Origin of the sequence: Brevundimonas sp. NIBR10 (genome assembly GCF_027912515.1) — a bacterium.
Taxonomy (GTDB): Bacteria; Pseudomonadota; Alphaproteobacteria; order Caulobacterales; family Caulobacteraceae; genus Brevundimonas.
The window spans coordinates 3,808,300-3,865,970 of sequence record NZ_CP115464.1 but is presented as its reverse complement, the minus strand read 5'-3'; the positions used below and the strand labels follow the sequence as shown (position 1 = coordinate 3,865,970).

At 67.0% G+C, this 57,671-nt stretch carries 44 protein-coding genes and 1 tRNA gene (2 of these 45 only partly in view); 24 read left to right on the top strand and 21 right to left on the bottom strand.

Going from position 1 to position 57,671, the window contains the following annotated elements; translation table 11 throughout:
• From rpsA to aroA, 6 genes are all read right to left on the bottom strand, one after another.
• A protein-coding gene (rpsA, locus tag O5K39_RS18825; protein WP_271145128.1) for a 30S ribosomal protein S1 crosses the window boundary here: on the bottom strand, window positions 1-472 show its 5' portion. It extends 1,232 nt beyond the left edge of the window; the window shows 472 of its 1,704 coding nt (coding positions 1-472); its start codon is at window positions 470-472; its stop codon lies beyond the left edge, outside the window.
• Between the two features lie 167 nt (window positions 473-639).
• A complete protein-coding gene (gene cmk, locus O5K39_RS18820; RefSeq protein ID WP_271145127.1) occupies window positions 640-1,284 on the bottom strand; it encodes a (d)CMP kinase in 645 nt (214 codons plus the stop codon).
• Window positions 1,284-1,592, bottom strand: a complete 309-nt coding sequence (locus tag O5K39_RS18815) for an addiction module antidote protein (protein ID WP_271145126.1) — start codon at window positions 1,590-1,592, stop codon at window positions 1,284-1,286. Before O5K39_RS18815 ends, cmk begins: the two co-directional genes overlap by 1 nt.
• Window positions 1,582-1,908 carry a type II toxin-antitoxin system RelE/ParE family toxin gene (locus O5K39_RS18810; protein WP_271145125.1) on the bottom strand — a complete coding sequence of 109 codons (327 nt, stop codon included), beginning with the start codon at window positions 1,906-1,908 and terminating at the stop codon, window positions 1,582-1,584. The genes O5K39_RS18815 and O5K39_RS18810 overlap by 11 nt, the downstream gene beginning before the upstream one ends.
• 4 nt (window positions 1,909-1,912) lie before the next feature.
• On the bottom strand, window positions 1,913-2,299 hold the full coding sequence (locus O5K39_RS18805) for a RidA family protein (protein WP_271145124.1): 387 nt from the start codon (window positions 2,297-2,299) through the stop codon (window positions 1,913-1,915).
• Entirely contained in the window at window positions 2,296-3,618 is a 1,323-nt protein-coding gene (aroA, locus tag O5K39_RS18800) for a 3-phosphoshikimate 1-carboxyvinyltransferase (RefSeq protein WP_271145123.1), read from the bottom strand. The genes O5K39_RS18805 and aroA overlap by 4 nt, the downstream gene beginning before the upstream one ends.
• Window positions 3,619-3,747: 129 nt before the next feature.
• Between aroA and O5K39_RS18795 the strand changes: the two genes are divergently transcribed.
• Together O5K39_RS18795 and O5K39_RS18790 are read left to right on the top strand one after the other, a co-directional pair.
• Complete coding sequence (locus O5K39_RS18795) at window positions 3,748-4,206, top strand: TIGR02300 family protein (protein WP_271145122.1); 459 nt, start codon at window positions 3,748-3,750, stop codon at window positions 4,204-4,206.
• Between the two features lie 181 nt (window positions 4,207-4,387).
• Window positions 4,388-4,463, top strand: a tRNA-Ala gene (locus tag O5K39_RS18790).
• A gap of 370 nt (window positions 4,464-4,833) precedes the next feature.
• On the opposite strand, the gene O5K39_RS18785 is transcribed toward O5K39_RS18790, so the two are convergent.
• The gene (locus O5K39_RS18785) at window positions 4,834-6,909 is read right to left on the bottom strand and encodes a TonB-dependent receptor (RefSeq protein WP_271145121.1); all 2,076 of its coding nucleotides are present in this window, start codon (window positions 6,907-6,909) and stop codon (window positions 4,834-4,836) included.
• A gap of 144 nt (window positions 6,910-7,053) precedes the next feature.
• Here O5K39_RS18785 and O5K39_RS18780 point away from each other — a divergent pair, with 144 nt between their 5' ends.
• Complete coding sequence (locus O5K39_RS18780) at window positions 7,054-8,019, top strand: TraB/GumN family protein (protein WP_271145120.1); 966 nt, start codon at window positions 7,054-7,056, stop codon at window positions 8,017-8,019.
• On the opposite strand, the gene O5K39_RS18775 is transcribed toward O5K39_RS18780, so the two are convergent.
• Together O5K39_RS18775 and tldD are read right to left on the bottom strand one after the other, a co-directional pair.
• Complete coding sequence (locus O5K39_RS18775) at window positions 8,013-8,606, bottom strand: hypothetical protein (RefSeq protein ID WP_271145119.1); 594 nt, start codon at window positions 8,604-8,606, stop codon at window positions 8,013-8,015. The genes O5K39_RS18780 and O5K39_RS18775 overlap by 7 nt on opposite strands.
• Before the next feature lie 116 nt (window positions 8,607-8,722).
• Window positions 8,723-10,153, bottom strand: a complete 1,431-nt coding sequence (gene tldD, locus O5K39_RS18770; protein WP_271145118.1) for a metalloprotease TldD — start codon at window positions 10,151-10,153, stop codon at window positions 8,723-8,725.
• 149 nt (window positions 10,154-10,302) lie between these two features.
• Between tldD and O5K39_RS18765 the strand changes: the two genes are divergently transcribed.
• The gene (locus tag O5K39_RS18765; protein WP_271145117.1) at window positions 10,303-12,693 is read left to right on the top strand and encodes a M10 family metallopeptidase C-terminal domain-containing protein; all 2,391 of its coding nucleotides are present in this window, start codon (window positions 10,303-10,305) and stop codon (window positions 12,691-12,693) included.
• Window positions 12,694-12,696: 3 nt separating this feature from the next.
• On the opposite strand, the gene O5K39_RS18760 is transcribed toward O5K39_RS18765, so the two are convergent.
• Window positions 12,697-13,428, bottom strand: a complete 732-nt coding sequence (locus O5K39_RS18760; RefSeq protein ID WP_271145116.1) for a DUF1345 domain-containing protein — start codon at window positions 13,426-13,428, stop codon at window positions 12,697-12,699.
• 72 nt (window positions 13,429-13,500) lie between these two features.
• Here O5K39_RS18760 and O5K39_RS18755 point away from each other — a divergent pair, with 72 nt between their 5' ends.
• Entirely contained in the window at window positions 13,501-13,935 is a 435-nt protein-coding gene (locus O5K39_RS18755; protein WP_271145115.1) for a hypothetical protein, read from the top strand.
• A 94-nt stretch (window positions 13,936-14,029) separates the two neighbouring features.
• Window positions 14,030-16,132: a malate synthase G gene (locus tag O5K39_RS18750; RefSeq protein WP_271145114.1), complete on the top strand. Its 2,103-nt coding sequence runs from the start codon at window positions 14,030-14,032 to the stop codon at window positions 16,130-16,132.
• Between the two features lie 166 nt (window positions 16,133-16,298).
• Here O5K39_RS18750 and O5K39_RS18745 read toward each other — a convergent pair whose 3' ends face one another.
• The 5 genes from O5K39_RS18745 to O5K39_RS18725 form a co-directional block, all read right to left on the bottom strand.
• A complete protein-coding gene (locus O5K39_RS18745) occupies window positions 16,299-19,877 on the bottom strand; it encodes a M1 family aminopeptidase (protein ID WP_271145113.1) in 3,579 nt (1,192 codons plus the stop codon).
• Window positions 19,878-19,881: 4 nt separating this feature from the next.
• The gene (locus tag O5K39_RS18740; RefSeq protein ID WP_271145112.1) at window positions 19,882-20,763 is read right to left on the bottom strand and encodes an ABC transporter ATP-binding protein; all 882 of its coding nucleotides are present in this window, start codon (window positions 20,761-20,763) and stop codon (window positions 19,882-19,884) included.
• 78 nt (window positions 20,764-20,841) lie between these two features.
• Window positions 20,842-22,161: an ammonium transporter gene (locus O5K39_RS18735; protein ID WP_271145111.1), complete on the bottom strand. Its 1,320-nt coding sequence runs from the start codon at window positions 22,159-22,161 to the stop codon at window positions 20,842-20,844.
• Window positions 22,162-22,204: 43 nt separating this feature from the next.
• Window positions 22,205-26,737 carry a glutamate synthase large subunit gene (gene gltB, locus O5K39_RS18730; protein WP_271147194.1) on the bottom strand — a complete coding sequence of 1,511 codons (4,533 nt, stop codon included), beginning with the start codon at window positions 26,735-26,737 and terminating at the stop codon, window positions 22,205-22,207.
• Between the two features lie 123 nt (window positions 26,738-26,860).
• Window positions 26,861-28,303 (bottom strand): NAD(P)-dependent oxidoreductase, encoded by a 1,443-nt coding sequence (locus O5K39_RS18725; RefSeq protein WP_271147193.1) that lies wholly within the window; start codon window positions 28,301-28,303, stop codon window positions 26,861-26,863.
• Window positions 28,304-28,580: 277 nt separating this feature from the next.
• Between O5K39_RS18725 and O5K39_RS18720 the strand changes: the two genes are divergently transcribed.
• Window positions 28,581-31,400 carry a pitrilysin family protein gene (locus tag O5K39_RS18720; RefSeq protein WP_271145110.1) on the top strand — a complete coding sequence of 940 codons (2,820 nt, stop codon included), beginning with the start codon at window positions 28,581-28,583 and terminating at the stop codon, window positions 31,398-31,400.
• Window positions 31,401-31,609: 209 nt separating this feature from the next.
• Here the strand turns inward: O5K39_RS18720 and O5K39_RS18715 are convergent, their stop codons facing one another.
• From O5K39_RS18715 to O5K39_RS18705, 3 genes are read right to left on the bottom strand one after another with little or no spacing between them, the layout of a single operon-like run.
• Complete coding sequence (locus tag O5K39_RS18715) at window positions 31,610-33,034, bottom strand: efflux transporter outer membrane subunit (RefSeq protein WP_271145109.1); 1,425 nt, start codon at window positions 33,032-33,034, stop codon at window positions 31,610-31,612.
• Window position 33,035: 1 nt separating this feature from the next.
• A complete protein-coding gene (locus O5K39_RS18710; protein ID WP_271145108.1) occupies window positions 33,036-36,287 on the bottom strand; it encodes a multidrug efflux RND transporter permease subunit in 3,252 nt (1,083 codons plus the stop codon).
• Between the two features lie 3 nt (window positions 36,288-36,290).
• Complete coding sequence (locus O5K39_RS18705; protein ID WP_271145107.1) at window positions 36,291-37,505, bottom strand: efflux RND transporter periplasmic adaptor subunit; 1,215 nt, start codon at window positions 37,503-37,505, stop codon at window positions 36,291-36,293.
• 169 nt (window positions 37,506-37,674) lie between these two features.
• Here O5K39_RS18705 and O5K39_RS18700 point away from each other — a divergent pair, with 169 nt between their 5' ends.
• The 13 genes from O5K39_RS18700 (at window position 37,675) to O5K39_RS18640 (ending at window position 52,013) form a co-directional block, all read left to right on the top strand.
• Window positions 37,675-38,244 (top strand): TetR/AcrR family transcriptional regulator, encoded by a 570-nt coding sequence (locus O5K39_RS18700; RefSeq protein WP_271145106.1) that lies wholly within the window; start codon window positions 37,675-37,677, stop codon window positions 38,242-38,244.
• A gap of 116 nt (window positions 38,245-38,360) precedes the next feature.
• Complete coding sequence (locus tag O5K39_RS18695) at window positions 38,361-40,769, top strand: M1 family metallopeptidase (protein ID WP_271145105.1); 2,409 nt, start codon at window positions 38,361-38,363, stop codon at window positions 40,767-40,769.
• Window positions 40,766-41,266, top strand: a complete 501-nt coding sequence (locus tag O5K39_RS18690) for a DUF6702 family protein (protein ID WP_271145104.1) — start codon at window positions 40,766-40,768, stop codon at window positions 41,264-41,266. The genes O5K39_RS18695 and O5K39_RS18690 overlap by 4 nt, the downstream gene beginning before the upstream one ends.
• A gap of 212 nt (window positions 41,267-41,478) precedes the next feature.
• Window positions 41,479-41,631, top strand: coding sequence for a hypothetical protein (locus O5K39_RS18685; protein ID WP_271145103.1), 153 nt, complete (start codon window positions 41,479-41,481; stop codon window positions 41,629-41,631).
• Between the two features lie 107 nt (window positions 41,632-41,738).
• Complete coding sequence (locus O5K39_RS18680; RefSeq protein WP_271145102.1) at window positions 41,739-43,502, top strand: dihydroxy-acid dehydratase; 1,764 nt, start codon at window positions 41,739-41,741, stop codon at window positions 43,500-43,502.
• A 3-nt stretch (window positions 43,503-43,505) separates the two neighbouring features.
• Window positions 43,506-44,516, top strand: a complete 1,011-nt coding sequence (ilvC, locus tag O5K39_RS18675; RefSeq protein ID WP_271145101.1) for a ketol-acid reductoisomerase — start codon at window positions 43,506-43,508, stop codon at window positions 44,514-44,516.
• 23 nt (window positions 44,517-44,539) lie between these two features.
• Entirely contained in the window at window positions 44,540-46,252 is a 1,713-nt protein-coding gene (ilvG, locus tag O5K39_RS18670; protein ID WP_271145100.1) for an acetolactate synthase 2 catalytic subunit, read from the top strand.
• Window positions 46,249-46,503 carry an ACT domain-containing protein gene (locus tag O5K39_RS18665; protein WP_271145099.1) on the top strand — a complete coding sequence of 85 codons (255 nt, stop codon included), beginning with the start codon at window positions 46,249-46,251 and terminating at the stop codon, window positions 46,501-46,503. The genes ilvG and O5K39_RS18665 overlap by 4 nt, the downstream gene beginning before the upstream one ends.
• A 5-nt stretch (window positions 46,504-46,508) precedes the next feature.
• Complete coding sequence (gene leuC, locus O5K39_RS18660) at window positions 46,509-47,924, top strand: 3-isopropylmalate dehydratase large subunit (RefSeq protein ID WP_271145098.1); 1,416 nt, start codon at window positions 46,509-46,511, stop codon at window positions 47,922-47,924.
• Window positions 47,917-48,519 carry a 3-isopropylmalate dehydratase small subunit gene (gene leuD, locus O5K39_RS18655; RefSeq protein ID WP_271145097.1) on the top strand — a complete coding sequence of 201 codons (603 nt, stop codon included), beginning with the start codon at window positions 47,917-47,919 and terminating at the stop codon, window positions 48,517-48,519. The genes leuC and leuD overlap by 8 nt, the downstream gene beginning before the upstream one ends.
• Window positions 48,519-49,622 (top strand): 3-isopropylmalate dehydrogenase, encoded by a 1,104-nt coding sequence (gene leuB, locus O5K39_RS18650; protein ID WP_271145096.1) that lies wholly within the window; start codon window positions 48,519-48,521, stop codon window positions 49,620-49,622. The genes leuD and leuB overlap by 1 nt, the downstream gene beginning before the upstream one ends.
• Window positions 49,623-49,819: 197 nt before the next feature.
• Window positions 49,820-51,190, top strand: a complete 1,371-nt coding sequence (locus O5K39_RS18645) for an ammonium transporter (RefSeq protein ID WP_271145095.1) — start codon at window positions 49,820-49,822, stop codon at window positions 51,188-51,190.
• Between the two features lie 127 nt (window positions 51,191-51,317).
• Complete coding sequence (locus tag O5K39_RS18640) at window positions 51,318-52,013, top strand: TorF family putative porin (RefSeq protein WP_271145094.1); 696 nt, start codon at window positions 51,318-51,320, stop codon at window positions 52,011-52,013.
• A gap of 90 nt (window positions 52,014-52,103) precedes the next feature.
• On the opposite strand, the gene O5K39_RS18635 is transcribed toward O5K39_RS18640, so the two are convergent.
• Genes O5K39_RS18635 through O5K39_RS18625 form a run of 3 tightly spaced genes read right to left on the bottom strand, consistent with a single transcriptional unit; the run spans window position 52,104 to window position 53,848 of the window.
• Complete coding sequence (locus tag O5K39_RS18635) at window positions 52,104-52,751, bottom strand: DUF1190 domain-containing protein (protein WP_271145093.1); 648 nt, start codon at window positions 52,749-52,751, stop codon at window positions 52,104-52,106.
• 5 nt (window positions 52,752-52,756) lie between these two features.
• Window positions 52,757-53,170 carry a DUF350 domain-containing protein gene (locus O5K39_RS18630; RefSeq protein ID WP_271145092.1) on the bottom strand — a complete coding sequence of 138 codons (414 nt, stop codon included), beginning with the start codon at window positions 53,168-53,170 and terminating at the stop codon, window positions 52,757-52,759.
• A 15-nt stretch (window positions 53,171-53,185) separates the two neighbouring features.
• The gene (locus O5K39_RS18625; RefSeq protein WP_271145091.1) at window positions 53,186-53,848 is read right to left on the bottom strand and encodes a YjfK family protein; all 663 of its coding nucleotides are present in this window, start codon (window positions 53,846-53,848) and stop codon (window positions 53,186-53,188) included.
• Window positions 53,849-53,984: 136 nt separating this feature from the next.
• On the opposite strand from O5K39_RS18625, the gene O5K39_RS18620 reads away from it, so the two are divergent.
• The 4 genes from O5K39_RS18620 to O5K39_RS18605 all read left to right on the top strand — a co-directional run.
• A complete protein-coding gene (locus O5K39_RS18620) occupies window positions 53,985-54,662 on the top strand; it encodes a YjfI family protein (protein WP_271145090.1) in 678 nt (225 codons plus the stop codon).
• Window positions 54,663-54,677: 15 nt separating this feature from the next.
• Complete coding sequence (locus O5K39_RS18615; protein ID WP_271145089.1) at window positions 54,678-55,421, top strand: PspA/IM30 family protein; 744 nt, start codon at window positions 54,678-54,680, stop codon at window positions 55,419-55,421.
• Between the two features lie 173 nt (window positions 55,422-55,594).
• Window positions 55,595-56,758, top strand: coding sequence for a glutathionylspermidine synthase family protein (locus O5K39_RS18610; protein WP_271145088.1), 1,164 nt, complete (start codon window positions 55,595-55,597; stop codon window positions 56,756-56,758).
• 81 nt (window positions 56,759-56,839) lie between these two features.
• Window positions 56,840-57,671 carry the 5' end (the start) of a glycoside hydrolase family 3 N-terminal domain-containing protein gene (locus tag O5K39_RS18605; RefSeq protein WP_271145087.1) on the top strand. It continues 1,493 nt past the right edge of the window, so the window shows 832 of its 2,325 coding nt (coding positions 1-832); the start codon lies at window positions 56,840-56,842; its stop codon lies off the right edge, out of view.

Below are 57,671 nucleotides of genomic sequence, written 5' to 3'. Positions count from 1 at the left end.
CCTTGCCCATCAGCGGGCCGACGTCGCGCACGGGGCGGATGTCCACTTGCGAACCCGGCAGGAAGGCCGAGGCACCGCCCAGGTCGACGGTGAAGCCGCCCTTGACGCGACCGACGATGGCACCGTTGACCGGCACGCCCTCGGCGAACACGACTTCCAGACGGGTCCAGGCTTCTTCGCGACGGGCCTTGTCGCGGCTGATGACGGCCTCACCCAGGGCGTTCTCGACGCGCTCGAGATAGACTTCAACGTCGTCGCCGACCTTGGGGATCACCGAGCCTTCGCCGATGCCGAACTCGCGGGCCGGGATACGGCCTTCGGTCTTCAGACCGACGTCGATGATGATGATGTCTTTTTCGATGCCGACGACGCGGCCGTGAACGACCTGGCCTTCGCCGAGATCGCGGCCTTGCAGTTGTTCGTCAAGCAGCGCCGAGAAATCGTCGCGGGTGGGGTTGAGGGTATCAGACATGAAGCTGTGGCGTTTCCGAAAGGGCTATGGCGCGTGACCGGATGGCCCCGCGCGAGGTAAAGGAGAAGTTGGAAATCAAGTCGCATCGACGCGAGTCTCACCCGAAACAGATGAAGCAGAACGCCCGCGGAAGCCGAGGATGGGAGCGTTGGATTTGCCTGACGGGCCTAGAAGCCGTGTCGGACGCGCGCCGCCTCGACGATACGGCGGGCCGCATCGAAGGCGGCCTCTATATCCATATCGGTCGTGTCCAGCAAGACCGCGTCATCGGCCTGGACCATGGGGGCCGCGCCCCGCCCGGCGTCCCGCTCGTCGCGCTTGAGGATATCGGCCAGCATCGCCTCATAGGAGATGTCGTCGCCCTTGGCCGTCAGCTGTTTCCAGCGACGGGTGGCGCGGGTCTCGGGTGTCGCGGTGACGAACAGTTTGGCCGGAGCAGCCGGCGCGATCACCGTGCCGATGTCGCGGCCGTCCAGGACCGCGCCGCCCGGCTGATGGGCAAAGGCCTGTTGCAGGTCCAGCAGGGCCGCGCGGACACCCGGATAGCCTGCGATCCGGCTGGCTGCCTCGCCGGCCTCGCCGGTGGTCAGGCGGGCGTCGTCCGAAAGACCTGCCGCGTCCAGCGCTCGCGCCACGCCTTCGGCCGCGTTCGGGTCGTCAAGGTCGCCATGGGCATCGAGCACCCCCATGCCGACGGCACGGTACAGCAGGCCCGTATCCAGGAACGGTAGCTCATAGGTCCGCGCCAGTCGCGCGGCGACGGTCCCCTTGCCCGACGCGGCGGGTCCATCGACAGCGATCACGAAATCCATCAGGCGGCGGTGTCCACCCGCACGGGGGCGAGTCGCAGACCCAGGGCCTGCATCACCTTGAAGATGGTCGCCAGTTCGGGCCGTCCCTGATCGCTGAGCGCGCGATAAAGGGCCGTACGGGACAGGTTCGCATCCTCGGCCATCCTGGTCATGCCCCTGGCGCGGGCGACGACGCCGAGGGCCTCGGAAATCATGCCGGGGTCATCGAGCTCAAAAGCGCTTTCAAATGACTCGATCAGAAACGCCTCAACCATTTCTGGCGTCTCGAGCCAGTCGGCGGCGTCGAAAGGGATGGTTTCAATCGGCATCTCTAAACTCCGAGGCCATGGATTTTGCCGCTGCAATGTCACGGGCCTGACTGTCCTTGTCGCCGCCGCACAGCAAAACGATCCAGTCCGCGCCACGACGGGTCAAGTAGATGCGATAGCCGGGGCCGGAATGGATTCTCAACTCGCTTACACCGCCTCCAACCGGCTTCACGTCTCCCCAATGGCCGCGCTTGAGCCCCAAGATCCGTGAGGCGATCTTCGCCACGGCCAACCGATCACGCAGGCCGTCTCGCCACGCGACAAAACGAGGTGAGAGTTCGACGTTGATAGACCGATTGTCGTCTATAGGCGACATTGTGTCAATCCGCCCTGATCCGCGCCGTGACCTCGATCTCGATCTTCATGCGCGGGTCGGCGAGGCCGGCCTGGATCATGGTGGCGGCGGGGCGGACGTCACCGAAGGCCGCGCGAAGGGCGGGCCAGCAGGCGGGAAAGTCGGCCGCATCAGGCAGGATGTAGCGGACCCGGACGACGTCAGTGAATGACGCACCCGCTTCGGTCAGGGCCGCACCGATGTTCCTCAGCGTCTGGTCAGCCTGGGCCGCCACATCGTCCGAAATCGTCATGTCGGCATAGTCGAAGCCGGTCGTGCCCGACACGAAGACCCAGCCGCCGTCCACCACCGCCCGCGAGTAGCCGATCTCGGCCTCGAAGGTGGACCCGGACGTTATCAGGCGGCGGGTCACCCGGCCTCCGTCACGTCTCCGCCCAGACCCCGCATCGTCTCGACGAAGCCCGGGAAACTGGTGGCGATCATTTCGGGATCAAGAACCGAGACCGGGGCCTGAGCCGCCAGACCAAGCACCAGATGGCTCATGGCGATACGGTGGTCGTGGGCCGTGGCGACGGTCGCGCCGCCCGCGACCGGGCCGCCGGTCACGATGAAGCCCTCGGCCTCTTCCTCGACCGCGACGCCACAGGCGCGCAGGCCGTTGACCATCAGGGTGATGCGGTCGCTTTCCTTGACCCGCATCTCGCCCACGCCGCGCATGACCGTCCGCCCCTCGGCGAAGGCGGCGGTGGCGGCCAGGATGGGGTATTCGTCGATCATGGAGGCGGCGCGCGCCTCCGGCACGACCACGCCCTTCAGCGCCGAGTGGCGGGCGGTGATGTCGCCGACGTCCTCGCCACCCGAGACGCGGCGGTTTGTGATGGTCAGGTCGGCGCCCATCTCGATCCAGGTGTCGAACAGGCCAGTACGCAGCGGGTTCAGCATGACCCCCTCCACCGTCACTTCAGAGCCCGGCACGATCAGTCCCGCCGCCAGCGGAAAGGCTGCCGACGAGGGGTCACCCGGCACGGATACGGTGGTCCCGGTCAGGGCCTGGCCTCCGGTGAGCCGAACGACCCAGCCCTTGCCGTCTTCCTCGACATCGACGGTCGCGCCAAAGGCCCGCAGCATACGCTCGGTGTGGTCGCGCGACTTCTCGGGCTCGGTGACGGTGGTCACGCCCATCGCGTTCAGCCCGGCCAGCAGGATCGCCGACTTGACCTGGGCCGAGGCCACGGACTGGACGAAGTCGATCGCAGTGAGGGTCCCGCCCGTCACCGTCACGGGCAACCGGTCCTCGTCGGCGTTCCAGGCGAAGCGCGCGCCCATCGACGCCAGCGGTCCCGTGACCCGCTTCATCGGCCGTTTGCGCAGGGACGCGTCGCCGTCGAAGGTGGTGGTGATCGAATAGCCCGCCGCCGCACCCATCAGCAGCCGCACCCCTGTGCCGGCGTTGCCGCAGTCGATGACGCCGGACGGGGTCTGCAAGCCGCCCTGTCCGGTCACGCGCCACCGCCCTTCGCCCAGCCGCTCGACCGTTGCGCCGAAAGCTTCGGCCGCGCGGGCCGTGGCCAGGATATCGTCCCCCTCCAGCAGGCCCTCGATCTCGGTGACGCCGCTCGCCATCGCGCCCAGGATCATCGACCGGTGAGAGATCGACTTGTCACCGGGCGCGCGCACGGAGCCCTTCAGGGCGGCTGCGGGGCGGGCGGTCAGAAGGGAAGCGGAGGTCAACGCGCTGCTCCGTCGGGCTTTGGGGGCATGACGAACGGGGCCGCCGAGGAACTGGGCTTTTGACAGCGGCCTCCCACAGTGGCAAGGGACGCGACCGAAATCCCCCCCACAGTTCAAAGGCTCCCATCCGTGGCCGATCCCCAACTTGGCGCCAAGCAGGTCTGTCCGAACTGCCAGGCCAAATTCTACGACCTTTCGCGTCGCCCCGCCCACTGCCCGAAGTGCGACACCGAGTTCGATCCCGAAGAGGCGATCAAGCTGCGTAGCCGCCGCGGTCGTCCCGGCGGTTACGCCGCTGACGACGCCGAAGATCAGGTCGTCGACAAGAAGGCCGACGGCGACGAGGACGAGGAAGAGGAAGTCGTCACCCCCGAAATCGATCAGGAAGGCCACGAGCCGATCCTGACCCCCGACGACGAGGATGACGCGGTCGCCGATCCGTCCGAAGAGGCCGGCATGGGCTCGACCGACGGCGACGACGACGTCCTGGCCGACGACGACGACGATTCCGTCCCCTTCATCGAGGACGAGGACGACGACGCCTTCGACGAAGACCTCGCCAAGGGCGGCAAGGACGACGATCTGTAGGAGGCCGCAGCGCGCGGTCGCGAGACTTGAGGCCGGTTGAAAAACCGGTCTCAAGCGGCATCTCGATCAAGCGAAAATAAACTGCCTCGGCGGGGTTGATCGAGAAATCGCCCTGACATAGGTATCGCCGCCTCGCCGGGGACACCCGACGATCCGACCCAGGACGGTATGTCCCAGGTTCGGGGCTTTAGCTCAGCTGGTAGAGCGCTTGCATGGCATGCAAGAGGTCAGCGGTTCGACTCCGCTAAGCTCCACCATCGGTCCCTTCAGACGCTGCAAGCGTTTGAAGGGACCGGCCAACTTCCCCCACATCGTCGGTTCAGCGCAGTGTGCATTCGCGCGGCACAGAGCCGTCACGAGGCGGTCGTGGGGTGTGCTGGGGATGATTGCTCATCGCGGCAGCGCGGCCCCTTTCAGACTGATCCCTTCAGACGCGAAGTGCCGCCCAGGAGACGGCAAAGGAGCGACCATGTTTTCTCCCGGACAATCGCTGGCGCGATTTCCGGGAGATGTGGATGTGCTGGGTCGACGTCCCGGCTCTTCGCTTCGCTACGGCCGGGATGACAACGCGGCTCTTGGCTTTGCTACGGCCGGGATGACAATTCGGCTCTTCGCTCGCGACGGCCTCTAGAACGTCTTCCTCAACCGCAGCGACACGAAGGTGTTGGGGTCGATCTCGCGGTCTTCGGTGAAAGCGAGGGTGCGCGGGTTGCGGCTGGCATAGACCTCGCGGTGGGTCGTGAAGTCGTTCCAGATGTTCAGCTGGGCGCGCAGCGACAGGGTCGGCGTCGGCTTGTATTCGATGAAGCTCTCGAAATAGTTGGCCCCGCGGAACGAGTTGGTCTGGTCCGGGTCATAGCTGGCCTGGTGCAGGCGAGGCAGCCAGGCGATGCCGTACTGGATCTTCCAGCTGGTGATGTCCTGCTGGAAGGCGACGTTGGCCTGGCTGGCGCGGACGCCCGAGATCGGCCGTTCCTCGCCGGTGGTCGGGTCGGTGACGCTGGTCTTGTTCCAGTCGTTGCGGAAGGTGAAGCGGCCGCCCGGGATCTTCAGCTTGTCGAGGGGGATCACCACATTGAGCGACAGTTGATCCAGGGTCCCGTCGCCGATGTTGCCGGTCGCCGACAGGCCGCCGGGCAGGGGCAGGCGGTCGATCACGTCGATGATCTCGTCATGGCGATAGCCGATCGCGACGATCCCTTCGCCCCAGAAGCGGCGCTCATAGGCCAGTTCAGAGATCCAGCGCTGTTCCGGCTCCAGATCGACATTGCCGCCGAACACCGTGCCGTCGCTGAGCTCGGCCGAGGCCGCGAAATCGCCGAAGTCGAGCTGGCCCAGTTCGCGCTCGAAGCGGAAGCGCAGCTGGTTATTGGGCATGGGGGTCCAGGTGGCCAAGAAGCGCGGTTTGGCGAAGAAGAAGGACTTTTCCTGATTGGCGTCGCCGGACTGGCTGATGGTCGAGCCTTCGAGGCGCAGGCCGGCCTCGAGCGTCAGGTTCGGCCGTACGCGCCAGGTGCCCTTGCCGAAGGCCTCGCCGCGCGTTTCCTCGACCTTGACCGAGGCCGAGGGCAGGGGGACGTTGGTTCCGCCGATAGAGAAGGCCTGGGTGACGTCCAGCATGTTGTAGGCCAGTTCGGCACCGCCCTCGAACGTGAGGGTCGGCGAGCGTTCGTTGCGCAGCAGGGCGCGGACGATGGATTCCGACTCGTCACCCTCGGACGCGAAGACCTGCACCGGATCGTCGACGCCGTTGATGCGGGTGTTCGAGGTGGAGACGTCCTCGGACTGCTCGAACTCGTGGATCGCCCGCATTTCCAGGGTCCAGCGCGGGTTGAGCGGACGCGTCCAGGTCAGGCCCAACTCGCCGTTGGTCTCGTCGTCCTGGTATTCGCTGCGGCGGAACGAGGTCGCGGAGCGCAGTTCCTGCCAGCTCTCGTAGTCGTTGACGCCGAGGCGCGAGGTGGCGTCGATCTTGCCGCCGAACAGGGGGCCGGAATAGTTGCCGCGAATGGCCTGGCCGCCGCCGCCCTGGTCGTTGCGGAAGGTCTCGTCGCGGATGATGACGCCGGAGGCATTGCGGCGGATGCTGCGGCCCGGGCCGTTGGAATCGCTCATCCCCATGCCGTCGGCCAGGGTAACGCCCCACGACCGTTCGCCGACCTTGGCCGTATACTGATAGCGGGCACCAAAGATGTCGCGCCCGCCGTCGAAGAAGACCCCGTCGATGGAGAAGATCGACTGGTGGCTGTTCTGGGTCTTCAGGATCACGTTGGCGATCACCGAATAGCCCTGCATGTCGATGCCGGGCGCACCGCCGCGGATCAGCTCGATCCGCTCGACCTGGGCGGCGGTGGTGCGCGACAGTACGTTGGAGCCGGTGTCCGACTTCGACGCCGGGCGGGCGTTGTTGATCAGGACGTTGCCGACCGCGCCTTCAAATCCCCGGCTGCCCGATCCGTCCTCGACCGAGAATCCGGGCACCCGGTTGACCATGTCGAGCGCCGTATTCGGGCGCTGGGCGGCGAAGAAGTCGGGGGTGAAGACCAGCACGCCGCGCTGGTTCGCGTCCACCAGAGGCGCGCTTTGGGTCGGGCCGGTCGGCACGGGGGCCTCGGCGACCTGGGGCTTCGGGTCGGGCTCGGCGAAGGCCGCGCCGGCGCTGAACAGTATGGCCGTTCCGGCCAGAAGAATGGTCTTGGTCATCGCCTGGGGTTCCCCTCGTTACACGCCGAGGTTTGCCGGGACAGGGGCGACGTCTCCAGTTACAAGACGGACAGGTGGATTAAATCTCGGACATATTAGAGGGAGTAAGGTGGATGTTCTGTAATCATCCGCCTTTATTTGGTCATGAAGACATCGGGCTGGCTTAAGGTCTCCGTTGCTGTTCTGAGCGCTCTGGCGTTGCAGACTGCGGCTTTTGCTCAGGATGTTCCGGAACCTGAGGCCACGACGGTCGATGATGTCGTCGTCACCGCCCGCCGGGCGGGGTCGCCGATCTGGCAGGTCGAGCAGGGCGGATCTACCGTCATCCTCGTCGGAGCCATCGGCGGGGTGCCGCGCGACTTCGACTGGCGGCCCGAGGCGCTGGAAGCGGCGACGGCGCGGTCGCAGCGGATCCTCTATCCGGTCCAGGCCGAGGCCTCGATCAGCGACCTGCTGCGGCTGGTCTGGCGGATGCGGACCATCGCCAACCTGCCCAATGGCACGACCAGCGCCGACTATCTGTCGCCCGAACTGCAGGCGCGGCTGGAGACGGTGATGGCGGGCGAGCGCGGCGACCGGTGGCGCACCCAGAGCTTCGTCGCCCTGGGGTTCGACCTGCTGGAAAAGGCGGGGCTTGATCGACGGGGACGAGGCGCGACCGATGCGGTGCGGCGTGCGGCGCGAGAGGCCGATGTCGACGGCAAGCCGGTGGGGGTCGTGCGCGGCGATGAGCTGATCGACAACCTGATCACCCAGCCGCCCCAGATCTATCTGCCCTGTATCGAGGCGGCGATCGCGGCGGCAGAGGCGGGACCTGCGGGGGCCGCTGCGCGCATCGAGGCGTGGCGGTCGCTGCGGGTGCCCGAAGTGCTGGCCACGCCACTGGACAAGGCGCTGAACGTCTGCTGGCCGTCGGGCGATCCGGAGATCGCGCCCGTGTTGCGGACCCAGTGGGCCCAGGCCACGACGGCTGTCCTTGGCGAGCCCGGCGTCACCCTGGCGGTGGCACCCCTGCGCATTCTCGCCGAGCCGGGTGGGGTGCTGGACCAGCTGGAGGCCCAGGGGCTGGAGGTGATCGGGCCGGTGTGGAAGTCTGACGGGGTTCAGTAGAACTCGCTGTCGCGCGACAGGCGGCCACCCGACGAGGAATAGACGCGGCGGTCGGCGTCATCGCGGGCGCGGGCTTCCATCCGGGCCTCCATGTCGGCGCGACGGGCCTCGCGTTCGGCGCGCCAGTCGGGGCGGGGGGCGTCGAAACCGAAGGCCAGGGGTCGGGGCTGGTAGTCGTCGCGGCGTTCTTCCTGGCGCGGGGCCGGTTCGGCGTATCGCGCCCGGTCGTCATAGGCCCGGTCATTGTACCGGGGGGCCTCGCGATCCTCGGCGCGCCAGTCGTCTTCCACATAGGCAGGCTGTTCGGCGTAGAAGTCGGGCTGTTCGGACGGCACGGGCTCCGGCATCCGGCCGTCGAAGCCGTTGTTCAGGGCCCCGACATCCATGACGTCGCCGGGCTGGACCTCGCGCTCGACCGGGGGGACGACCGCGATGTTGAGGGCCGGGCCGGTGGCGCTTTCTGCGTCGGCCGCGCCCCGGTTGGTCAGGGCAAAGCCGCCCAGAGTCAGTGCCAGGACAGCGACGCCGCCCGCGATCCACCAGCGAACCTTCAGCTCACTGAGCCGGTCGAGAAGGGGATGGGACATGACGCCGCCTCCGATGAGAGCTCGATGAGCCCGTTTGTCCGCCCTGTCGTCAACGCCTGCGCCATCACAATGCGGCGACGGGGCGGCGGTTCCTGACCGATCCGCGTCGCCCGAACTCAGACGGCGGTGCCGCCGACCGTCAGGCCGCCGATCTTGAGCGAGGGCTGGCCGATGCCGACGGGAACGCCCTGGCCTGCCTTGCCGCAGACCCCGACGCCGGGATCGAAGGCGAAGTCGTCGCCGATCATGGTGACGTTCTGTAATGCCGTGGCCCCGTCGCCGATCAGGGTGGCCCCGCGCACCGGGGCGGTGATCCTGCCGTCCTCGATCAGATAGGCCTCGGTGCACTGGAAGACGAATTTGCCGTTGGTGATGTCGACCTGGCCGCCGCCGAAGTTGGCGGCATAGAGACCTCGCTTGGTCGAGGCGATCATGTCGGCCTGCTTGTCCCGGCCGCCCTCCATGAAGGTATTGGTCATTCGCGGCATGGGGACGTGGGCGAAGGACTGGCGGCGACCGTTGCCGGTGGCGCGCTGACCCAGCTGACGGGCGCTCAACCGATCGTTCATCAGCCCGACCATGATGCCGTCCTCGATCAGGACGGTGCGCGACGTCGGGGTGCCCTCGTCATCGACCGACAGGGAGCCGCGCCGGCCGGCGATCGAGCCGTCGTCGACGACGGTGACGCCGGGGGCGGCGACCCGCTTGCCCATCATGCCGGTGAAGACCGACGAGCCCTTCCTGTGGAAATCGCCCTCGAAGCCGTGGCCGATGGCCTCGTGCAACAGGACGCCGGGCCAGCCGGCGCCCAGAACCACGTCCATCTCTCCGGCCGGGCAGTCGACGGCGTCGAGATTGACCAGGGCCTGGCGCAGGGCCTCGTCCACCTGACCCTGCCAGCGGTCCGGCGCGATCCAGGTCTCGAACCCGGCGCGGCCGCCGGCGCCGGAGGAGGCGCTTTCGCGGCGGCCGTCACGCTCGACCGTGACCGAGACGTTCAGCCGGACCAGGGGTCGGAGGTCGCGCACCGTCAGGCCGTCGGCCCTCAGGATCTCGATCTGGCGACGTTCGCCGACGATGGAGGCCGAGACCTGGACCACGCGCGGATCGCGGGCGCGGGCCCAGGCATCGATCTCCGACAACAGGGCGATCTTGTCCGAGAAGGCGGGGGAGGCGAGGGGGTCGACGGCGTCGTAGAGTTTCTGGTTGGTCGCTCGCGGCCCTTCGGCGGAGACGCCCGCGTGGCCGGCCTTGGCGAGGGAGGCGCTGTCGGCGGCGCGGCGCATGGCGGCGGCCGATATCTCGTTGGCGTGGGCGTATCCGGCGGTCTCGCCCGCCACGACCCGCAGGCCGAACCCTTCCGAGGCATCATAGGCGGCGGATTTCAGCCGGCCGTCGTCGAAGACCAGGGATTCGGATTCGGATCGTTCGAGGAACAGCTCCCCGTCGTCGGCTCCGTGAAGCGCGCCTTGAAGGATCGACAGGGCTTCGGAAGGGTCGACGCCGGCGGTGTCGAGGATGGGCGGCTGGGCAACGGCGATGGTCATGAACCCTAGATAGGGTGTTTGTTGCGCCGCGTCACGGCGCGCTCGCTAAGTTCAACGATGGCAAGGGGTTACGCACCTGCAGCAAAATATGGGCTCTTGCATCACGCTGTAATGTGGCGTCGAATAACGGCAATAGGGGGAATGAAATCATGTGCATCATCTGCGCTCAGGGCCTGCAAGGCGTCGGTTCATCGCGATTCGTGCCGTTCGACGGTGACGGCGGTGCGGATGGTGGCTACGGCCCGGCCATGCATGCGGACTTCGAGGGGATGTTCAGCCTGCTCAACGCCGACCAGCGCGGCGGTACCGGCCCCAACGGCCGACCCTCGCTGACCACCACGGCGGCGGGTAACCAGCTGACGCGGACCAATGTCAGCTGGGAATCGGCGGGCGGCGGAACCCTGGGCACGGCGACGACCGTCACCTTCGCCTTCCGTGACGCGGCGCCGACGACCATGCCTGACGGCACCACCGGCTTCACCCGCTTCACCGAGGCCCAGATCGCCTTCACCCTGCTGGCGCTGCAGAGCTGGTCGGACGTCGCCAACATCACCTTCACGCGTGTGGGAACCGGCACATCGGGCGAGGGCGCCTATTCCGGTGCCGCGACCATGCTGTTCGGCAACTATTCCGCCGGAGCGGCAGGCGCTGCCGCCTTCGCCTTCTTCCCGGGGCCTCGCGGGGCCTCGTCGACATCCGGCGACCTGTGGTTCAATTCGACGGACACGAACAACCAGTCCGGCACCCTGTTCGAGTACGGGCTGCTGACCATGGTCCACGAGATCGGCCATACCCTGGGGATCGACCACCCGGCCGAATACAACGCCGGTGAGAACCAGCCGACCTATACGGCCCACGCGACCTATTTCGAGGACAGCTATCAGTACACCCTGATGAGCTATTTCGACGAGACCAACACGGGCGCGAACTTCGTCCAGAACGGCACACGCATCTATCCGGCCGCGCCGATGATGGACGACATCGTCGCGGTCCAGCGCCTGTACGGCGCCAACATGACGACGCGGACCGGCGACACCGTCTACGGCTTCAACTCGACTGCAGACCGTGGCTGGTACAGCGTCACCTCGGCGGCCCAGGCCGTGGTCTTCGCCGTCTGGGATGCCGGTGGGACCGACACCTTCGACTTTTCGGGCTATGCCCAGAACGCGATCATCGACCTGAGGGCCGGGGCCTTCTCGAACGTCGGGGGCCTGGTCGGCAACGTCTCCATCGCGGTCGGCGTGACGATCGAGAACGCGATCGGCGGCGCGGGCGCCGACACCATCATCGGCAATGCCGCGAACAACATCATCACCGGCGGCGCCGGCGCCGACACGATGACCGGCGGGGCGGGGGCCGACACCTTCCGCTATCTGGCGACGGGCAACTCGACGGCGGCGCTCCAGGATACGATCACCGACTTCGTGACCGGGACGGACCGGATCGACCTGACGGCGCTGAACCCGACCAGCGTCAGCGTGGGCCGGCTGGCCGGCGGCGTGTCGGTGGTCTTTGCCGAAACCCCGGGCGGTGCCTTCCAAGCCTATGTCAACGGCGCGGTGAACTCGAACGACTTCATCTTCAACGGAGCCATCGGCGCCTTCATCATCGGCTCGGCCGATGCCGACACCATCGTCGGCTCGTCTCGCCCCGATCCCCTGCTGGGCAATGACGGGGCCGATACCATCACCGGCGGCGGCGGGGCCGACGCCATCGCGGGCGGGGCCGGGCGGGATGTGTTCCGTTATGTGTCCCAGGGCGATTCCAACCAGGTGACAGGCTTCGACAACCTGTACGACTTCGTCACGGGCGAGGACCGGATCGATCTCAACCTGATCGGTGCGACCTCGATCTCGATCCTGAGGACCGACAATGGCTCCAGCTTCGTCTATGCCGAGACGGCGAGCGGTAGTTTCCTGACCACGGCGGCGGGACGGGCGATCAACGGGACCGACTTCATCTATTCGGGCGGGTTCGGCATCTACATGGTGGGCTCAGGCGTCGCCGACACCCTGATCGGGACCAGCCTGGCCGATCCGATCGCAGGCGGAGCGGGCAACGACACGATCACCGGCGGTGGTGGGGCGGACGCGATGTTCGGCGACGCGGGGGCGGATACCTTCGTCTATGTGGCGGCCTCGGATTCGACGGCGGCGGCGACGGACGGCATCTTCGGCTTCGTGTCCGGGACCGACAGGCTGGACCTGCGGCTGGTGCGGACCGGGGCGGCCGACACCTTCGGCATCGCCTATCTGCAAGGTGGGTCGTTCCTGTTCGTCGATCTGGGCGGAAACGGATCGACCGACATGGTCATCGGCCTGGCCAACACGACGCTGGTGGCGTCCGACATCCTGTGGGCGACCGGGGCGATCGGCGAGGAACCGGCGGTCAAGGACACCGGCCCCCAGACCCTGCCGGGAGCCGACGAGATCGACCTGTTCGACACCGACATGGCCTTCGACCTGTCGCCGCACACCGGCCGGTTCATGCTGGACCTTGAGGGCGCACGCGGCTTCCACGGCCAGGACTGGTATCTATAGGCCTCAGCTCCCCAACAGGCTGACGGCGAAATTGACGCCCAGGGCCAGGATCACGGTGTTGAAGACGAAGGCCGTGACGCTGTGGATCGAGGCGATGCGGCGCAATCGACGGTCGGCGATCTGAACGTCTGCCGTCTGACACGCCACGCCGATAATCAGGGCGAAATGGATGAAGTCCCAGTAGTCGGGGTCGTCCTCGCCCGGAAAGATCAGGCCGCCGCGCCGGCTCTGCGAGGTGTCGTCAGCCGTCGTTTCGCCGGGGCCGTAGAAGCCGTGCGCATAGTGCTGGGCGAAGATCAGGTGGATGAAACACCACGACAGGGCGACCGTGGCCAGGACCAGGGCGGCGGTCGAGGCGGCACGGGATTCCGGGGCCGTCGCGGCCTCTCCGACCACGATGGCGATGCTGGCGATGGCTGCCAACAGGCTGAGGGGCAGGACGGCGGAACCGGCGTCGTCCAGTTCGGCGGCGCGACGGCGGATCCCGTCCGTCGATCCCGTCCGGGCCACCCTGACGAGCGTGATCATGAGATAGAGGGCGACCCCGGCGTCCCATCCGGCTGCCGCGCGGGTGAGCCAGCGCCAGTGCCCCGGCGTCAGGATCCCCACCGCAACGGCCACCCCCAGGGCGAGCAGCAGAACCCAGTGAAGGCGCAGGATGCGGAGCGGGATGGTCATCCCCGAAAGGGTGAACGCGCAATCGCGGAAACGCCAGCCCCGACCTCGGTCAGGCATCGTCAGTGCCGTCGAACAGGGGCGCAGTCTAGATTCAGACCGGTCGCGATGGGCGCGACCCGGGAGGATGACATGACTTTGGCTCGGAAGTGGGCGGCGGGCGTGGCTGCGGCGGTGACTCTGGTCGGTGGCGTCTCGCCGGCAGTGGCGCAGCAGGGCGCGATCATCCAGGTCGGGGACACCAATCTGACCTGCCAGCAGATCGTACAGAACGCCAACGAACTGGCCGGCACCCTGGGTGGGGCACCCGAGGGCGGCGTCTTCTCGTCGGAACAGGCGATCAACGCGGCGACCAGTGTCGCGGTGCAGGGGGCGCTGATGTCGGGGGCCGGACGCGCCGTGCCCGGCCTGGGGCTGCTGGGCAATGCCATGGGCGCGATGGCCCGGCGCGAAGCCGAGCGCCGCGAAGCCGAGAGGGTCATCGCGCGGCAACGCTGGTACTATCTGAACGGCCTGTATTCGGGGCGCGACTGCGACACCGTGCTGAGCGGAGCCGCCGCAAAGTAGCGACGCGACGGGGGCTAGCGGGAAAATCCTCGACTTCCCCCACGTCATCACGGAATGTTACAGGGACGCTCCGCACCGTCTCTGGGACATCCACATGACCGACTATCTCGACCGCGCCGGACTGGGCGTCGCGCCGGAACTCGCCGCCTTCGTCGAGAGCGAGGTGCTGCCCGGGCTTGGGATCGCAGCGGAGGGTTTCTGGACCGGGGTGGCGGATGTGTTCGGCCGGTTCGCGCCGGAGAACCGGGCCCTGCTGGCAAAGCGCGATGCTTTGCAGGCCCGGATCGACGACTGGTATCGCGGGCGTCGGGGGCAGGCGAATGATCCCGTGGCGACCGAGGCGTACCTCAGGGAGATCGGCTATCTGGTCGATGAGCCGGCACCGTTTGCGATCACGACCGAGAATGTCGATCCCGAACTGGCGACCCTGGCCGGGCCGCAACTGGTGGTGCCGATCCTGAACGCGCGGTTCCTGTTGAACGCCGCCAATGCGCGGTGGGGGAGTCTGTACGACGCGCTGTACGGCACCGATGCGCTCGGCGAGGCACCGGTCTCGGGGCCTTATGATGCGGCGCGCGGGGCGAAGGTCGTGGCGCGGGCCAAGGCGTTCCTGGATGAGGCGGTTCCGCTTGAGCAGGGGTCGTGGGCCGATCTGACGGACGTGCATCAAGGCATCGCGATCCGGGATTCCGGCCAGTATGTCGGCAAGACCGATCGATCGCGGGTGTTCCGGCATAACGGCCTTCGTGTCGAGGTGGTGTTCGATGCCGACCATCCGATCGGGCGGACCGATCCGGCGGGGATCAGCGACGTCGTTCTGGAATCGGCCCTGTCGACGATCTGCGACCTCGAGGACTCGGTCGCGGCGGTGGATGCGGCGGACAAGGTCGAGGCTTACCGGAACTGGCTGGGGCTGATGAAGGGTGACCTGTCGGCCTCGTTCCAGAAGGGCGGCCAGACTTTGACCCGGACGCTGGAGCCGGATCGGGTGCTGACCGGGCCGGACGGCGGCGAGGTGGTCCTGAAGGGACGGTCCCTGCTGTTCGTGAGGAACGTGGGCCATCTGATGACCAATCCGGCGGTGATGCTGGCGGACGGGTCGGAGGCACCGGAAGGGATCCTCGACGCCATCGTGACGTCGCTGATCGCGATGTACGACCTGAGGCGTCAGGGCGGGTTCGTGAACTCGGCTGCGGGCTCGGTCTATATCGTCAAGCCCAAGATGCACGGGCCAGAGGAATGCGCCTTCACGAACCGGCTGTTCGACGCGGTCGAGGATCTGCTGGGGCTGGCGCGGCACACGATCAAGGTCGGGGTGATGGACGAGGAGCGGCGGACATCCGCCAACCTGGCCGCCTGTATCCATGCGGTGAAGGACCGGATCGTCTTCATCAACACCGGCTTCCTGGACCGCACCGGCGACGAGATTCACACGGCCATGCAGGCCGGGCCGATGATCCGCAAGGCCCAGGTCAAGGGCTCGGCCTGGATCGCGGCCTATGAAGCCCGCAACGTCGGCATCGGACTGGCCTGCGGTCTGTCCGGCCGGGCCCAGATCGGCAAGGGCATGTGGGCGGCGCCCGACCGGATGGCCGACATGCTGGAGCAGAAGATCGGCCACCCCCGGACCGGGGCCAACACCGCCTGGACGCCCAGCCCGACGGCGGCGACCCTGCATGCCCTGCACTACCACGCGGTCGATGTGTTCGCGGTCCAGAAGGAGGTCGCGACGCGGCCGATCCCCGGCCTGACTGACCTGCTGACGCCGCCGCTGGCGGTCGGCCAGAACTGGTCGGAACAGGACATCGCCGACGAACTGGACAACAATGCCCAGGGCATCCTCGGCTATGTCGTGCGCTGGATCGACCAGGGCGTGGGGTGTTCCAAGGTGCCGGACATTCACGACATCGGCCTGATGGAAGACCGGGCAACGCTGCGGATCTCGTCTCAGCATATCGCCAACTGGCTGCTGCACGGGGTCTGCACGCCCGAACAGGTCGACGCCGCCTTCCTGCGGATGGCGGCCAAGGTGGACGGTCAGAACGCAGGCGATCCGCTGTACCGGCCGATGGCGTCGAACACGGACGGGCTGGCCTATCAGGCGGCGCGAGCCCTGGTTTTCGAAGGGGTGGAGCAGCCCAACGGATACACCGAGCCGCTGCTGCACGCGTTCCGGCGGCGTGTGAAGGCGGGCTGAGTCTTCTTCTCCCGCGCAGCGGGGGAAGTGTCGCGTCCCTGAGCGAAGCGAAGGCAGCGACGATGGGGGCGTGTCCCGCAGGGCGATAGCGCTAGACTTCCCCCATCGACCCTGGATCGCTCAGCGCTCGACGGGCCACTTCCCCCGCAAGCGGGGGAAGAACAGATCAATCCACCTTTTTCAGATTGTCGTCGGAGTTGCGGTCGATCCATTTGTTGTAGGGATCAACGCCGGCCCAGGTCGGGCGGGTGGCGGTGACCAGACGGAAGGTCTGGGTGCCCGATCGCAGGGGACGGCGCTCGAAGGCCAGGACGTTGGTGCGGTCGAAGGCCCCTTTGCCCGGCTCGGCCGAGAACACCCCGATGTCGAAGGTCTCGTTCAGCGGGGCCTCGGTCTCGACCCCCTTGCCGTCGGCATAGAGTTTTCGGGCGTTGACGGTGATCGTGGTTTCCCACTTGCCGTCCGCGCGCTGACGGACCGCCGTTGCGGTGGTCTTGACGTCATAAAGGGTGATCTTCTCGAACAGGTCGGTGATCAGGGCCTGTTTGTCGGCGGGAGCCTCGGCGCGCAGGGCGGCGATCAGGTCGGTCGATCGGGCGTAGGGCGCGCCCTTGAAGGCATAGCGGGTGACCAGGTTGTGCAGGGCCCGGTTGACCGCCGCCTCGCCGATCTGGTCACGCAGCAGATACATGACCATCGCGCCCTTGCGGTAGTGGATGTACTGCTGGTTTTCGACCCGCAGCAGCGGCAGTTCCTCGATGATCTCGGTGCCGCGCGAGCGCAGATAGTTGTCCAGCTCGAACTTCAGGAAGCGCCGGATCTTGTCGGGGCCATAGGTCTTTTCCATCACCATCATGGCCGAATACTGGGCCAGGGTTTCGCTCAGCAGGGTCATGCCCTGCATATTCGCCCCGACGATCTGGTGCGCCCACCACTGGTGCGCGAACTCGTGCGCGCCGATGTAGGTGACGTAGTCGATCTTGGTCGGATCACTGAGATCGGTGATGAAGCCCAGGTTCTCGGACCAGGCGAAGGTGTTGGGCATCGACTGGGCGTAGGACCCATAGGGGAACTCGCTGATCCGGGCCTGGCGGAACTGATACGGCGAGAAGTTGGCCTGGAAGTAATCCAGACTGGTCGCCAGGGCCTGCATCATCCGGGGCACGTTCCGGTCGTGGCCGGGCGCATGATAGACGACCATCTCGACGCCGTTGTGCATCTGGCGCGCGATCTCGTAGCGGGCGGATTGCACCGACAGGAAATAGAGAACCGGCGCCTCGGTCACGAAGCGGACGGTGCGCCGACCATCCTTCGTCACGTCGGATTGCTGATAGCCGGGAGCCAGCGGCGTCTGATCGGCGTCGGTGGTGACGGTGACGTCGGCGGTGACCCAGTCGGCACCGATGTAGTTGCGACCGGTGGCGGAAAGATCCTCCAGCTTGGCCGGACGGAGTTCGGGCGGCAGGCCGTATTTGCGGCGCTTGGCCCGGTCCTGGAGCAGGCCCTGCGACCGGTCCATGCCGATCAGGGGGGCGAACTCGGCGTTGGAGACGAAGGTGCCGTTGTCGGCCAGGCGGGTGGTGTTGCCGCTGACCTTGAAGCCGCGCTGTTCCAGAACGGTGTCGAAGGCGACGGTGCGACGCTCGCCCGGCACCATCGGGGTGTCGAAGCGGTAGATGCGATAGGCGAACTCGGGCCATTCGCGGACCATGCGCGCGCCCTGGACGGTCAGCGCTCTGATGTCGAGGTCATCGTTCCAGCGCATGTGCATTTCCGACAGCGGCGCGCCGGTACGGTTCTCGATCACATAGGTCCCGCGCGTCTCCAGTCGGGGGGCGTGGGGATGCAGGTCGAGGTTCAGCTTGACGTCGACGATCGACGGCTGGGGCGTGGTCTCGAACCGGAGCAGGGTCTTTTCGTAGTTCGCCTGCTGCTTCTCCTGCGCGTCCTGGCTGCGATACTCGTTCCAGACATTGGTGTTGACGAAGATGAAGGCACCCAGGCCGATGAAGGCCGCCAGGGCGACGCTGCCGACGATGCCGGCCGGCCCCTTGAGCCGCGCCGGGAACCGCTTCAGGCGGGGCATGAGCCGGGTCTCGACCCCACGCCGCCAGAGGCCATAGGCGACGACCAGCAGGATCACGGCACCGGCCGTCCAGTAGGCGTCGGTGACGTTGGCGAAGCTGCGGAAATCGCCCAGGCCGTTCATGTCCGACAGAGGGACGCTGATGCCAGCGCCGTAGCGGTACAGCACATGGTCGAAGCCCAGGCTGCGGGCCACGATGGTCGAGATCAGATAGACCACCATGATGGCCCAGCCGACGAACTTGTTGGGCGACAGCGACTGGATGAAGATCGCCAGCACCGCCAGGGTCGCATAGCTGAGCGCCTCGGGCAGGACGTACCACAACAGGTATTTGCCGAGCTCGAGGTCGGTGTAGCCCTTGAACAGCTGGACCGAGACGCCGGCGATCACCCCGGCGATCAGGATCGAGACCAGGACCAGCACGAGCGCCAGGGTCTTGGGCAGCAGGAAGGTCCAGTCCGGGGTGGAGGAGGCGTCCACGATCTCGTGAACCTTGCGCTCGCGGTCCCGCCAGACGAGTTCCCCTGCATAGTAGATCGAGACGATGATCGCGATCAGGCCGAAGGCACCCTGCAGCCCCTGGATCACGATGCGGGTGACCAGCAGTGTGGGCGCGCCGTAGATCTCGCCCGTGAACAGAAGCGTGGTCACGGCGAAGGCGAAGCCCAGAACGATCAGGACGGCGAAGGCCGGGCTCTTGAATACCAGGGCCATCTCGAACGCCGTGCGCGAGCTCAGCTGGGCCCAGGCGCTTTTCAGGCCATAGACGGGCGCGGGCAGGGGGCCGGCTGGCGGCGCTGCGACCGGGGCCTTGGCTTCCATGACACGCAGCTTGTCGATCTTCGACGCCTTGGCCCCGCGCACGGACGGGCGATAAAGCGCCCAGGCGGCGGCGAGGACGCCCAGGCCGACGGCGGTGAAGATCACCCGGTTCCACAGCAGGACGCCGACGAGGGGGGCGTTGACGCCGTTCCGTTCGGCCGCCGTCCAGTATTTGGTCGCCAGGGAATAGGCACCGGCACCGAAGGGCTCGGCCCAGGCCAGGGCCGTCTCGAACTCGGGCTTCGAGCCCAGCACGCCGGTCGCCGCCAGGTAGACGATGAACACCGCTACGACCCCGACATAGGTCGCCATCATCGAGCGCGTCACCGTGGCCAGGGCGAAGAACAGCGCCGAGGTCAGGAAGACGCCGGGCAGGCCCAGGAACAGATAGGCGTAGACATAGTCGAACGGTCGGAAGGCACCGATCGTCTCGCGATCGACCCATGGGGCCAGGGTCCCGGCCAGCACGCCGATCGACGGGGCCAGAAAGCACAGCGCGACGGCGGCGAAAGCCCCCGCGAACCGACCGTACAGATAGTCGAATTTCGACAGCCGGCTCGACTGGATCATCGGCCCGAAGCCCGACTGGACGTCGCGCACCACCACGTTCGCCACGATGGCCGTGGTCGCCAGCATGAAGAAGGTCGACATCGTCAGGTTCATGATCGCCAGACTGAACGGCGAGTTTTTCAGGACATTGCCGCCCGATCCGAGCGACACATTGCCGGGCGCGGCGACGATGCCGAAACCCAGCAGGGCGAACAGGATGGCGATGACCCAGAAGGCCGGCTGGCGCAGCTGGTAGCGGAATTCGAAGGCGGCGACCTTGAGGAACATCGTCTTACGCCGCGACTTTGCGCGAGGCGCTCAGGGTCGAGAAATAGACGTCCTCCAGCCCGCCCGAGACCGGGTCGAAGCCTTCACCCGGGCGGCGATCGGACAGGACGTGGATCACGGTGCGGCCGGCGAACAGGCGGGTGGAGATGACCTCGTATTTTGCCTTGGCCTCGTCGAGATCGGCCTTGTCGATGGTCTTCTTCCAGACGCGGCCTTCCATGGATTTCAGCAGGTCGATCGGGGCGCCCTGAAGCTGGATCTTGCCGCCCGCCAGGACCGCCATGCGCGGGCACAGGTCAGCCACGTCCTCGACGATGTGGGTCGACAGGATGATGACGACGTTATCGGCGATCTCGGCCAGCAGGTTGAGGAAGCGGTTGCGCTCCTCTGGATCGAGGCCCGCCGTGGGCTCGTCGACGATGATCAGTTTCGGATTGCCGATCAGGGCCTGGGCGATACCGAACCGCTGGCGCATCCCGCCCGAGAATCCGGCCAGGGCCTTCTTGCGCACGGACCAGAGATTGGTCTGCTGGAGCAGGGATTCGACGGTCTGCTTCCGGTCCTTTGCGCCGGCGATGCCCTTGAGCACCGCCATATGATCCAGCATGTCGTAGGCCGAGACGCGCGGATAGACACCGAAATCCTGGGGCAGATAGCCAAGGGTACGGCGCAGCTTCTCGGGCTCCTTGATCACGTCGATGCCGTCGAAGTCGATCGAACCCGAGGTCGGGGTCTGGAGCGTCGCGATCGAGCGCATCAGGGTCGACTTGCCCGCGCCGTTCGGACCGAGCAGGCCGAACATCCCGGTCGGGATCTCCAGCGACACGTCATCGAGCGCCCGCGTACCGTTGCCGTAGACGTGGACGAGATTCTTGATCGACAGCATGGCGAGCCCCTTCGCTAGTCAAGTATCCTTGTCACCGCGAAGGGCGGGCGGCAAGTTACAGAACGGTAAGGTTGAGCCTTACGAGTGCATCGTCTCGCCGTGCTGGGAGTAGTCGAGGCCTTCGATCTCGCTCTCCTTGGTGACGCGCAGGCCGGTCGTAAACTTGCAGATCATCAGGACCACGAAGGTGCCGATGGCGCTCCAGGCGATGACGGCGACCAGGCCGATGGCCTGTTTCACGATCGTGGCCCCGTCGGCGACGCCGTTGATCGCGGCATTGGCGAAGACCCCGGTCAGCAGGGCGCCGACGATGCCGCCGACGCCGTGGATGCCCCAGGCGTCGAGGCTGTCGTCGTATTTCAGCGTGTGCTTCAGCCAGGTCGCCCCGAGATAGCAGACGGGTCCGCCAATCAGGCCGATGATGAAGGCCCCCTTGGGATCGACCAGTCCGGCGGCGGGGGTGATCGCGACCAGGCCGGCGACGATGCCGGACAACAGGCCCAGCAGGGTCGGGCGCTTGTGCTGGATCCACTCGACGACCATCCAGCCGAGCGCGGCGGCGGCGGGGGCGAGGATGGTGTTGAGCGCGGCGACCGAGGCGATGCCGTCGGCGGCCCAGGCGCTGCCCGCATTGAAGCCCAGCCAGCCGACGAACAGCAGGCCCGTTCCGATGGCGGTGAAGGCCAGGTTGGCGGGTGCCATATTGTCTCGCCCGAAGCCGTAGCGGGGGCCGAGCACGATGGCGCAGACGAGGCCTGCGACGCCCGCATTGACGTGGACCACGGCACCGCCGGCGAAGTCGAGCACGCCGAGTGAGCCCAGATAGCCGCCGCCCCAGACCTGATGGCAGATCGGCGCATAGACGATCAGGTGCCACAGTCCGAAGAAGAGCAAGGACGCCGAGAACTTCATCCGCTCGGCGAAGGCTCCGGCGATCAGGGCCGGGGTGATGATGGCGAAGGTCAGCTGATAGGCGACCCACAGGAACTCGGGCAGGCCGGGGGCCAGGCTGTGGGCCGTGTCGATGGTCACCCCGTCCAGGAACAGGGCCTGGACGCCGCCAATGAAGGGGTTGGTCGCATCAGGACCCGTGCCGAAGGACAGGCTGTAGCCCGCGACGAACCACAGCACCGTGACGATGATCAGGGCGATGGTCGAATGGGCGATGGTGGCGATGATGTTCTTCTTGCGCACCATGCCGCCATAGAACAGCGCCAGGCCGGGCAGGGTCATCAGCAGGACGAGCGCCGTCGAGGTCAGGATCCAGCCCGTGGCCGCATTGTCGATGACGAGCGGTGCCTGATGGGCCAGAAGCGCCGGCTGCGCCGACGCCGAGCCTCCGAGCGCCGTGAGGCCAAGGACAAGCGGGGCGGCGAGCGCGAGCAGGCGTGGGTTCATCGTCGTGCTTTCAGGGGGAGCGAAAACAAGGGTGGAACCCGGATCATGCGGGTACGGCCAAGGTTTCCGCAAGCCCCCCCTGCGCCAAGGCCTCGGCCTGGGCGACCGGGGTCGGGACGATGCGGACGAAGCGGGTGACGCTGTCGGACCAGGTGACCAGCAGGCGGCGCGCGAGCGGAGAGCCCGTCGCCTTGTCGTGGGCCAGGACCAGGGCGTGCAGACGATCCGCAGCCTCGGGCGTCATCCGGGCGAAGGAGGCCAGGTCGCCGTTGAGCGCCAGCTTGCAGCGGGCCCCCTCGTCATCGAGAACGAACAGCTCACCGCCCGACATCCCGGCTGCCAGGTTCCAGCCCACGGGGCCGAGCACCACGACGCAGCCGCCGGTCATGTATTCGCAGCCGTGGGCACCGAGCCCCTCGACCACGGCCTGGGCACCGGAGTTGCGCACCGCGAACCGTTCGCCCGCAGAACCCGCCACGAACAGTCGGCCGGAGGTGGCGCCGTACAGGGTCGTGTTGCCGATGGCGGGTTGATGCTCGCGCCATTCGATCGGCTTGACGACGATGTCGGCGCCCGACAGGCCCTTGCCGACATAGTCGTTGGCCTCGCCGGTCAGTTCCAGCTTGAGCCCCTTGGCCGCGAACGCGCCGAACGATTGGCCGGCCGAACCGTTGAGCTTCAGCGTCAGCACGCCGGTCGGGCCGGTGGGCCCCCAGCGCCGCACGATGGCCGACGACACGCCTGCGCCGATCGTACGCATGACGTTGGAGATCGAATAGCTGAGCTCCGACGTCTGGCCGCGATCCAGGAAGGCCCAGGCGTCGTCGAGAACGCGGGCGTCCAGGGTCTCGGGAATCTCGGCGCGGCCCTTGGCGGCCCAGGCCTTCTTCTCGGGGGCCTCGACACGAACCAGCAGGGGGTTGAGGTCGAGGTCGTCGAGGTGCGACCCGCCGCGCCGGACCTGGCGCAGCAGGTCGGTGCGGCCGACGATCTCGTCCAGGGTCCGCGCGCCCAGCATGGCCAGATATTCGCGAACTTCCTCGGCGATGAAGCTGAACAGGTTGACGACCTTGTCCGCCGTGCCGGTGAACTTCTCGCGCAGGCGCGGGTCCTGCGAACAGACGCCGACGGGGCAGGTGTTGGAGTGGCACTGGCGCACCATCAGACAGCCCATGGCGATCAGGCTGGCTGTGCCGATGTTGAACTCCTCGGCGCCCAGGATGGCGGCGATGACGATGTCGCGGCCGGTGCGCATCCCGCCGTCCGCGCGGACCACGACGTGGCTGCGCAGGTTGTTGAGGCTGAGGACCTGGTGGGTCTCGGCGAGGCCGATCTCCCACGGCAGGCCCGCGTGCTTGATCGAGGACTGGGGCGAGGCCCCGGTGCCGCCGTTGTGGCCGGCGATCAGGATGGCGTCGGCCTTGGCCTTGGCCACGCCCGAGGCGATGGCGCCGATGCCCGACGCGGACACCAGCTTGACCGTCACCCGGGCGTCCGGGTTGATCGACTTCAGATCAAAGATGAGCTGGGCCAGATCCTCGATCGAATAGATGTCGTGGTGCGGCGGTGGCGAGATCAGGGTCGTGCCGACGGTCGAGTGCCGCATCCGGGCGATGAATTCGGTAACCTTGAAGCCGGGCAGCTGGCCGCCCTCGCCGGGCTTTGCACCCTGGGCGATCTTGATCTCGATCTCGCGGCACTGGTTCAGATATTCGGCAGTGACGCCGAACCGGCCCGAGGCGATCTGCTTGACCGCCGAGTTCATGTTGTCGCCGTCGGCGCGGGTGGCGTAGCGATCCGGATCCTCACCGCCCTCGCCCGAGACCGAGCGGGCCCCGATACGGTTCATGGCGACGTTCAGCACGCCATGGGCCTCTGGCGACAGGGCACCCAGCGACATCCCCGGCGTCAGGAAACGCTTCCTGATCTCGGAGACGCTTTCGACCTCATAGACCGGCACCGGCGACAGGTTCTCGCGCCAGTCGAGCAGGTCGCGCGGGGCGTTGTCGGGCTGGGCCCGCACGGCCTCGGAATACTGCTTGAAGCGCTTGTAGTCGCCGCGATTGCAGGCGTCCTGGAGCAGGTGGATCGTCTTCGCGTCGTGGGCGTGGCTCTCCTGGCCCGCGCGGATGCGGAAGAAGCCGCCGATGGCGGGAGACGGCGTCGCCTCGGTCCAGGCGGCCGCATGGCGACGCATCGCCTGCTGCTCCAGCCCGGCCAGGCCGATGCCGGAGATGCGCGAAGGCGCACCGGGGAAGAACTCGGCGGTCAGGGCGCGGGACAGGCCCAGCACCTCGAACTCGCAGCCGCCGCGATAGGCGGAGATGATGCTGATCCCCTTGCGGGCGAGCGTCTTCATCAGACCGGCCTCGAGACCGGCCTTGTAGTTCAGACAGGCGTCCCGCAGCGACAGACCCGGATAGGCCCCGCGATCCAGACGCTCCTGGAACATCTCCTGCGCCAGCCAGGGGTTGATGGCCGTGGCACCGACGCCGACCAGGACCGCGATCCCATGCGGCTCCAGCGCCTCGGACGAGCGCACGACGATCGAGACGAAGCTGCGCAGGCCCTTGTCGGTCAGGCGAAGATGCACCGCCGAGGTGGCGATGATCATCGGGATGGTGATGCGGTCTTCGGACGCGCGCTCGTCGGTCAGGACGACCAGGCCCGAGCCGTTGCGGACGGCGGTCTCGGCCTCCAGTTGGATGCGGTCGATGGCGGCGCGCAGACCGGCGCCCGGTCGATCACCTTCGGCAGGAAGCGGATAGGAACAGTCCAGCGTCACGGTCGAACCCGCCCCGACGACGCCGAGCATCCGCTCGTACATGCCGGTGGTCAGGATGGGCGAGTCCAGGACGAAGACGTTCGTCTGGGCCTCTTCCTCGGCCAGGATGTTGCCGAGGTTCTTGAACCGGGTCTTCAGGCTCATGGCCCCCGCTTCGCGCAGGGGGTCGATCGGCGGGTTGGTGACCTGAGAGAAGTTCTGGCGGAAATAGTGGGCGAGCGGGCGCGGCAGGTCCGACAGCACCGCCGGCGGCGTGTCGTCGCCCATCGAGCCAACGGCTTCCTTACCGTCCCGGATCATCGGGTCCAGCAGCATGTCGAGGTCTTCGCGGCTGAACCCGGCGGCGATCTGGCGACGGGTAAGGGCTTCGCCGGTGGCGGCGCGGGGCTCTGGTCCGGGGCCGATGAGGGGCTCCAGATCGACCATGTTGTCGAGCCAGTCCTGGTAAGGATGGGCGGCGGCCAGGGCGTCGATGGCCTCAGCCTCGTTCAGGATCACGCCCTTCTGAAGATCAGCGACGATCATCCGGCCGGGACCGATCGGCAGGCGATAGGCGATGCGGCTCTCGGGCAGGCCTGCCAGGCCGGCTTCCGAACCGGCCAGCAGCAGGCCGTCGTGGGTGACCATGGCGCGAAGGGGGCGCAGGCCGTTGCGATCCTTGCCGCAGACGACGTAGCGGCCGTCGGTGGCGCAGATGGCGGCGGGGCCGTCCCACGGCTCCATCACCGCGTTGCAATAGGCATAGAGGGCGCGGTGCTCGGCCTTCATCAGGCCTTCGTCGCGGGCCCAGGCCTCGGGCATCAGCAGGGCCTTGGCCATGGGCGCGGGACGACCGGCACGGACCAGAACCTCGAAGACGTTGTCGAGCGCGGCGGAGTCGGAACCGCCCGCCTGGACCACCGGCTTGACGTCGCCGTCATGCTCTCCGAACGCCTGGGCCGTCATGCGGATCTCGTGCGACCGCATCCAGTTCAGGTTGCCCTTCAGCGTGTTGATCTCGCCGTTGTGGGCCAACATCCGGAACGGCTGGGCCAGCCGCCATTCGGGGAAGGTGTTGGTCGAATACCGCTGATGGAAGATGGCGTAGGCGGACTCGAAGGTCGGATCCAGCAGGTCGGGATAGAGCTGGTCCAGCAGTTCGGCGCGGACCATCCCCTTGTAGATCAGCGACCGGGCCGACAGCGAGCAGATGTAGAAGCCGGGGATGCTCTCTGCGGTCGCGGCCTTTTCGATGCGGCGACGGCACAGATAGAGTTCGCGCTCCAGGGCCTCGGCCTGCGCCGGGTCCGCCAGATCGGCCGGAGCGGCCAGCATGATCTGCTCGATCTCGGGCCGGGTGGCATCGGCCTTGGAGCCCACGACCGAAAGGTCGATCGGCGTCTGGCGCCAGCCATAGATATAGAAGCCGGCGCGCAGGACCTCGGTCTCGACGATGGCCCGGGCCCGGTCCTGGGCCCCCAGGTCGGTGCGCGGCAGGAAGATCTGGCCGATGGCGATGGGGCCGGAACGCAGGGTCTGGCCGATGACGCGGACCTGTTCGGCGAAGAAGGCCTGGGGCGCCTCGACCATCAGGCCGGCACCGTCGCCCGACAGACCGTCGGGATCGACGGCACCGCGGTGGGCGACGTTCTTCAGCGACTGGATGGCGTGGACGACGACTTCGCGGCGCGGCTTTCCGTCGATGGCGGCGACCATGCCCACGCCACAGGCGTCCTTCTCAGACGAGGGCTCATAGGCGCCGGCGTCGATCAGGCGTTGGCGGTCGGTTTCGTATTGGTTCAGCCAGGTCATCTCAGTCACTTCCAAATCCGTTCATCCCGGCAAGGGCCGGGTCCCCAATCCGTCGCGCGAGGCGATTTACCGGTTTGGGTTTTCGGAAGGAAAGGATGGGGGCGTGGAGGGTGAGGGCGTGGGTCATGCCGCCACACTCGCGGCCTGGGCCTTGAGATAGCGATCGATCTCCGCCGCCGCGTCCTGACCGTCGCGGACGGCCCAGACGACGAGGGAGGCACCGCGGACAGCGTCGCCGGCCGCGAAGACGCCCGGCAGGCTGGTCGAATAGCCCTGGGTATTGCGGTGCTGCGGCGTCACCACCGTGCCCCAGTCGGTCAGTTCGAGCTCTGCATGATGGTCGGCGAAGGCTTCGGGCTCGAAGCCCAGGGCCTCGATGACCATGTCGGCCTCAAGGTCGAAGTCGCCGCCGGGGACGGCGATGATCTCGCGGCGCTTGCCCAGTTCGGGCTCCGACAGGGCCATGCGGGCGGCACGGATCGAGGTCGTGGCGCCGTCACGCGACATCAGGGCCTTGGGCGCGCCCAGCCATTCGAACACTACGCCCTCTTCCTCGGCGTTGGAAACCTCGCGGGCCGAGCCCGGCATGTTGTCCTTGTCGCGGCGGTACAGGCAGACGACGGAGGTCGCGCCCTGGCGGATGGCGGTGCGGACGCAGTCCATGGCGGTGTCGCCGCCGCCGATGACCACCACCTTCTTGCCTTTGGCGGAGTACCAGTCGGTGCCTTCGGCATCGCCCAGATCGCGGCGGTTCTGATGCGTCAGGTAATCCAGCGCGCGGATGGTCGAACCGGGACCGACGCCGGGCGCCGACAGGGCCCGCGCCTGATAGACGCCCATGGCCAGCAGGACGGCGTCATGCTTGCCGCGCAGGTCGTCGAGGGTGACGTCGGTTCCGACATTGCAGTTCTGGACGAAGGTCACGCCACCGTCAGCGAGGCGATCGGTGCGGCGCTGGACCACCCGCTTCTCCAGCTTGAAGCCGGGGATGCCATAGGTCAGCAGGCCGCCGGGGCGGTCGTGGCGGTCGTAGATGGTGACCTGATAGCCTTGCTCGCGCAGCCGGTCGGCGGCGGCCATGCCGGCGGGGCCGGCGCCGACGATGGCGACCGATTCGCCGCGTTCATGCAGCGGGCGGATCGGCGCGACCCAGCCGTTGTCGAAGGCGGTGTCGCCGATGAAGGCCTCGACCGAGCCGATGGTCACGGCTTCCCAGCCGGACTGGTTCAGGGTGCAGGAGCCCTCGCACAGCCGATCCTGCGGACAGATGCGGCCGCAGATCTCGGGCATGGTCGAGGTGGCCGACGCGACGCGCCAGGCCTCGCGCAGCTCGTCTTCGGCCGACAGGCCCAGCCAGTCGGGGATGTTGTTCTGGAGCGGGCAGGCGTTCTGGCAGAAGGGCACGCCGCAGTCGGTGCAGCGCCCGGCCTGGACCTTGAGATTCTCGGGAGTCGGTTTGACGATGATCTCGCCGAAATCCTGCACGCGCAGGCTCGCTTCCGTCTTGGGAAGACGGCGTGGTTGCACGACGAAGCCTTGCGGCCCTGATGGTCCCTTGTTCTGCATACGCCGCATAAAGCCAAAACCGACCCGTTCGGCAAATGATTTCCGCGATATCGGGGTCTGGAGACGGCTTTCAACATGATCTTGTCGCCGAGTGCGGCATTTGTGCATGAAGTGACCGAGGTGAACCCGGCCCGCCGGAACGCCGTCCATCGGCTGTCAGGACCCTGCGGCTCGAACATGACCAAAAGTTCAGAAAACGTTCCTTTCCGGGGCCGGTTTGTGACGTTACGCAAACGGTGCGGACTCTGCGCCGCCACATCATCCCCCGAGGTATTTCATGCGTTCGACCGGTCTGCGCCTTGCACTGCTGGGAGGCGTCGCGGCCTCCGTCCTGTTCGCCACTTCGGCCTTGGCGTCCGAGCCTGCTGCGCCGGCCGTCGCCGAACCCGCCGCCGTCGCCCAGCGCGGCGAGCAACTGGCCCCCCTGCCGCCGATCGACATTCCCTTCACGAAATTCGTCCTGCCCAACGGCCTGACCGTGATCGTCCATGAGGACCACAAGGCGCCGATCGTGGCGGTGAACATCTGGTACCACGTCGGTTCCAAGAACGAGCCGAACGGCCGCTCCGGCTTTGCCCACCTGTTCGAGCACCTGATGTTCAACGGGTCGGAGAATTTCAACAACGATTTCTTCAAGGCCACCGAGCTGCTGGGCGCCACCGACCAGAACGGCACCACCAACTCCGACCGCACCAACTATTTCCAGAACGTGCCGACCTCGGCGCTGGACTCCATCCTGTGGCTGGAGAGCGACCGGATGGGCCACCTGCAAGGCGCGATCACCCAGGAGCGGCTGGATGAACAGCGCGGCGTCGTCCAGAACGAGAAGCGCCGGGGCGAGAACCAGCCCTATGGCCGGGTGTGGGATGCGATCACCAACGCCACCTATCCGGCCGATCACCCCTATGGCCACACCGTCATCGGCTCGATGGACGACCTGAACGCGGCCGATCTGGATACGGTCAAGGCCTGGTTCCGGGACTACTACGGGGCGGCGAACGCCACGATCGTGCTGGCCGGCGACATCACCCCCGAACAGGCGCGCGCCAAGGTCGAGCAATACTTTGGCGACATCCCGCCCGGACCTCCGGTCACCCGCCCGAACCAGATGATCTCCCGCATGACCGGCGTTCAGCGCGAGACCATGTACGACCGCGTCGGTCAGCCCCGCCTGTACAAGGTGTGGAACACCCCGCCGGCCGGGACGGCCGAGGCCGACTATCTGGGTCTGCTGGGCCAGGTCCTGACCTCGGGCCGGTCTTCGCGCCTCTACAAGCGGCTGGTGTTCGACGAGCAGATCGCCGTCAACGTCGGCGCCTTCAACAGCGAGAGCGAAATCGGCAGCCAGTTCCTGGTCATGGTCACCGCCAAGCCGGGCATCGACCTGGCGCGGATCGAGGCCATCGTCGACGAGGAGATGGCCAAGCTGATGCGTGACGGTCCGACGGCCGACGAGCTGGAACGCGCCCGGACCTCGGTGGGCGCTGGCTTCGTGCGCGGCACCGAACGGATCGGCGGCTTCGGCGGCAAGTCCGACATCCTGGCCGAGAGCCAGGTCTTCCACGGCGATCCCGGAGCCTGGAAAACCAGCTACAACCGCATCCTGGCCGCGCGTCCGGCCGACATCACCGGCGTGGGCCGGGCCTGGCTGACCGACGGCAGCTATTCGCTGGAAGTCCTGCCCTTCCCCGACTATGCGGCGGCGGCGACCGGTGTCGATCGTAGTGGCGGCGTTCCTGACGCGGGTGTGGCCCCGGCGGCCGACTTCCCCGACATCGAGCGGGCGACCCTGTCGAACGGGCTGAAGGTCGTGCTGGCGTCACGCTCCGGCGTGCCGACCGTGGCCATGAACCTGATCGTCAACGCCGGCTCGGCGACCGATGGTGCGGACAAGGCGGGCATCGCGGCCCTGGCTCCGGCCGTCATGACCAACGGCACCGACGACCTCGACGCGCTGGAAATCTCGGACCGGCTGCAACTGCTGGGGGCCACCCTCGGCGCCGGGTCGGCGACCGACTACACTACCGTCAGCATGACGGCGCTGGAGCCTCGCTTGGCCCCCTCGCTGGATCTGTTCGCCGACGTGATCGAGAACCCGGCCTTCCGCCAGGCCGACTTCGTCCGGGCCCAGGCCCAGCAGGTCGCCGGCATCCAGCAGGCCAACCGCACGCCCGGCGCGATCGCCAACCGGGTTCTGGCCGCCAATGTCTATGGTCCGAACAATCCGTACGGTCGTCCGACGAACGGCACCGAGGCCTCGGTCGCGACCCTGACCCCGGCCGATGCCGAGGCCTATCACGCCACCTGGTTCCGCCCCGACAACGCCACCCTGGTGGTCGTGGGGGACATCGAGATGGCCGAGCTGCAGCCGCAGCTCGAACGCGCCTTGGCGGGCTGGAAGGCCCCGGCCACGCCGGTTCCGGCCAAGCCTGAAGTTCAGGTGGCGGCGGCTCCGGCCACGCCGCAGGTCCTGCTGATCAACCGGCCCGGTCCCCAGGCGACGATCATGGCCGGTCGCCTGACCGCGCCGTTCGACGCCGCCACCGAGCCTCAGCTGGACACGTTGAACACCGCGCTGGGCGGTACCTTCACCAGCCGGATCAACATGAACCTGCGCGAGAACAAGGGCTGGTCCTACGGGGCCCGCTCGGGCGTCCGCGCGGGCAACGGCCCGCGCCTGTTCGCGGCCACGGCCGAGGTCCAGTCCGACAAGACCGCCGAAAGCGCGGCCGAGGTCCGGCGCGAGCTGACCGAGATCGTCGGCGACCGTCCCATGACCGAGGCCGAGCTGAGCTCGACCAAGGCCAACCTGATCCAGGGCATGGCCGGCGATTGGGAGACCAATGGCGCGGTCATGAACGACCTGACCACCATGGTCGTCTACGGCCGGCCCGAGACCTATTTCGACAGCTATGCCGCAGGCGTGAACGCCACGACGGCGGCCTCGGCTTCGGCTGCGGCCCGGTCGGTGGTCGGTTCCGGCCCCACCACCTGGGTTATCGTCGGCGACGTGGCCACGATGAAGCCCAAGATCGAGGCGCTCGGCCTGGGTCAGGTGCAGGTCGTGGACGCGAACGGGGTGCCTGTCACGCAGTAGGTCCGATTAGGTCACAAACAGAAGCGGCCGGTCTCTCGCGAGACCGGCCGTTTTTTGTGTTCTCCCTCCCCGGCGGGGGAGGGCAGATCGCGCAGCGATCGGGTGGGGGCGGCAAGGCGATACGGCACTGTATTGCCTTGCCCTTCCCACCCGGTCTCCGCTGCGCTTCGACCACCCTCCCCCGAGGGGGAGGGAGAGGGTCTGCCCTCTTACGCCTCCCAACCCCCCGCCAGGGCCTTGAACACGGCGATCTGGTAGGTGGTGACCAGGGCATCGGACTGGGCCAGGGCGGCATCCGCTCCCGCCAGGGTGCGTTCCGAATCCAGCACCGTCAGGAAATTGTCCGCACCGGCGTCGAACCGCAGCCGTGACAGCCGTGCGGCCGTCGCCGCCTGATCTCGCGCCTCGGTCAGGGCCGCGCGGCGGTCCAGTTCGTTGGCATAGTTGGTCAGGGCCGTCTCGGTCTCCTGCAGCGCGGACAGCACCGTCTGGTCGAAGGTGGCGAGCGCCGCCTCGGTCAGGGCACCGGTCTGGGCGATCCGCGCGCGGGCCACGGCGATGTTGGGGAAGGACCAGGAAATCAGCGGGCCGAAGCTGAAGCGGAAATTCTCGTCGTCGCCGAGTTCGCCGGCGTCCAGCGCCGTCGAACCGAACGAGCCGCCCAGGCTGATGGTCGGATAGAGCGACGCCGTCGCGACATTGACCCGCGCGGCGGCAGCTGCGAGCGCGCGCTCCGCCTGACGCACATCGGGACGCCGGGCCAGCAGGGCCGCGCCGTCGCCGATCGGGATCGGCTGCGTCAGTTGCGGCGGCCGGGCGCAGGACCGGGCGGCCTCCGACGCCTCGACCGGGGTGCGGCCGGTCAGGGTGGCCAGGCGATAGACGGCGCCGTCACGGCTTGCACGCAGGGAGGGCAGGGTGGCACGGGTCTGGGCCAGGGCCGCCTGGGCGCGGGCGGTGTCCAGACCGGTGCCGGCCCCGCCTTCCAGCAGGCGCTGGGTCAGGTCGGCGGTGTTCTGTTGCAGGGCCAGGGTGCGTTCTGCCACCGCGATCTGGGCATTTGCCGAACAGGCGTCGGCATAGGCGCGCGCGGTCTCGGCGGCGACCGAGACGCGGATGACATCGAGGGCCGCGGCCTGCGCGTCCGCATCGGCGCGGGCGGCGCGGATCGAGGACCCCACGCGGCCGAACAGGTCGATCTCGTAGGAGGCATCCAGACCCACCGAATAGGTGTCGGCCTCGGGCAGTTGGGTGCCGGTCGGGCTGGTGGCGGCGGAACCCTGGCTGCGGGTCGCCGAGCCGCTGAGGCCGGTGGTCGGGAAACGCCCGGCGCGGGCTTCGGATAGGCTGGCGCGGACGGCGCGAAGATTGGCCTCGGCGGCCTCCAGCTGGTTGTTCTCGGCGAAGGCCTGGGCGATCAGGCCGTCGAGCACGGGATCGGCATAGAGCCGCCACCAGTCATCGCGCGCCTCGGCGGCGGTGACGGCGGTCGAGCCCGGGGCGCTGATGAAGGCGCCCGACGCGGCGGGGGGGATTACGGTGTCAGGCGCCTTCGGCCCGACCGCGCACGCCGCCAGGGTCAGGCCGGCGACGCCCACGGACAGGAGGGCTTTGAAGGAAGGAAGGCGGGTCATCTTACAGGTCTCCCGTGCGTGGCCCGGTGGCCGGCAGCGGTGCGTCAGGGTCTTCGTGGTGGTACCCGGTGGTGGGCGCCGGCGGGGTCTTCCTGGGCTCATGCGGGATGCGCGCGGCCAGGCCACGGCACATCACATAGAAGACGGGCGTGAAAAGCAGGCCAAAGACGGTGACGCCCAGCATCCCGAAGAACACGGCGGCCCCCAGCGCCTGACGCATCTCCGCGCCGGGTCCCTCGGCCAGCACCAGCGGCAGGACGCCCAGGATGAAGGCGAACGAGGTCATCAGGATGGGCCGCAGACGGGTCCGGGCGGCGGCGACGGCGGCGTCCCAGCGGCTGAGGCCGTCGTCTTCTTCCGCCTGTTTGGCAAACTCCACGATGAGGATGGCGTTCTTGGCCGCCAGCGCCACCAGCACGACCAGCCCGACTTGAACCAGGATGTTGTTGTCGAGGCCCAGGGCGTTGACCCCCAGCATGGCGGCCAGCACGCACAGCGGCACGATCAGGATGACCGCCAGCGGCAGGGTGAAGGCCTCGTACTGGGCGGCCAGCACCAGGAAGACCAGCAGCACGCTCATGGCAAAGATCAGGGTCGCGCCACCCGACGCCTGCTTCTCCTGGAAGGCCAGTTCGGTCCATTCGTACGAGAAGCCGGGTGGCAGGGTCGAGGCCGCCAGGGTCTCCATTTGGGTAATGGCGGTGCCCGACGAGATGCCGGGCGCGCCCTGTCCCTGAAGCTCGGCGGCCGGGTACAGGTTGAAGCGCACGATCCGTGACGGACCGGAATCCTGGCGCAGGTTGGCGATCGAGGCCAGGGGCACCATGGACCCCGAGGTCGACTTGACCTTCAGGTTGGCGATGTCGGCCAGGTCGTCGCGATAGGCTGGCTCCGCCTGGGCGGTGACGCGATAGGTGCGGCCCGCCATGTTGAAGTCATTGATGTAGGACGAGCCGAGATAGATCCCGAGCGTCGAGAACACTTCGGACGGCTGGACGCCCAGCATCAGGGCCTTGTCGCGATCGACGTCGGCAGCGATGCGCGGCGAGGCGGTGTTGTAGGTCGAGAAGACCTGCTGGAGCTGCGGGTTCTGGGCTGCGCCGCCCATCATGGCGAAGGTGGCCCCTTCCAGTGCGCGATAGCCTGCGCCGGAACGGTCCTGGACCATCATCTTGAAGCCGTTGCCGGTACCCAGACCCTGGACTGACGGTGGGGCGATGACGAAGATGTTGGCCTCCTCGATGCCGCCGGTGGCCTGGGTGATGGCCCCGGCCAGGGCCGCGGCCTTGGTTTCCTTGGACGTGCGATCCTCGGAAGGATTCAGACGCACGAAGATGGTCGCGGCGTTGGACCCGAAGGCGAAGCTGGAACCGTCCAGGCCGGCGAAGGCGACCGTTCCGTCGACGCCCTCCTTGGACTGGATGATGTCCTTGGCGCGCAGCATGACGGCCTCGGTGCGGTCCAGCGATGAGCCTGCCGGCAGTTGCACCACGCCGATCAGATAGCCCTGGTCCTGCTCGGGAATGAAGCCCGACGGTGTGTCCACCAGTCGCCACGCGGTCAGCGCCAGCAGGCCGACGTAGACGACCAGAATGATGGCGACCATGCGGATCAGGCGAGCCGTAAGGCGGCCGTAGTGATCGGACAGCCAGTCGAAGGCCTCGTTGAACCTGCGGCCACCCAGTCCGACGTACCAGACGATCGAACCCCACAGGCCGGGCTTGCGATTGAGATGGTCCTTGTTGTGGGGCTTCAGCAACAGGGCCGCCATGGCCGGTGAAAGGGTCAACGACACGAAAAGCGAGACCACCGAGGCTGCCGCGATGGTGACCGCGAACTGGCGATAGAAGATGCCCGGGATGCCCGGCACGAACATGGTCGGGATGAACACCGAGACCAGCACCAGGCCGATTGCGATCAGGGCACCGGAGACCTCCTCCATCGACTTGTAGGCGGCGTCGCGGGGCGACAGGCCTTCGCCGATCAGACGCTCGACGTTCTCGACCACCACGATGGCGTCATCGACGACGATGCCCACGGCCAGGATCAGGGCCAGCAGGGACAGGGAGTTCAGCGAATAGCCGAGCGCCAGCTGGACCGCGAATGTGGCGACCAGGGCCACGGGAATAGCGACGATCGGGATGATGGCGGCGCGCCAGGTCTGCAGGAAGACCATGACCACGATGACGACCAGGATGATCGCCTCGACCAGGGTGTGCTGAACCGACTCGACGGAGGCGGCGACGAACTCGGTCGGGTTGTAGGCGACCTCGACCGCGGCACCGGGCGGCAGGTCCTTGCGGATGGCCGCGAGCTCTGCCTGAACCCGTTCGGCGGTGCCCAGGGCATTGGCACCCGGCTGCTGGACGATGGCGACGCCCACGCCGCGCTCGCCGTCGAAGAAGCCGCGAATGCCGTAGTCCTGAGCCCCCAGCTCGACGCGGCCGATGTCGGACAGGCGCGTCACGGCACCGTCGGCGTTGGTCTTGATCACGACGCGGCCGAATTCCTCCGGCGTGTTCAGGCGGCCCTGGACCTGGATGGGTTCCTGGAAGGCGGAGGCATTGGTGGCGAACGGCGGCTGGCCGATCGAGCCGGCGGCGGCCTGGACGTTCTGGGCGCGCAGGGCGGCGACGATTTCGGTCGCGGACAGATTGCGCGCGGCGGCCTTGGCAGGGTCGATCCAGACCCGCATCGAATAGTTGCCGCCCCCGAAGACGTTGACGCCACCCACACCCTCGATGCGCAGCAACCGGTCACGGACGGTGGAGTTCGCGTAGTTGCCGAGGAAGTCGTTGCCCAGGCTCTTGTCCGGAGAGGTGACCGAGGCGATCATCAGGAATCCCTGAGAGGCCTTGGCGACGACTACGCCGGTCTGTCGCACCTGGTCGGGCAGGCGGGGCTCGGCCAGGGCGACGCGGTTCTGGACCAGCACCTGGGCCGTATCCAGGTCGGTGCCGGGCTGGAAGGTCACGGTGATGGCCACCGAGCCGTCTGACGTCGACGACGACGTGACGTACAGCATCCCCTCGACGCCGTTGATTTCCTGTTCCAGCGGCGCGGCGACGGTTTCGGCCAGGGTCTCGGCCGAGGCTCCGGGGAAGACGGCGTTCACGGTGACCGTCGGCGGCGCGATCTCCGGATACTGCGACAGGGGCAGAAGCGGATAGGCGGCCAGGCCGATGATGGTGATGAACACCGACAGCACGGCCGCAAAGATCGGCCGGTCGATGAAGAAGCGAGAGATGTTCATGTCTTAGTCGCCGATGGCCACGGAGCCCGACAGGGCACTGGCAGAGGTCGCCGTGGCGGCCGGGGGGGCGGTGGTTACGGGCGCTGCGTTTGCGGTCGGGGTGCGGGTGATCCGGCCGGGGTTGGCCTTCACCTTCTGGCCCGGTTGCTGGACGCGCGAGCCGCCGTTGATGATGACCCGGTCCTGGGCCGTGATACCCGAGCGGATGACCCGCAGCCCGTCCACAAGCGGGCCCAGCACGACCGGGCGGGGCGTGACCGTGCCGTCGGCGGCGACGACCGAGACCGTGCGCTGGTCGGCGCCCGCGCTGATCGCCGCATCGGGCACCAGCAGGGCGTCATAGGCACCGGCCCCGGCGACCCGGACCTGTCCGAACATCCCGGGCTTCAGGAAGCCGTCGGCGTTCTGGATCACCGCTCGCAGGCGGATCGAGCCCGAGGAGGAATCGATGGCGTTGTCGGTGAAGTCCAGCGTGCCGGCGTGGCCGAACTCGCTCTCGTCCTGAAGGCGGACGCGGACGGGAGCCGAGGCACCGCCACGGGTCTGGCGCTGATATTTGAGCAGGGTCGCTTCGGAGCCGTCGAAGACGAAATAGATCGGCGAGGACGAGACGATGGTGGTCAGGATGTCCCCGGCCGACGATCCGCCGCCGATCAGATTGCCAGGATCGATGCGGCGGTCCGAGACGCGGCCCGACACCGGGGCGGTGACGCGGGTGAACTCGACGTCCAACTGACGCGCGCGGACATTGGCCCGGGCGGCTGCGACATTGGCCTCGGCGGTGCGCAGGGCCGCGCGATTGGTATCGACCTCGGCCTGGGACACGGCCTGGGAGGTCAGCAGACCCTCGGACCGGGTCAGGTTGGTGCGGGCCAGGGCGACCTGGGCATTGGCCTGGGCCAGTTGAGCCTGGGCCGAGGCGAACTGGGCCTGGGCCGGGCGGGGGTCGAGGGTGAACAGCAACTGGCCGCGACGGACGAAGTCGCCGTCACGGAAATGCACGGCCTGAACATAGCCGCCCACGCGGGCACGGACGTCCACGCTCTGGGTCGCCTCAAACCGGCCGGTGAAGTCGTCCCAGTCGACGATGCGTTCACTCAGGGGGTTGGCCACGGTGACGGGCGCGGGCGGGGGCGGACCCGCCGCCTCGGTCTTGGCACAGCCGTATAGGGCGGCCGCCAGCATGGCGGACACAGCGACGATCTTCAGTCTGCGCATCCGCGGACTCCTGGCAGGATTGGGCATGTAGGCGGCGACCGAGGCGCGGATCGGGGAGGAGGCGACCTCAGGTCAACACCTGATGACTTATCTAATGTCTGTCTGCGAAACACTTGTCAACAGGCGATGACATGTCCATAACCCCTGTGGGGCATGTGAGGACATCACATTGGGTTTCGATATTTGCAGCAGGCCGCGAAATGCGGCCACGACTCGCGCCGCCATTCTGGAGGCTGCGAACGCGCGTTTTCTGGCCGAGAGCTACGACCAGGTCGGGATGCGCGACATCGCGCGTGACGTCGGTGTCGATCCGGCACTGATATCGCGCTATTTCGGATCGAAGGAAGAGCTGTTCTCGTCAGTCATCGAGAACTGCGGTGATGCTTCGGCCCTGATGGCCGGCGACCGCGCCACCTTCGGCGAGCGGGTGGCCCACGACGTGATCTATGGCCCGCGCAAGGAGTTCAAGCTGCGCTGGCTGTTGCTGATGCTGCGTTCGATCGCCTCGCCCAAGGCGCAGGATGTGATCCAGCGACAGTCCGAGTGCAACTTCATGACCCCCTTCACCCAGTGGGTCGGAGGCGAGGACGCCGAGATCAAGGCGCGCCTTACGGCCGGTCTCATCATGGGGCTGACGGTCAGTCGCGACATTTCCGGCGGGTTCAACCTAACGCCCGACCAGTGCGATCGCCTGCACCGTCGCCTCGCGGCGACGCTTCAGGACTTCATCGACAACTGAGCGCGCGCGCCGATCCGCCTCCGGACATTACGTCGCTGTAATCCTGACCCGCCTTGCGTTGCAGCATGCGATCCCCGAAGGTCGCGCCGGCTGTTTTTCGAGTGACGGGGTAGGGTATGCGTCTGGCTGTCTTGGCGACGATGTTCGCATTCGCTGCGGTTCTGGCCGCTCCGGCCCTGGCCCAGGTCAGCGTCGGCCCGGTCGATCAGTCCAAGGGCACGTTCGAGGACAAGTTCCGCCAGTTCGAGGGCGAAGACTGGCCGACCCCCACAGACTATCGCAACGCCTCGGGCGCGCCCGGTCATCGCTACTGGCAGCAGCAGGTCGACTATTCGATCGACGTAGCGCTGGACGAGCCGGGCCGGACCCTGACCGGCAAGCAGGTGGTCACCTATACAAACAATTCGCCCGACGCCCTGGGCTATCTCTGGATGCTGCTGGACCAGCAGAACTATCGCCGCAACTCCCTGGCCGAACGGACCCGGACCTATACGGCGGCGACCGAGGTCAGCGTCAACGAGGTGCTGCGCGTCCAGCGGATGCAGGACTGGGAAGGCGGCTTCAACGACCTGAAGATCACCGGCCCGGACGGCGCGGACGTGCCGTTCACGATCGTGGACTCCATGCTGCGGCTGGAACTGCCGACGCCGCTGAAGACCGGCGAGACCTACAGCTTCACCCTGGATTTCACCCTGCCCATGCCCGAGACGAACGTCGTTGGCGGACGCAGCGGCTATGAGTGTTTCACCAAGGCGGGCGAGGACGGCAACTGCATCTTCCTGGCGGCCCAATGGTTCCCCCGACTGGCGGTCTATTCCGACTATGAGGGCTGGCATAACGCCCAGTTCCTGGGCTCGGGCGAGTTCACGCTCGAGTTCGGCGACTATGATGTCCGCATCACCGTGCCGACGGATCACCAGGTCTCTTCGACGGGCGCACTCCAGAACCCCGAGATCCTGACGGCGGCGCAGCGCCAGCGTCTGGACCAGGCGCGGACCGCCGACGAGCCCGTCTATATCGTGACGGCCGCAGAGGCCGCGGCGGCGGAGGCGGCCCCGGCCCGGTCGGGGACGCGGACCTGGCACTTCAAGGCCGACGACGTGCGCGACTTCGCCTTCGCGTCCAGCCGCAAATTCATCTGGGACGCAGTGGGTGTCGAGCAGGACAATCCCGCCCAACCCGTCGTCATGGCCATGTCCTTCTATCCGAAGGAGGCCCGCCCGCTGTGGGACGCCTATTCGACCAAGGCGATCGCCCACACGATCGACGTCTACAACCAGTTCTCGATTCCCTACCCCTATCCCACGGCCCAGTCGGTCAACGGCCCCGTCGGCGGGATGGAATATCCGATGATCACCTTCAACGGCCCGCGTCCGGTCAGGGATGACAACGGCCGCCTGACCTATACCGAGCGCGCCAAGAACGGCCTGATCGGCGTCGTCATCCATGAGGTGGGCCACATCTATTTCCCGATGGTCATCAATTCCGACGAACGTCAGTGGACCTGGATGGACGAGGGGCTGAACAGCTTCCTGCAATACATCGCGCAGAAGCTCTGGGATCCGAACTTCCCGTCGCGAGGCGAACCGCGCGACATCGTCGAATACATGGTCAGCCAGGATCAGGTGCCGATCATGACCCAGTCGGATTCGGTGCTCCAGTTCGGCAACAACGCCTATGGCAAGCCGGCGACGGCCCTTGTCGTGCTGCGCGAGACCGTCCTGGGGCGCGAGCTGTTCGACCGGGCCTTCCGTGAATATTCCCAGCGCTGGGCCTTCAAGCGGCCGACGCCCTATGACTTCTTCCGCACGATGGAAGAGAGCTCGGGCGTCGATCTGGACTGGTTCTGGCGCGGCTGGTTCTATTCGACCGACCATGTCGACATCTCGCTGGAGAACGTGGTCAGGGCCCAGCTGCAATCGACCGATCCGGACGTCCGCGCCCGTCTCGCCCGCGAACGTTTCGCCCAGGCTCCGACGCCAACGACCGTCACCAACAACGCCGGGATCGAGACGGTGATCGAGCGTGATCCGGCCGTGCGCGACTTCTACAACTCGACCGACCAGTTCACCGTCACCGCCCAGGCGCGTCGGGACCAGGCCTCGGCCGACAAGAAGGCCGACGAGGATCGCCGGCGGGCCCAAGGCTTTACCGACAACATCTATCGCTTCACCTTCCGCAATGTCGGCGGCGTGGTCATGCCGGTCATCGTCAAGATGACCTGGGACGACGGCACGACCGAAACGGTGCGGGTCGCCGCTGAGGTCTGGCGCCGCAACAGCCAGTCGGTGATCTGGCAGTATGTGTCGAACAAGACCCTGGTCTCGGCCGAACTGGATCCCCTGTGGGAGACCGCCGACGCCGTGCGGGTGAACAACTATTTCCCGCGCCGGATCGACGAACAGACCTTCACCCTCGGTGCCCCGCCGCCGCCCGCGCCGAACCGCATGCGCGACTCGGACGTCGAGGTCAGCCCTGACTCGACGGCCGTGCGTGATGCGCCGAGACCGGCGGCGCGTCCATGATGCGGCTGGCGACAGCGCTGGCCGCCACGTTTCTGGTCCTGGCCAGCCCCGCCGCTGCACATCGCGGCAACTCGGGACTGACGGTGGTGGAGATCGATCCGGCCACAGGTGTCGTTGCGGTCACGCACCGATTCTATGCCCACGACGTCGAGCCCGCGCTGACCGTGCTGGCTCCGAACGAACAGCCCTCGCTGGATGACCCCGAGGCCCTGGCCGCGCTCCAGGCCCATCTGGGCGAGCGTTTCCGGATCGACGTCGATGGCGTGACCGTCGCCCTGCATCTGACAGGCGAGACCCTGGCCGGCGACAACGTCCGCATCGACTTCGCCGGTGAGCGTGCGGCGGGCCCGGTGAGCGAGGTGCGCGTCGATCAGGACTTCTTCTCCGATGTCCATGACGACATGGAGATGCAGGTCAACGTCCGGGTGGGCGATGTGACCCGCACCGTCCTGTTCCGACCCGGCACCCAGGCCCAGGTCATGCGCTTCGATCGCTGAAGGCGGCGAAGATGCCTCGAAACCCGGTCTGGCTGAAAGATTGTTCCGCCCGGTTGGATCAGGCCCGATCCGCATTGCGCCGAGAGCGACATTTTCGGTGAGTTCATGCGGTGATTGGCTCCGATACCGGGCTGGTGTGGAATATTATTCCATAACCTTCTTGTGCGGGGGCTCCGATTAAGGCTATATGCCGGGGAAATCAGGAGCGGGCCGTGACCCAAACCCATCGCCAGTACCCCGGACGCCGGGCGGCCCAGGCCGCTGCGGTCGCTCGTGCAGACACCCGGATCGTCGGGGCCACTACCCTTATTCTCAGCGTACTCCTTGTGCTGCTCTCCGGAGCGGTGTGGACGCAGCTGACCTGAACCCAAGTCAAATCAGGATCATACGCCCACACCCGCTCCCGCAAGGAAGCGGGTTTTTTCTTACCCAGGTCGGCCACGCGCCGATCGATACGGATACCAGACCTCCAGTGACCACCGAAGCGTCTTCACCCGCCGACCCCAAGACCGCGCTGAACGGCAATCGCCGCAGTGCGGTCGTGACCCAGGGCCCCAACCGCGCCGCCGCGCGGTCCTATCTGCGCGCCGCCGGCATGACGGACGCCGATTTCGACAAGCCGATGATCGCCATCGTCAACACCTGGTCGACCATCACCCCCTGCAACATGCACCTGGACCGGCTGGCCAATGACGTGCGAGCCGGCATCGTCGCGGCGGGCGGATGGCCGGTCGATTTCAACACGGTCATGGTCACAGACGGCATCTCCATGGGGACGCCGGGCATGAAGGCCTCGTTGATCTCCAGAGAGGTCATCGCCGATTCGATCGAGCTGGCGGTCGAGGGCCATCAGCTGGACGGCGTCCTCTGCATCGTCGGCTGCGACAAGACCATTCCGGCCGCCGCCATGGCTCTGGCCCGAATGGATATCCCCGGCCTGGTCTATTACGGCGGCACCATCATGCCGGGCGTCCTGCCCGCGATCGACGGCACCACCAAGGAGGTCTCGGTCCAGGAGGTGTTCGAGGCCATCGGCGCCCACGGCGCGGGCAAGCTGGACGATGCGGGGCTGAAGACGGTCGAGAGCGCCGTCTGCCCCGGTGCCGGCGCCTGTGGCGGTCAGTTCACGGCCAACACCATGGCCATGGCCCTGTCGGTCATGGGCATCTCGCCGATGGGCGCCAATGACGTTCCGGCCGTCGATCCGGCCAAGGGTGCCGAGGGTGAACGTTGTGGCCGCCTGATCGTCGAGCGTGTCTTCGCCGGCGACAACGCCCGCAAATACATCACCCGTGCCTCGCTGAAGAACGCCGCCGTCGCGGTCTCGGCCTCGGGCGGATCGACCAATGCCGTCATGCACCTGACCGCCATCGCGGCCGAGGCGGGCGTCGATTTCGGCGTCGAGGACTGCCACCAGGCCTGCGTCGAGGCCCCGGTCATCTGTGACCTGAAGCCCGGCGGCCGGTTTCTGGCCTCGCACCTGTATGCCTCGGGTGGCACGCGTCTGGTCACTCAGCGACTGGCCGAAGCCGGCAAGATCACGGACGCCCCCACCGTCACCGGCCGCAGCCTGTTCGCCGAGGCTGCCGAGGCCGAGGAAGCGCCGGGCCAGATCGTCGTCACCACGATGGACGCCCCGGTCATGGAGCGCGGCTCCTATGCCGTCATCTATGGCGACGTCGCCCCCGAAGGCGCGGTCATCAAGCTGACGGGTCACAAGGTCGATGTCTTCGAGGGCCCGGCCTGCGTCTTCGATTCGGAAGAAGACGCCTTCCATGCCGTCCAGGACGGCTCGGTCGGCGAGGGGGACGTCATCATCATCCGCTACGAAGGCCCCAAGGGCGGGCCCGGCATGCGCGAGATGTTGCAGGTCACGGCCGCGCTGAAGGGCAGGGGGATCAACAACGTCGCCCTGCTGACCGACGGCCGGTTCTCGGGGGCCAGCTACGGCTTCGTCGCCGGGCACGTTTCCCCTGAGGCCGCAGTCGGCGGACCCATCGCCCTAGTCCGCGATGGCGACCGCATCCGTATCGACGTCACCAACCGCCGCATCGACGTCGACGTCGATCTGGCCACCCGCCGTGCGGGTTTCAGTCCCCGCGCCATGGCCCCCGTCCACGGCGTCTTCGCCAAATACCGCGCCAGCGTCGCCTCGGCCTCGCAGGGCGCCGTCACCATTCCCAACCCGCCGCCGGCTCAAGTTCCGGCCGCAGCCAAAGCCCACCAGGAAGCCTGAGCCATGAAAATCTACACCAACGACGACATCCGTCCCGGCGTCATCGCCGGCCAGAAGATCGCCATCATCGGCTATGGCTCGCAGGGCCGCGCCCACGCCCAGAACCTGAAGGATAGCGGCCACGACGTCATCGTCGGCGTCCGCGAGGGCGGCAAGGGCTGGAAGAACGCCAAGGCCGACGGCCTGGCCACCGCCGAGCCCGCCGATGCGGTCAAGGACGCCGACATCATCGCCATCCTGACCCCCGACATGGCCCAGGCCGAGGTCTACAAGACCCAGATCGAACCGTTCGCCAAGAAGGGCTCGGCCCTGTTGTTCGCTCACGGATTCTCGATCATCTACGGCCGCGTCACGCCGCGCGAGGACATGGACGTGATCCTGGTCGCGCCCAAGGGGCCGGGCGATCTGGTCCGTCGCGAGTATCAGAAGGGCGCCGGCGTCCCCTCGCTGTTCGCCATCGAGAAGGACGTCACCGGCAAGGCCCGCGACCGCGCCATGGGCTATGCCAAGGGCAACGGCGGCGCGACCGGTGGCCTGCTGGAAACCACCTTCCGCGAAGAGACCGAGACCGATCTGTTCGGCGAACAGGCCGTCCTGTGCGGCGGCGCCAAGGAACTGGTCATGGGCGGATTCAACACCCTGGTCGAGGCCGGTTACCAGCCCGAGATCGCCTATTTCGAATGCCTGCACGAGCTGAAGCTGATCGTCGATCTGTTCTACGAGGGCGGCATCACCAAGATGAACGAGTTCATCTCCGAGACCGCCAAGTGGGGCTCGGTCAAGTCGGGCCCTCGCGTCATCAATGACGAGACCCTGGCCCGGATGAAGCAGATCCTGACCGAGATCCAGGACGGCACCTTCGCCCGCGAATGGATCGCCGAAAACGACGCCGGCAAGCCGAACTACGACGCCCTGGTCGCCGAGGACAACGCCCAGAAGATCGAGGTCGTCGGGGCTTCCCTGCGCGAACGCATGGCCTGGCTGCACGCCCCCAAGACGGCCGAAGCCGCCTGATACCGGATCGATAGAGCAAGCTGATGAGCGCCGCCGCCGCCACCTTCAAACCCGCAGTCGAGACCGCCCCCCAGTCGGGTGCGCGCCTCGTCGTCTCCACCCTGGAGAAGCTGGGGGTAGAGGTGCTGTTCGGATATCCCGGCGGCGCCATCATGCCGATCTACGACGCCCTGGCCGGGTCGTCGCTTCGCCACTACCTGTGCCGCCACGAACAGGGCGCGGCCTTTGCCGCCGATTCCTACGCGCGGGTGTCGGGCAAGGTCGGGGTCTGTATGGCGACGTCGGGGCCTGGGGCGACCAACCTGGTCACCGGTATCGCCAACGCCATGCTGGATTCCATTCCCATGGTCTGCATCACCGGCAATGTCGCGCAGGGCGTCATGGGCATGGACGCCTTCCAGGAGGTCGACATCCTGGGCGTCACCCTGCCGATCGTGAAACATTCCTATCTGGTCCGCAGCGCCGCCGACATTCCGGCGGTGATCGAGGAGGCCTTCCACATCGCCCGCTCGGGCCGTCCGGGGCCGGTCCTGATCGACCTGCCCAAGGACGTCCAGTTCGAGATGACCGACGCGCCGCGCGGCATCCATCTGTCGAACGCGATCGACGTCGCTGACGCGGCCGTCATCGATGACGCCGCCGCCGCCATCCGCGCGGCGAAGAAGCCGGTTCTGTACATCGGCGGCGGGGTGAAGATCTCGGGTGCCGTCCAGGCCGTTCGCGACTTTGCCGCCATGACCGGCATCCCCCAGGTCTCGACCCTGAACGCCCTGGGCACCATCCCGACAGGCCAGGACAATTTCCTGGGTATGCTGGGCATGCACGGCACCCGCTGCGCCAACGAGGCGGTTCAGGAAAGTGACCTGCTGATCGTCATCGGCGCCCGTTTCGACGACCGCGCCACCGGCAAGCTGATCGAGTTCGCGCCCCACGCCGGGGTCGTCCATTTCGACATCGACCCGTCCGAGATCGGCAAGCTGCGCAAGGTCGCGGTCGGCGTCACCGGCGACGTGAAGCCGAATATCGAGGCCCTGAACGCGCGCCTGTCCAGCGGCCCGGCGATCGAGGTCTCCGAATGGGCCGACAAGTGGCGAGCCAAGGCGATCGCATGCGCCTTCGACTACAATGCCCCCGGCGAAGGCGTCTTCGCGCCCCAGTTGCTGAACGAACTGTCCCAGAAGGCCGGCCCCAGCTTCATCGCCGCCTGCGACGTCGGCCAGCACCAGATGTGGGTCGCGCAATACTGCGAGTTCTCGCGGCCCCAGGCGCACATCACCTCGGGCGGTCTGGGCTCGATGGGTTTCGGCCTGCCCGCCGGGATCGGCGCCAAACTGGCCGAGCCGGACGCCTGTGTCGTCACCATCACCGGTGACGGCGGGGTGATGATGAACATTCAGGAGCTGGCGACCGTCAACCGGTTCAAGATCCCGCTGAAGATCATCATCCTCGACAACTCTCGCCTGGGCATGGTGCGCCAGTGGCAGGAGTTCTTCTTCGAGCGGAATTTCTCCGAGGTCGATCTGTCCGACAACCCCGACTTCGTGAAGGTCGCCGAAGCCTTCGGCATCCCGGCCTTCCGCGTCGATGCGCGCGATCAGGTCTCGGCCGGGATCGACCGGCTGCTGGCCACCGAGGGACCGATCCTGATGCACGTCATCATCGATCCGAACGACAACGTCTGGCCGCTGGTGCCGCCGGGCAAGAACAACGCCGAAATGCTGGAGGGCGCACGATGACCGACACCGTTCACATCCTGATCGACCGGGCCGACGGCGCCCTTCAACGCCTGATCGGACTGGTGGAGCGTCGCGGCTTTCACATCGACGCCATGACCATGGCACCCGAGGGCTCGGCCCTGGCCGTCGCCCTGACCGTGCGCGGCCGCGACGTCGGTCGCTCGATCGACAATCTGGGCCTGCAGATCGACCGTCTGGTCGGCGCGCGGAGAATCTCCAACGACGCCACCTTTCGCTCCGAGGCGGCCTGATCTCGATGAGCGTGCCGAAGACTCTGTATGAGAAGGTATGGGACCGGCATCTGGTCGTGCCTGAGACCGAAGCCACGCCGGGCGTCCTCTATATCGACCTGCATCTGGTCCACGAGGTCACCAGCCCCCAGGCGTTCAGCGAGATCGAGAGCCGGGGCCTGAAGGTCCGCCGGCCCGATCGCACCTTCGCGACCCTGGACCACTCGACCCCGACCCTGCCGGCCGTCGATGGCGTCCGCCCCTATGTCACCGACGAGGCGCGCGATCAGGTCTCGCGGCTGGAACAGAATTGCGCCCGCCACGGCGTCGAACTGGCCGGTTGGGATTCCGATGCGCGCGGCGTCGTCCATGTCATGGGCCCGGAGCAGGGGCTGACGCAGCCGGGCATGACCGTGGTCTGTGGTGACAGCCATACCGCGACCCACGGTGCCTTCGGCGCCTTGGCCTTCGGCATCGGCACGTCGGAAGTCGGCCATGTCCTGGCCACCCAATGCCTGTTGCAGCGGAAATCGAAGACCCTTCGAGTGACCGTCGATGGCGAGCTTCAGCCCGGTGTGTCGGGCAAGGACGTGGCGCTGGCGGTGATCGCGGCCCTGGGCTTTGGCGGCGGCACGGGCTTTGTCATCGAATATGCGGGCAGCGCCGTGACCGGTTTAGACATGGAAGGGCGGATGACCCTGTGCAACATGTCGATCGAGGCGGGCGCGCGAGCGGGCATGATAGCTCCTGACCAGAAGACCATCGACTGGCTGCGCGGCCGTGCCAAGGTTCCGCAAGGCGCGGCCTATGACGCCGCCGCCGCCGAGTGGCTGGCTCTGGCCGGCGATCCGGGCGCGACCTACGATCATGAGATCGTGCTGGACGGCGGAGCTATCCGCCCCATGGCCACCTGGGGCACGACGCCGGACGCCGGCGCGCCGATCGGGTCGAAGGTCCCGGAACCCCAGTCCGACAGCGACCGAAAGGCCATCGCCTATATGGGCTTCGAGGCCGGCCAGACGACGACGACGCAACCCGTGGACGTCGTCTTCATCGGCTCCTGCACCAACGGTCGCCTGCCCGACCTGCGCGCGGCCGCCGATGTCCTGCGCGGCCGCAAGGTCAAGCCGGGCGTGCGGATGCTGGTGGTGCCGGGCTCGGAGGCCGTGCGCCGCGACGCCGAGGCCGAGGGGCTCCACACAGTCTTCACCGACGCCGGGGCCGAATGGCGCATCCCCGGATGTTCGATGTGCATCGCCATGAACGGCGACGACGTGGGGCCGGGCCAGCTGGCCGTCTCCACCTCCAACCGCAATTTCGAAGGCCGTCAGGGCAAGGGCGCGCGCACCATCCTGGCTAGCCCAGCCACAGCAGCGGCCTCGGCCATCGCCGGCGTGCTGACCGATCCGCGGGTCTATCTGTCGGAGCTGGTCAATGCCTGAACCCATCAAGGTCCTGACCTCCCGCACCCTGGTCCTGACCCAGGCCAACATCGACACCGACCAGATCATTCCTGCGCGGTTCCTGACCACGACCGAGACGACCGGCCTGGGGGCCAAGGCCTTCTACGACTGGCGCTATGAGACCGACGGCACGGCGCGGCCGGAAGCCGTTCTCAACCGGATCGATCCGACAGAGCACCGCATCCTGGTCGCCGGGGACAATTTCGGCTGCGGCTCGTCACGCGAGCATGCGCCCTGGGCCCTGTACGACTATGGCTTCCGGGCGGTGATCTCGACCGGGATCGCCGACATCTTCACCTCCAACGCGCTCAAGAACGGCCTCTTGCCGATCGTGGTTGACCAGGCGACCTGGGACGATCTGGTCGCCCATCCCGAACAGCCGGTGACCGTCGATCTGGAAGCCAACGAGGTGCGGCGCGGCAACCATCCGCCCGTCGCGTTTGCCGTCGAGGCCTTTGCCCGCCAGTGTCTTCTGGACGGGGTCGATACCCTGGGCTGGCTGTCGAAACACACACCCGCCATTGAAGCCTTCGAGCGCTCTCACGAGCCTCAAATCGTAACGGAACCCGCGTGATGCCCAACCGCAAGACCTTCAAGATCGTCCTGCTGCCCGGCGACGGCGTGGGCCCTGAAGTGACCGCCTCGGCCAAGGCGGTGCTGGAGCTGATCGGCGATTTCTATGATCACGATTTCCGGTTCTCCGAACACCTGATCGGCGGGGCCGGCATCGATGCGGCGCAGAATCCCCTTCCTCAGGAGACCATCGACGCCTGCCTGGCTTCGGACGGCGTGCTGCTGGGCGCCGTGGGCGGCCCGAAGTGGGACGGCCAGGCCCAACGACCCGAACAGGGGCTGCTGGCGATCCGCAAGGCCATGGGATTGTTCGCCAATCTGCGGCCGCTTCAGGTCTCGCCGGTCATGGCGCACCGCTCGCCGCTGAAGAAGGAGATCGTCGAAGGCGTCGATCTGATCGTCTTCCGCGAACTGACCGGCGGCGTCTATTTCGGCGAAAAGGGCAGGAAGGACGACGGCTCCGCCTACGACGTCTGTTCCTATTCGATCGAGGAGATTGAGCGCGTCACCCGTGCCGCCTTCAAGATCGCAGAGCAACGCCGCGGCAAGGTCACCTCGGTCGACAAGGCCAACGTCATGGAGACCAGCCGCCTGTGGCGCGAGGTCGTGACCCGGATCCACGCCGAGGAATTTCCCGGGGTCGAGCTGAAGCACGCCCTGGTCGATTCCATGGCCATGCACCTGATCCAGCGCCCGCGCGACTATGACGTCATCCTGACCGAGAATATGTTCGGCGACATCCTGTCGGACGAGATTTCGGTGCTGGGTGGGTCGATCGGCCTCTTGCCCTCCGCGTCGCTGGGGACCAGCGGGCCCGGCCTGTTCGAGCCTATCCACGGCTCGGCGCCGGACATCGCCGGACAGGATCTGGCCAACCCGGTCGGCACCATCCTGTCGGCCGCGATGCTCTTGCGCCACAGCCTCGGGCTGGAGGACGAGGCCGATTCCATCGAGGCCGCCGTGGCCGCTGTCCTGGCAGCCGGTGCCGTCACAGCGGACCTGGGTGGAGAGCTGGGGACCCGCGGCGCCACCGACGCGATCCTGGACGCGATCCGGGCCATCCACTGGGCGGCCTCACACAGGGTTCAGATGCACTGGGGTTGAGGTTTGCGGCGCACACTTATGAACAAGGTATGAATCTGCGCCTTGGTCACAATCGGCGGCAATATTATTCAGGTCTGGCGTGCTAAAATAAGACGCCTGCACGAAAGTTGCGCAGCGTACGGCAAAGCCTCTTGCATCCTTGCAACGCCGTGTGATTGTTTCGCATCTGCGAGATTGTCATAGGGGCTGCAACACACATGGCTAAGATCTGGAATCGAGTACCGGGCGTCCTTGCCCTGCTTCTACTCACGGCGGCGCTGTTCTATGCGGGCGGTGCCTTCGCTCAGGACGCTGCTGCGCCCGCGCCGACGCTGCTGGCCCACCAGGTTCCGTTGGAACTGGACACGGCGGCGTCGTCCTGGATCCTGACTTCCACCGCTCTGGTCCTGCTGATGACCCTGCCGGGTCTGGCCCTGTTCTACGGCGGCATGGTGCGTCGCAAGAACGTGATCGCCACCATCACCCAGTCGGTCGGCGTCTCCGCCGTCGTCACCCTGGCCTGGTTCGCCATCGGCTACAGCCTGTCATTCGGGACCGGCCAGGCCATGTTCGGCTTCCCGGCCGAGGCGGTGAACTCTGTGATCGGTTCTACACAGGCCGCCTTCCTGAACGGTGTGACCATCGAGACGGCGCACAGCCTGGCCAAGGGCCTGCCTGAGTTCCTCTGGATTTCCTATCAGCTGACCTTCGCGATCATCACGCCCGCCCTGGTCACCGGAGCCTTCGCCGAACGCCTGAAATATTCTGGCCTGCTGCTGTTCACGGCGCTGTGGTCCATCCTGGTCTACGCTCCCATCGCCCACTGGGTCTGGGGTGGCGGCTTCCTCGGCGCGGCCGGGGTGCTGGACTTCGCCGGCGGCGCGGTCGTTCACGTCAACTCGGGTGTGGCCGGTCTGGTCTGCGCCCTGTTCCTTGGGCCGCGTAAGGGTTACGGCACCGAGCCGATCAACCCGCACAACCCGGTCCTGACCATGATCGGCGCCTCGCTGCTGCTGGTGGGCTGGATCGGCTTCAACGCCGGCTCGGCGTGGACGGCGGACGGCATCGCTTCGGTCGCCCTGCTCAACACCCTGCTGGCCGCCATGGCCGCGGCCCTGACCTGGAAGCTGATCGAGGTCATCGAGAAGAAGAAGGCTTCGCTGATCGGCATGCTCTCGGGCCTCGTCGCCGGTCTGGTTGCCATTACCCCGGCCGCCGGCTTCGTCGATCCCAAGGGCGCGGTCATCATCGGCGCCATCGCCGGACCGGTCTGCTACATCTCTTCGGTGTGGATCAAGAAACTGCTGCGCTACGACGACAGCCTGGACGCCTTCGGCATCCACGGTGCCGGCGGTCTGCTCGGAGCCTTGCTGACCGGCGTGTTCGCCACCGCCACGGTGAATGGTCTTTCGGAAGGTGCCAACATCGGCACCCAGGCCATCGGCCTGGCCTGGACCATCGCTTGGAGCGCCGTCGGTACCCTGGTCATCCTGATCATCTGCAAGTTCACGACCGGACTGCGGGTTTCGGAAGCTCAGGAAGCCGAAGGTCTCGACACTGTCCTGCACGGTGAGTCACTCGACCACTGACGACACGGGCCGGGTGCGAGGCTCAACTCGCATCCGGCCGCATCTCTCTAGCCGGCGGTTCTGGCTCTCTCCCGAGCCGTCGGATCACATGCCAACGACCACCAAGGTCATCGAAGGGGATATCAAGATGAAGCTTCTCTCCACCTGCGCGGCCGCCGCCGCACTCGCCCTGCTGGCCTCGGCCGGCGCCGCCTCGGCCCAGGACGTTTCGGTCACCGCCAACGTCGCGGTGGCCTCGGACTATGTGTTCCGCGGCATCAGCCAGACCGACGAAGGCGCCGCCGTCCAGGGTGGTGTCGATCTGACCGTCGGCAGCTTCTACGCCGGTGTCTGGGCGTCCAACGTCGACTTCCTCGACAACACCGACGCCGAGATCGACGTCTACGGCGGTTATCGTGGCGAGGCCGCCGGCTTTGCCTATGACGTCGGCGTGGTGACCTACCTCTACGCTCCCGGCGCCAACCAGGACTATGACTACGTCGAACTGAAGGCCGCCGCCTCGCGCGCCGTCGGCCCCGCCACCTTCGGTGCCGCCGTCTACTTCTCGCCCGACTTCTTCGGTCTGGACGACGAGGCAACCTACCTCGAGTTCAACGCCGCCTATGCGGTGCCGCAGGTTTCGGGCCTGACCCTGACCAGCGCGGTCGGCAAGCAGTGGCTCTCGACAACGGACGACTATGTCACCTGGAACGTCGGCGGCACCTATGCCTTCGCCGGCACGCCCCTGGCCCTGGACGTCCGCTATCACGACAATGACTATGACCTGTCGGCCGCTCCGATCACCGACGGCCGTATCGTCGCGACCCTGAAAGCCGTCTTCTAGGCCTATCCTCCCAGGCCTGAACTTCGACGCCGCCCGTGGTGTGAGACACGGGCGGCGTCTTTGTGTCTGGAGACCCGTTCGAGCTGGTAATCAGCCGCCGTAGCCGCGTCCGCCGCCACCGAAGCCGCCTCGCGAGACGACGGTGGTGCGGCTCTGGGCCCGGGCGGGGGCTTGCCGCGCCACATCGACGTCGTTGCGATTGGCGACCGTGCGCCCGGTGCGATAGTCCCGGCTCAGATAACCGCCGCCGTAGCCGTTGGAAAAGCTGCCGTTCCGGTCACGATACAGCGGCCCGCCCCCGCGATAGCCGCCGCCGTTCAGCAGCTGGCCGATGATGAAGCCGGTCGCCAGCGGTCCGAAGAAGCTTCCACCGCCGGTGTTGTTCAGCGGGCGACACTGGTCGGGCCCCCACTGGCCTTCGCATTCGGCTTGAGAGGCGTAACGCGGTGCCTTCTCCTTGGCCTGCTGGTCCGCGACGTTATAGGCCGTGGCACATTCGGCGTCGGTGACGTCGTTGGCGGCGCGGCATTCCTCCAGCGAGGTATAGGCCAGGGCCGGATCCGCCGCAGGCACCGGGGCCGCGACCTGCGGCGCACCACAGGCCGCCAGCGAGAAGCTGGCTGTGGCCATCAAACCCGTCACGTGCAGGGTCTTGGACCGCATCATCCGACGCATGTTTCGCGACCCGGCCTCGGGGCGGGGATCGGAGGCGGGCAGGGGCTTGTTCGTGTCTGTCATGGCGATCAGGCCGTCATGCAGGCGGCATTGAGCAGGCCGACGCAGATCGAGATCGACGCCAGATAGACGCTCGCCGCGACCTCACCGGCCTCGATCCGAGTGGTCAGGTTGCGGAAGGCCAGCCGGCTCATGGTCACGAAGACCAGGATCTGGATCACGCCCGCCAGCAGGGCCCAGGCCGCGAACTCCAGCAAACTGACCGTGTGCGAAAGCGCCGAGGCCAGAGGCAGGACATAGCCGATCAGGGCCCCGCCCAGCGAAATGGCGGCGGCCGTATTGCCGGCCCGGATCAGGTCGCGTTCATGATAGGGCGTGACCCATTGATAGATCAGCTTGAAGGCCACGGTGAAGACACCCGCCGCCGCAAAGGCGAGGACGAAGGCCGCGGCCCCGTTGGTGAATGCAAACCAGTCGAACATTGAAGTCTAGCCTCCTCAGGCGCGGAACTCGGCCATCTCCAGCGGGATGCCGACCATGGTTTCGTGGGTGATGTCGCCGGGCCGACCGTCGGCCCCTTGCGGCTGCATCTCCAGGGCCAGCATCAACTCGCGCCCGTCCGGAAGGTCGCGGGCATAGAGCATGCAGGTCTGGAAAATCTTCGAATAGGGGGTGGTCGATGTCCGGTCGTCCCAGATCGTCTCCCACAGATCGACCGGGGCCTGAACCGCGTCGCTTTCGGAGAACCAGAAGCGCGGATAGTCGGGCAGTTCCTCGGCCGCGCCCTGGAACACCGGTGCCGACAGCCGATCGCGCCAGACCCGCCGCTCCCGCTCGCCCGGCGGATAGGCCGAGGTCCAGGGGATGAAGAGGGTGAAGTCATAGTTCTCCTGGCCGGCGGCGTCGTCGCTCATGGCCTGAAGCATCACATGGTCGTCGGTATAGAAGCGGTGGACGTGCTGGCCGCCCTCCAGCTCCAGATGGCCCTGGGCCGTGATGTCGAGCACGTCGCGATCCAGGGTGAACCGGGTCGTGTCCCCCAGCCTGCGCCAGGCCAGCGGATCCAGCGACACCGTCCGCCCGACGGTGATGTTGCGCACCGTGGCCAGCCGATTGGCGGGTTCGTCGGCAGGCTTTGACCCGAACAGACGCTTGAACATGATCGTTCTCTAGCCTCGAACCGCGCGGGCGGCGAGCCTGAGATCATCACGAACCTGTATCGGCCGGGGCATAGGCTGAAAATCCACCCGGCCGACCCTCTTGTCAAGCGTTCATGTTACGCGTTACATGTAACAGATGACGAGCGCGCTCGACAGTTCATCGCCGGCCGGTTCGGATCGCATCCGGGCCTGGCGAAAGGCACGCCGTGAGGCGGGCATGGTCAAGCTGGAACTTTGGGTGCCCCAGGCGACGCGCGACGATGTTCGCGCTGCCGTCCGCGCCATCGTCACCGACTCGACGCGTTCGCCGGCCCTTGTGCAACGCCGCCGCTCGCCCACCTCAAACGCCATCACCCCTGGAGCTGACCATCAAATGGACGCCGTGATCGAAACCGCCTGGACCGTGCCCGCCATCAAGGCGGCGCTGGATGAGTCCTCACTGGTCCGCGAGGGCGAACTGACCCTGCGCGTGGTCGAGGGCGCGGACCCCGTGCTGCTCGCCACCATGCATGAATACGGCGACTTGCCGATCTACCTCAGCGTCGGCGGGGCCCAGATCGTCTGTTCCGTCCTGCTCTGGCCCGTTTCGGAACAGAAGGACGCCGCCCGGTTCAACGAGTTCCTGCTGAAGGCCCAGCGCGTCGTGCCCCTGTCCAACTTCGCCATCACCAGCGTGTCGGACGAGGACGTCTATGAGTTGATGGGCGAACTGTCGTGCAAGACGACGCTTCAGACCATATTGATCGAATTGCGCACCCTGGCCGAGAATGCGATCGACGCCACGTCGCTTCGCGAAACCTTCGACGCCGCCTGATCCGGAGAGATAGAAATGTCCATGCTCGCCAAACTCTCCGCCCTGTTCCGCGGCACCGCCCATGAGGCCGGTCAGTCGGTGGTCGATGCCAATGCGCTGAAGATCCTGGATCAGGAAATCCGCGACGCCGACAATGCGCAAGGCAAGGCCCGCGACGACCTCGCCGGCCTGGTCGCGCGCCGCCGCATGGCCGAGAACGAACTCAAGAGCTTCGGCGAGCAGATCGCCAAGTACGAAAGCTCGGCCCGCGCCGCCGTCGCCCAGGGCAAGATCGATCTGGCCCGCGAGGTCGCCGGACGCATCGCCGAGCTCGAGACCGAGATCGGCACCCGCGGTCCCCAGATCGAGGGCATGAAGGAGGCCGAGGCCCGGCTTCGCACCGCCATCTCTTCGACCGACCAGAAGATCGAAACGCTCCGGCGCGAGATCGACATCGTCAAGGTCAATGAGTCGGTGCAGCGCGCCCAGACCTCCGTCGCCCTGCAATCGGCCGGCGCCCACTCGCGCATCGGCTCCGCCGCCGACAGCCTGCAACGCATCAAGCAGCGCCAGGCCGTGCAGGAAGAGAAGCTCAAGGCCGGCCAGGAGCTCGAGGACCGCCGCACCGGTGCCGACCTCGACCACAAGCTGAAGGAGGCCGGCATCCTGCCCGGCCATTCCTCGGCCGACGACGTGCTGGCGCGGCTGACGCAGTCGCCTGTCACAGTGGTGACCCCGCAGATCGGGACCAGCGTCCCGGCGGACAAGGATCCGGCTTAATCCTTTCCTCCCCGTTCGCCGCTTGGCGAACGGGGAGGGGGACCGCGAAGCGGTGGAGGGGCTCTGCCCGCAGGCGCGATACCGAGTGTGGGGCCGGCAGCCCCTCCGTCTCGCTGCAAGCGCGGCGATCCACCTCCCCATCGGCTTCGCCGTCGGGGAGGAGAAAGTGGACCATGCAACGCATCAAACTTGACCCCCGTCCTGGCTGGCAGGACAAGGCCGAGGCCGTCGGCTTCACCTGGCATCACGACTCCGGCCAGACCTACTGGGACGAAGCCGCCGCCTATGAATTCTCCCTGGCCGAGATCGAGGACGGCATCGAGGCCCCGACCGCCGAGCTCCACGCCATGTGCCTCGACCTCGTCGACGAGGCGGTAAAGTCCGAGCGGCTGATGACCCAGCTCGATATCCCCGAAGCCATGCGCGACTATGTCGCCGACAGCTGGAAGCGAAACGATCCCAGCCTCTACGGCCGGTTCGACTTCGCCTATGACGGCACGGGGCCGGCCAAACTGTACGAGTACAACGCCGACACGCCCACGTCCGTCTATGAAACAGCCGTGTTCCAGTGGCTGTGGCTCGAGGATCAGATCGCGGCGGGGATGCTGCCGCAGGGCGCCGACCAGTTCAACAGCCTGCACGAAAAGCTGGTCGAGCGATTCCGCGCGATTTTCCCCGATGGAGGCTTCGTCCACTTCAGTTCTGACCCCGATTTCGTCGAGGACCGCCAGACGGTGCGGTTCCTGGAGGACTGCGCCAACCAGGCCGGTCTGGAGCCCCAGTTCGTCGCGATCGGCGACATCGGGCTGAACGCCGACGGCCGCTTCGTCGACCACGAGAATTTCCTGATCGGGGCGATGTTCAAACTGTACCCTTGGGAACAGATGCTGCGCGACGACTACGCCAAGCCGTTGCCGGACGCCGAGGTGACGGTGCTGGAGCCGGCGTGGAAATCGATCCTGTCCAACAAGGGGATGCTGCCGCTTCTGTGGGAACGGCATGCGGGCCATCCCAACCTGCTGGAGACCTATTTCGAGAGCGACCCGGCGCACACGACGCTGGGCACATCGTATGTGCGCAAGCCCCTGTTCTCGCGCGAGGGGGCCAATGTCGAACTGGTCAAGGACGGGCGGAAATCGTCGGTGCTGGACGGCGGCTACGGCGACGGGGCCTGGATTCGTCAGGCCCTGCATGCGCCGCCGAAGTTCGACAACCGCTATGTGATCGTCGGCTCCTGGGTCGTCGGAAACGAGCCGGCGGGCATCGGTCTGCGCGAGGACCGGGGCCGGATCACGCGCAACACCTCGCGCTTCCTGCCGCATTACATCCGCGACTGAACCTCGCGCGTAGCGATCCCTGACCTGACAGAGCAAGCTTGGCCGGTTAGGGAAGGGGTGACCCGTCACGAAAGCCCCTTCATGACCGCCGCCCTTTCGGACACACCGAACGCCATGTCCCGTCGTCGCGCCCTGTCCAGCCTGGCTGTCCTGTCCGCCCTGGGTGCGAGCTGGTTCTCCGCGCCCCGGGCGAAGGCAGGGCCGGTGCAAACGCGATCCTCGGCCGAGCACGCGGCGCTGATCGAGACCTTGATCGGTCAGATGACGATCGACGAAAAGGCCGGTCAGTTGAACCTGCTGGCCGACCCGTTCCGCTTCCGGCCCTACAACGTCAATCCACTGGACGCCTTCGGTGACCCGGCCCGGACCACCGACCTGATCCGGCGAGGCCTGTGCGGGGCCCTGTTCAACGGCGTCGGGGCAGAGGCGGGTCGGCGCATCCAGCGGATCACGGTCGAGGAGACCCGGCTCAAGATCCCGATGCTGTTCGCCGCCGACATCATCCACGGCATGACCACGGTGTTTCCCGTGCCTCTGGCCGAGGCCTCCGCTTTCGACGAGGACCTGGCCTATCGCACCGCCCGGGTCGCCGCGCTCGAGGGGGCGGTGTCGGGCATCCATCAGGCCTATGCCCCCATGGTCGATGTAGCCCGGGACCAGCGCTGGGGCCGGGTGGTCGAGGGGGCAGGCGAGGACGTCCTGCTGAACCAGCGTCTGGCCGCCGCCCGGGTGCGCGGCTTCCAGGGCGAGCGGGGCCTGGCCGACCGCGATGCCCTGCTGGCCACGCCCAAGCATTTCGTCGCCTATTCGGCGGCCCAGGGCGGGATGGAATACAACACCACCGACATGAGCGAGGCGACGCTGCGGGGCGTCTTCCTGCCGCCGTTCTGGTCGGCGATCGACGCCGGTGCCC

Coding starts and splice junctions, on each gene's coding strand:
- ilvG (WP_271145100.1), top strand. CDS start 44,540: ATGAGCGCCGCCGCCGCCACCTTCAAACCCGCAGTCGAGACCGCCCCC.
- O5K39_RS18615 (WP_271145089.1), top strand. CDS start 54,678: ATGTCCATGCTCGCCAAACTCTCCGCCCTGTTCCGCGGCACCGCCCAT.
- O5K39_RS18775 (WP_271145119.1), bottom strand. CDS start 8,606: ATGTCCCATCCCCTTCTCGACCGGCTCAGTGAGCTGAAGGTTCGCTGG.
- O5K39_RS18760 (WP_271145116.1), bottom strand. CDS start 13,428: ATGCCTGACCGAGGTCGGGGCTGGCGTTTCCGCGATTGCGCGTTCACC.
- O5K39_RS18630 (WP_271145092.1), bottom strand. CDS start 53,170: ATGTTCGACTGGTTTGCATTCACCAACGGGGCCGCGGCCTTCGTCCTC.
- leuC (WP_271145098.1), top strand. CDS start 46,509: ATGAGCGTGCCGAAGACTCTGTATGAGAAGGTATGGGACCGGCATCTG.
- O5K39_RS18640 (WP_271145094.1), top strand. CDS start 51,318: ATGAAGCTTCTCTCCACCTGCGCGGCCGCCGCCGCACTCGCCCTGCTG.
- O5K39_RS18815 (WP_271145126.1), bottom strand. CDS start 1,592: ATGCCGATTGAAACCATCCCTTTCGACGCCGCCGACTGGCTCGAGACG.
- O5K39_RS18610 (WP_271145088.1), top strand. CDS start 55,595: ATGCAACGCATCAAACTTGACCCCCGTCCTGGCTGGCAGGACAAGGCC.
- O5K39_RS18780 (WP_271145120.1), top strand. CDS start 7,054: ATGAAGACATCGGGCTGGCTTAAGGTCTCCGTTGCTGTTCTGAGCGCT.
- O5K39_RS18705 (WP_271145107.1), bottom strand. CDS start 37,505: ATGCGCAGACTGAAGATCGTCGCTGTGTCCGCCATGCTGGCGGCCGCC.
- O5K39_RS18755 (WP_271145115.1), top strand. CDS start 13,501: ATGACTTTGGCTCGGAAGTGGGCGGCGGGCGTGGCTGCGGCGGTGACT.
- O5K39_RS18710 (WP_271145108.1), bottom strand. CDS start 36,287: ATGAACATCTCTCGCTTCTTCATCGACCGGCCGATCTTTGCGGCCGTG.
- O5K39_RS18665 (WP_271145099.1), top strand. CDS start 46,249: ATGACCGACACCGTTCACATCCTGATCGACCGGGCCGACGGCGCCCTT.
- O5K39_RS18765 (WP_271145117.1), top strand. CDS start 10,303: ATGTGCATCATCTGCGCTCAGGGCCTGCAAGGCGTCGGTTCATCGCGA.
- O5K39_RS18735 (WP_271145111.1), bottom strand. CDS start 22,161: ATGAACCCACGCCTGCTCGCGCTCGCCGCCCCGCTTGTCCTTGGCCTC.
- O5K39_RS18725 (WP_271147193.1), bottom strand. CDS start 28,303: ATGCAGAACAAGGGACCATCAGGGCCGCAAGGCTTCGTCGTGCAACCA.
- O5K39_RS18810 (WP_271145125.1), bottom strand. CDS start 1,908: ATGTCGCCTATAGACGACAATCGGTCTATCAACGTCGAACTCTCACCT.
- O5K39_RS18690 (WP_271145104.1), top strand. CDS start 40,766: ATGATGCGGCTGGCGACAGCGCTGGCCGCCACGTTTCTGGTCCTGGCC.
- O5K39_RS18745 (WP_271145113.1), bottom strand. CDS start 19,877: ATGTTCCTCAAGGTCGCCGCCTTCGAATTCCGCTACCAGCTGCGCCAG.
- leuB (WP_271145096.1), top strand. CDS start 48,519: ATGCCCAACCGCAAGACCTTCAAGATCGTCCTGCTGCCCGGCGACGGC.
- O5K39_RS18715 (WP_271145109.1), bottom strand. CDS start 33,034: ATGACCCGCCTTCCTTCCTTCAAAGCCCTCCTGTCCGTGGGCGTCGCC.
- O5K39_RS18695 (WP_271145105.1), top strand. CDS start 38,361: ATGCGTCTGGCTGTCTTGGCGACGATGTTCGCATTCGCTGCGGTTCTG.
- O5K39_RS18625 (WP_271145091.1), bottom strand. CDS start 53,848: ATGTTCAAGCGTCTGTTCGGGTCAAAGCCTGCCGACGAACCCGCCAAT.
- cmk (WP_271145127.1), bottom strand. CDS start 1,284: ATGGATTTCGTGATCGCTGTCGATGGACCCGCCGCGTCGGGCAAGGGG.
- O5K39_RS18785 (WP_271145121.1), bottom strand. CDS start 6,909: ATGACCAAGACCATTCTTCTGGCCGGAACGGCCATACTGTTCAGCGCC.
- leuD (WP_271145097.1), top strand. CDS start 47,917: ATGCCTGAACCCATCAAGGTCCTGACCTCCCGCACCCTGGTCCTGACC.
- ilvC (WP_271145101.1), top strand. CDS start 43,506: ATGAAAATCTACACCAACGACGACATCCGTCCCGGCGTCATCGCCGGC.
- O5K39_RS18635 (WP_271145093.1), bottom strand. CDS start 52,751: ATGACAGACACGAACAAGCCCCTGCCCGCCTCCGATCCCCGCCCCGAG.
- O5K39_RS18620 (WP_271145090.1), top strand. CDS start 53,985: ATGACGAGCGCGCTCGACAGTTCATCGCCGGCCGGTTCGGATCGCATC.
- O5K39_RS18645 (WP_271145095.1), top strand. CDS start 49,820: ATGGCTAAGATCTGGAATCGAGTACCGGGCGTCCTTGCCCTGCTTCTA.
- O5K39_RS18750 (WP_271145114.1), top strand. CDS start 14,030: ATGACCGACTATCTCGACCGCGCCGGACTGGGCGTCGCGCCGGAACTC.
- tldD (WP_271145118.1), bottom strand. CDS start 10,153: ATGACCATCGCCGTTGCCCAGCCGCCCATCCTCGACACCGCCGGCGTC.
- gltB (WP_271147194.1), bottom strand. CDS start 26,737: ATGACCTGGCTGAACCAATACGAAACCGACCGCCAACGCCTGATCGAC.
- O5K39_RS18720 (WP_271145110.1), top strand. CDS start 28,581: ATGCGTTCGACCGGTCTGCGCCTTGCACTGCTGGGAGGCGTCGCGGCC.
- O5K39_RS18740 (WP_271145112.1), bottom strand. CDS start 20,763: ATGCTGTCGATCAAGAATCTCGTCCACGTCTACGGCAACGGTACGCGG.